Genomic DNA, 57,671 nt, shown 5'->3' with positions numbered 1-57,671 from the left:
GTCTTAAGGAATAACCATGGCCAACATGCTCACCACCGGCATCTCGGGGCTGAATGCCGCGCAGATCGCGCTGACCACCGTCGGCAACAACATTGCCAACGCGGGCACCGACGGCTACAGCCGGCAAACGGTGACCCAGGTCGAGCGCATCTCGCAGCAGGCGGGCAAGTTCACCATCGGCAACGGCGTGGACGTGGCCTCGGTGCAGCGCTCGTACAGCCAATACCTGACCACGGCCATGTGGTCGTCCAACGCCAGCCTCTCCCGCGCCAGCACGTTCAACGACCTCACCACCACGCTCAACAGCGTGCTTAGTGGAAGCGGCGACATGCAAGGCTCGCTCGATTCGCTCTACGCCGCCTTCAGCACCGTGGCCAACGCGCCGTCCACCAGTTCCGCGCGGCAGTCGCTGCTCGGGGATGCGGCCAGCACCGCCACCATGTTCAACACGCTCGGCCAGCAGATGCAGGCCCAGCAGTTGTCGGTGAACAAGCAGATCAGCAGCACCGTCGACAGCATCAACAGCGCCACGTCCGCGATCGCCGCGTTGAACAAGCAGATCAAGCAGCTTGGCAACGGCGCCATGCCCAACGACCTGCTCGACCAGCGCGACGCACTGGTGAACCAGCTTTCGGGCCTGGTGGGCATCAACACGGTGGCTGAGTCCGACGGCACCATGAGCGTCTACACGACGGCGGGGCAGACCGTCGTCACCGGACCCACCTCGTACGATCTGAAGGCCACGCCGGACCCTTACGACGCCACCCGCACCAACATTACCGACAGCGTCGGCAACGACATCACCACCAAGTTGAGCGGCGGCGCCCTGGGCGCCATGCTCGACTATCGCACCACGGTCCTGGACCCGGCGCAGAACGCGCTAGGCCAGGCGGCTTTGGCGTTGTCCTCGAGTGTCAATGCGCAGCAGGCCAAGGGCCTGGATTTGAACGGCAACCTGGGCGCGCCGATTTTTTCCGTCGGATCGCCAGCAGTGTCCTCGTCGTCGAAGAACACCGGCAGTGCCGCCGTCGGTGCCACCATCAGCGACGTGTCGGCCACCACCAGCTCCGACTACATCATGAGCTACAACGGCGCCAGTTGGAGCCTGAAGACCACCGCCGGCCAAAGCGTGCCTCTTACCACCAATCCTGACGGCACGTACTCCGCCGACGGCATGACCTTCAGCGTGTCCGGTACGGCCGCCGCGGGTGACAGCTTCAAGGTCCAACCCACGCGCAATGCCGCGGGCTCCTTGAGCGTGGCGATGACCGATCCGTCGAACATTGCCGCGGCCGCTGCGCTCACCACCACCGCCGCGGCAGCCAACACCGGTGCGGCCAAGGTGGGCTCGGTCAATGTCACCGATCCGACCAACGCCGGCGTGCTTGCCGGTGCCACGATCAGCTTCACCTCGCCCACGGCTTACACGATCACCGACGCTGGCGGCGCCACCATTGGTGGCGGCACCTACACCTCCGGCCAGCCGATTACCGCCAACGGTTGGAGCGTCACCCTGACAGGCACGCCGGCAACGGGCGACAGCTTCGGGGTGGCGAAGAATGCCAATGGTCTCAATGACAACAGCAATGCACTTAAGCTGGCTGCCCTGTCCGACACCGGCGTACTCTCCGGCGGCAAGGTAAGCGTGGTGGATGCCTACGCCAATCTCACCACGCAGATCGGCAGTGCCGGCGCCCAGGCCGCGACCAACCTCACCACCCAGACCGCCCTGCACGACCAGGCCGTGTCCGCGCAGCAAAGCGTGTCGGGCGTGAATATCGACGAGGAAGGCGCCAACCTCGTGAAATTCCAGCAGTCCTACCAGGCGTCCGCGCAGGTCATCGCCGCGGCACAGACGATTTTCACCAGCCTAATGAACGCGATCGGGTAACGGCCATGTCCATACGCATTTCAACCCAGTGGTCGTACGAGCAGTCACTGACGACGATGATGGCCCAGCAGGCCGCGGTGAACGCCTCGCAGAACGAGGTCACCAGCGGCAAGCGCATCAACGTTGCCTCCGACGATCCCACCGGCGCCGGCAAGGCGATCTCGCTCAGCCACATGATGGCGGGGCAACAGCAGTATTCCGACAGCATCGACAGCGCCAATACGCGCATGTCCACGGAAACCACGACGCTCGATTCGGTCACGAACCTCCTTGACTCCGCGCGCACCCTGGCATTGCAGTCGATCAACGGCAGCCTGGCTCCTGCTGACCGCCAGAGCATCGCCACGAACCTCTCGCAGATCCGTGATCAGCTGATGCAGCTGGGCAACACGGCCGACAGCAACGGCGACGCCTTGTTCGGCGGCACCAGCGGCACGTCCACGCCATTCATCCAGAATGCCGACGGCTCGGTGAGCTACACCGGGACCGACAGCCAGCTGTACGCCTCGATCGGTTCGGGCCTGCAGATCGCCACCGGCGATACCGGCAGCAGCATCTTCATGAACAATGCCAACGGCAACGGCACCTTCAGCGCCACGGCCGCCTCCGGCAACACCGGTTCGCTGGTGGTGGGCGGAAGCTCGGTGACCGACGCCACGGCTTACGCCAACGGCATGGCCAGCAATGGCAGCTACACCATCAACTTCGACGGCGCGGGCAACTGGACGGCCACCGACGCCGGCGGCAACCCGGTGCTCGATACCAGTGGCAACCCCGTGGGCGGCAACTACAAGGACGGGGACAACATCAGCTTCAACGGCATGACCATCGCCATGACCGGCACCCCGGCGGCGGGGGACAGCGTGACCGTGGGCAAGAGCCAGAACCAGGACATCTTCGGCACCCTCAACAACATGATCAACGCGTTGAACAGCGGCGCCAGCGGCGCTTCGTTGAACAACGTGATGAACCGTCAGATCGAATCGCTCGATTCCACGCAATCGGCCGTTACCAACACGCAGGTGCTGGTGGGTGCGCGGATGAACACGCTAGACCAGCAGAGTTCGGCTTATGCGGACCTGAAGGTTTCGTACACCAACGCCCTGACGGCGGTGACGGACGCGGACCCCGCCACGGCGATCAGCCAGCTGTCGATGCAGTCGGCGGCGCTCAGTGCGTCCCAGCAGGTGTTCGTGAAAGCGCAGCAGCTGACCTTATTCAACTACATTAAGTAGTCCGCGCCAGCCTCTAAATAATGGGAACCTGGTTGACGTTGTTCTTCGGATCCATCCAGAACGCCTCATTCGCGAAGCGTCCGAAGATTTCACGCGGCAGGACAGGCTGGCGTTCGATCGACTCGACCTTCGGCCGGACCGAGTGCAGGCCGGGCATACCGACGCGGGCATCGAACTCGTCCGCGTTGTATTCGATGTGGTCGAAGTCGTGCTCGAACCAGGGCTCGTCGAGGAATTTGTAGACCGCGCGCATGGCTGCGACGGGATCCGCCGCGAGGCTTTCGTAGCTCAGCATCAGCAGGTGGTCTTTCGCGTACGGGCCGTAGAATGCTTCCTTGGTGGCCTGGTAGGCGAAACCCACCATGCCCCGGGGATCGGTGAGCGCCTCGACGCGCGAGTACACGGTGGTATTGGTGTCGAAGCGGAATATCTTGCTGACGCTTACCGGCTGCTTGCGCACCAGCCGCTCCATGCTGTCGATCACCCAGGCCAGCTGGCGCACGCAGGCGATCACCTTGACGCCAGGGAATAGCGTTTCGAGCAACTGCATGCGGCTGCACCACAGCCGGCTGGTGTCGAACACCACGTTGGCATCGCCCTGGGCCGAGTAGAAGCTCTCCACAAGTCCGCGCAGCATGGCCACGCGTTGCTCGTCGGAGACATCGAACGAAAAATCGTTCTTGCTGCTTGCCTCGGCCATCACCACGCCCATGATGTCGGCAAGGGGGCTGGTCATGCCGGCGCGGAAGCGCGGATTCTGGTTGAGGATGGCGGCCAGCAGCGTGGTGCCGGAACGCGGCAGCCCGGAGATGAAGTGGAACTTCTGTCGCGGGGCGTTGGCGTCAGGCGTGGCGGGCATCTGGGCTTTTCTCCTATCGATTGGTGGCGTGGCACTTAGGTGAGGGGTGCGGGCGCCGTCGATGCCCGCACCCGCATTTCGTAGCCTACTTCGACCATGCGGGCTTCCCCCTTGTCAAGCACGCGAAGCAAGAGCTCCTCAGTGGCGCGCTTGCCCATGTCGTGCACTGGTTGGTGCACGGTAGTCAGCGGCGGCCACACCTGCGTGGCGATCGTGGTGTCGTCGAAGCCGCAGATGGACATATCAGCAGGTACCGAAACCCCAGCCTCCGCGGCCGCCCAGATCGCACCGACAGCCATGTCGTCGTCGGCCGCAAAAATGGCGGTGGGCCGCTTCTTGAGCTTGAGCAACTGGCGGGCCGCGGCCACGCCCGACTCGAAGGAAAACTGCCCCTGGATCATGTAGGCGGGATTTTCCTCAAGCCCGGCGCGCTTCAGCCCGTCACGGTAACCGGCCAGGCGCCAGATGCCCGCGCCGTGTTTGGGTGGGCCAATGATGTGTGCGATGCGGCGATGACCAAGCGATACAAGGTGGTCCACCATCGCCGCCGCGGCTTCGCGCTCGCGCAGTATCACCCCGATGCAACCTTTGGACTGGCGCGGGGCGATCGAGGCGAATGGAATCTCGGCCTTGCGCAGGTGATCGAGCAGCTTCGCATGGTCGGTGAGGGGTGGCGTAAGGATCAGCCCATCGGGCCGGTGCCGCGAGAGGATGCCGTCGACGCGGTCGACGAAGTCCGGTGCCGTCGACACCAGCGGCTGCACCATCATGCTGTACTGCCTGGCCTCGCATGCTTCGAGCACGCCCGCCTGGACTTCCATGATGTAGCTTGGCGACAAGTTGTCGTAAAGCAGGCCGATCATGAAGGACCGGTTCGTTGCCAGGCTGCGCGCGGAGGTAAGCGGCCGGTAGTTGAGTTCCGCCACGGCCGACAGCACGCGGTCGCGCACCGAATCGCGTACGTTCGGCTCGTTGTTCAATACCCGTGAGACGGTCTTCTTCGAGGTATCCGAGACCCGGGCGACATCGTTGATGGTCACGCGTGCCATGGAAACCCTTCCGTCTTCAATGACCCGTTCCGTTAGCCGGAACACTCTGGAGCGGTACGTTCCACCCGCTGACCTCGACCATCGGTACAACTCCCTGCTTCGCGGCGTACCGCGCGGTGAGGACGATCGATTCCCCGGGCCAAAGCGTGACGTCATTGTCATTCCACAGTATCGGCAACGCAAGATCGCCCTTGGCGCCCTGCCTGATCGACACGTGTTGCTGGAGCGCCAGCGCCCTGGACGATGCCGGTACCGTCAGCTCGACCGTGGTGACATCTTCGTTTCCTTCGTGCCGGGTCGTGGCGCGAACCTGGCTGGTCGCGGCGGGCAAGGACTGTAGCGCGGTGAGGTCTGCGTACTTGGTTACCGGAGTGAGGTACCAGTTTGACTTGGCCCAGTCGAGCACATCCGGTCCGGTGGGTAGCCAGTAGACATTGCGGCTCACGGTCGCGCCGTCGGAGGACGAGAGCTCCAGCTCGATGAAGTAAACCGGGGACAGGCCGGCGACGGCCGGAAGCGTCTGAAGTTTCCGTGTACGGTTCCCCGCCACATCGACATCCTTCAGGCTCTTGTCAAAGCGCACGCTGCCATCCAGGTTGCGCACGCGGATGCGCGCCTGAAGGCCGTGCACATCGTCAAGCGCGTGGTTCACCAGCACGATGTCCTTCGAATCGTACGAGTACTGGATGTGCACCAGCTCGTTGGCTTTCTTGGCGCCAAAATAGGCGCCGGCCGGATTCATGAAGTAGTCGTACAGATGCCAGTGCAGTGACGGCCACGCGTTGTTGAGCATCCAGTAGATCACGCCGGTGGCGGGGTTGGCGGCATCCATGTGCGCATTGAACGCCTCGAACTGTGCGCGGGTGTTGTCGTAGTTGTCCAGCTGGGCTTTGGCAACGTAATCGGCAAGGTTCGTCGGTGCCCCGTAGCGATGGGCCAGCGCCTTGTCGAACGGCGTCAGTACCGCGAACGTCGACCAATCAGCCGATGCGTGGTATTGCCTGGCCTCCGGGTATTTCCAAAGGGCTTCCTGCTCCTGCGGCGAGAGCATGCGCTGTATGTCTTCCATTCGCGGGATAACGGCGCCGGCGCTGACCTCCGAATCGAAGCCGAACGCGCCACCGAGCTTGTCGGCGTACCAATAGGCCGGCGGTATCCAGTCGTAGGGACCTGCCATCTTGAGGCCTGAGGGGCCGGCTTCGGCGGTGCCCTTGGGGACGGCTGCCGAGATGATGGGCAAGGTCCAGTTCGCGGCGCGCAGCGCGTCGACATAGACCTTCGCGATGGGCGGTGGCGGTGGGTTGTCGCTGCCGATCAGGAAGCCGATCACCGAAGGATGGTTGCGAAGCAGGCGTGCCTCGCTTGCCATGGAATCTGCTGCCACCTGCATATCGGCGGCGTCCCAGGGCTGCCCGCCGGTGTTGGCGGCTGACTCCCACTTGTCGCAGCATTCCCACCCGGCCAGGATCATGATGCCGTCGCGATCGGCCAGGTCGTAGAAGCGCTGGTTCTCAAGCTTCCCTTCGCTGCGGATGGTGTTGAGGCCGAGGTTGCGCACGTAGCTGAACTCGGCCTCCATGCGGGCAGGATCGTCGCGCAGGAACATGTCCGGTGCCCAGCCGCCGCCGCGGATCAGCAAGGGCTTTCCGTTGATGAAGAATTGGCGATAGCCCTGCTTGGTGAGGTTCGAGGTGACACTGCGTATACCGAAAGTCGCCGTGGCCCGGTCGGAAGTCGCCCCATCGACCGCGGCCGTCATGTCGAGTTGATAGAGCGGGTGTTCGCCCATGCCGATGGGCCACCAGATCTTCGGATGATCCAGGGCGAGGCCCGGGGTCGAGCTGGACGAGAACGAAACGACCTGGGTTTGCCCCGGTCCTAGGTGCACGACTTGCTTTAGGGGAACGCCGGCCGCCGTGCCGGTGATCGTCGCATCATGCGCCACGGTGTCGAGGTTCTTCGCGGTCACCTTTACGTCCAGCGCGGCGTGCGAGAGGTCAGGCAGCGACAGCGTCGATGCGACCTGCGGGAAGCTCAGTTGCACGGGTCCGGCCTGGACGATATCCACGCCACGCCAGGGGCCCATGTTGTTGTCCGGGGGCGTGGGGTTCCAGTCCACCCAACCAATGGAGAGGCTCATCCTGGGATCACCCGGATGTACCTGCATCGCCAGCACGTTGGCGCCCGCATGTACCCAGGCCGTTACGTCGAACTCGCGTACCGGGTAGGCCCCGGCCACCGACGCGTGGTCGGCGACCAGATGCCCGTTCACCCACAGGTCCGCGCTGGCGACCATCCCGTTCGTGCGAAGCAAGGTGTGTCTTCCGGCCGGCCCCTTGGCCAAGGTGAATTCGGAGCGATACCACCAGGGCGTAACGAAGAGATTGCCGCTGGCCTCGGGTACCTGCACCGCACGCAGGTTGTCGCTATAGAACACGTCGTCCTTGAACGTGCCGTTTTCCAGCAACCCTGCCATCACCGTGGCCCTGCCACTCACCGCGTACCAGCCCTTGGTGTGGAAGGACGTCGAGGAGATGTCGGTACCGGCTTGCTGCGCCTTCGAACTGTCCTGGATCTGCCAGCGGTCGATGGCGGTGATGGAGCCAGCGTCGCCGCTGACCCTGGTTGGGGTATAGGCTTTTTGGGCGTATGCGCTCGGTGCGGATGAAACCGCTACCGCGACCATCATCCAAAGCGCGTGCCTGGTTAAAGATTGCATGGCGTCACTCTTTCCCAAGATAGGTTTCGCGTATTTCGACAGGCGCGAACGGCCAGGACCGGTTGAACTTCGCCCAGACCATGAAAACCGCAAGGCCGGCCACGATCCATAGGCCCGACAGGATCAGCGATATGGTGGAGGCCGAGAAGTACACATAGATCCAACCCAGCAGCGCAATCACGCAAGGCACCGGGTAAAGCCATTGCCTGTAAGGGCGCGCAAGGCTGGGCTGGCGCTTGCGCAACGTCACCAGCGCCACGATCTGCGCGATGGATTGCACAATGATGATGGCCGTCAGCAGCATGTTGATGACGTCGGTCAGGTCGAAGAAGGTGCCGATGGCCGTCACCACGCCCATCGTGATCAGGGCCACATGCGGGAAGCCATGCTTTTCGTGCAGGCGCCCGAACACGGACAGGAATACCTTGTCGTGCGCCGCCTGGAATGGCACGCGCGAGCCACCGAGCAGGCCCGTGTAAACGGAAGCGAAGGCCGTGACGATGATGAGCACAGTCATCACCGCAGCGGCCAGGTGCCCCCAACTGCGTTCCACCACCAGCGAGGCCACCGACTTCGATTGGGCTATTTCCTGCCACGGCGCCACGCCCAGCACGCTGATGTTGAGCAGCAGGTAGACGACCATCATGGCCATTACCGAGATGATGATGGATCTGGGCATCGTCCGGCCCGGGTCGCGCAACTCGTCGCCGATATAGGCCGTGGTGTTGTAGCCCAGGTAATCGTAGATGCCGATGATCAGCCCCGCACCCAGCCCCACGAAGAAATGGCCGCCGAACGCGTCGGCCGGGTAGGTGAAGGCAAAGCTTGCGTTGAAGTTCGAAAAGCCTGCCGCGGCCGTGCCGATGACGGACACCAGCATGATCACCCACAAGGCGATGGTGATCGTGCGGACCGATTCGATGCGGCGGTACAGCAGCCAGGTGACGACGGCGGTCGCCGCCAGGCTGATCAGGTGTACCGGCCACCAGCCGAGGTTGGGGAAGAAGAACCCCAGGTACTCGGCCATGCCGATGATGCCGGTGGACATCAGCAGGGGAATGGCCAGCAGCATCGTCCAGATGAACAGGAACGGCATCAGCTTGCCGGTGCGGTACTGGAATGCTTCGCGCAAGTACACGTACGTTCCGCCCGAACCCGGCATGGCCGCGCCGAGTTCCGCCCACACCAAGCCATCGGCCATCGCCAGGATGGCGCCGGCGATCCAGCCGATCACCGCCTGCGGGCCGCCCATCGCCGCCACCATGATGGGGATGGTGATGAACGGCCCGATGCCGCACATCTGGGTCATGTTGATCGCGGTGCCGGAGAACACCCCAATGGAGCGATGGAAAGTGGTGTCGCTCCGCGTCGGAGGTGCTCCGCTCACCACTGTCCCCGCACGCCGACCATGAAGCTGCGCTCGGAGAACGTGGAGTGTCCAGGCTGGTCAGGCCACACCAGGTAGTACCGCTGGTACTCGTTGGTGAGGTTGGTGCCGTCCAGGAAAATCTCCGCGTACTTGCTGAGCTTGTACGAGATCGACGCATCGAGGTACTTCTGCGGCGCCTCGTACATCTCCATGCCGGTGATGCCGCCCACGCTGTCCATCACCGCGCGACGCGACCGGTAGTTGTACGCCACGCGCGCCTGGAAGCGGTCGTCCTGGTACCACAGGATGAAGTTGCCCGACTTGGTGGAATTATCCTGGAAGGGAATTCGCTTGCCGGCCAGGTCCTTCTCGCCCGAATTGCTGGGCGCATAGGTGCCGTTGATCTCCATGCCGGTCTTGGACAGGAAGCCGGGCAGGAAGGTGAAGCCCTGGCGGTAGTCGAGTTCCGCGCCATGGATGCTGTTGCCGGTGCCCTGCACGGGCTCGGTGATCACGATGCAGTGATCGCGGACCACGCCATCCTCGTCGGGAAGGGTGCAGTTGGTCACGCTGCCGTTCTTGATGAAACTGTCCACGTTGATGCGAAACAGCGCCAGGCTCAGCATGCTGGTGGGGTTGATGTAGTACTCAAGCGAAGCACCGAAGTTCGTGGAACGCCAGGGGTTGAGGTCCGGGTTGCCCGACGAGGTGCCATTGGCGACGCGGAAAATCGGGCCGGTGGGTGTTTCGCTCAAGCTGTAGTTCAACTGCAAGCCACCGCCCCAGGTGCTCAGGTCCAGCGGCATCATGTTCTTCGAATAGGCCAGTCGCAGCTTCAGGCTGTCGGTCATGTCCAGCGAGAAATTGGCCGACGGCAGCACGTCCTGGTACTTGCGGTTGGTCTTTTCGATACCGACATCCAGCGGCTCGTTGCCGTACGCGCCAGGGTCGCCGCTCAAGTGCTGGGACACATCCAGGGTGGTACGGATCAGGCGCACGCCCACATTGCCGCTATAGCGCATGCTGCCAAGGTCGCCCTCGAAGTCGCCTTGCAGGTAACCGGACAATTCCTTAAGCCGCACGCCCCAGGTCGTTCCGGGCTCGGCCACCTGCTGGGTGTCCGGGTAGAGCGACTTCCAGTACGAGATGGGATCGACCAGGGCGTCGGGGTTCACGGCCCAGAAATTGATGCCTGAACCCAGGAGGTTGTTGTACTGCTTGAAATTCTTCGACAGCGGGCCCGCGGTATTGGGCATTTGCAGCGCCGATAGCGGTCCGGCGCGGAAATAGCCCTGGTCGTTGCCGGCCGTACACGCGCCGCTGTTCAACACCACGTCGGCACCGACGTAGCGCACCAGGCAGCCACCCGGATCGCTCGCACCCATGCCCGCGTACACCGGCGTTTCCAGTGTCCAGCCGTTGTTGTCGGCACTGCGGATGCTGTTGCGCACGCCGAACTCCAGCTTGATGCCGTCCTGGAAATCGAACTTGCCGTCGAACCGCACGGCATTGAGCGCCACCTGGCGGTCGTAGTCGCCGGAGGACTCAAGCGTCTTCATGGTCCAGCCGTTGGGATTGGCGAAATCGGAAGCCAACGCTCCGGGCAGGCCGATCTTGATGTAGCGGCCGCGGAAGTCCGCGGTGATCGGGATCGTGTTCTGCGGAATGCCGTTGGCATTGAATACGCGGTTACCGCCGAGCTGTGCCGGGTACACCATGGTGCCCGGAGGCACTGCGTCGTCTGGCACGCCATCCATCAACACATTGGGCCACAGGGCACCGTCCGAATCGGAAATGTTCAGGTCGGTTTCCTGGTTGGACTGCCAGGCCGTGTCACGGATGCCGCGCAGGGTGCCGGTGAAGGGGCCGCCGTCGTCGTAGTCCAGCTGCAGGTTGAAATTCCTCGCCACGCTACTTTTCTGGATGATCGACGAGTACGACTCCACGTCGCCGGGCCACTTCTGGTAGACCTGCGTGGTGTACAGGTTGCTGCCTTCCCAGCCGGGCTCGGGCGTGCCGTACGAGCCCAGGGCAGGGTGGCCCGTGTCGCGTGATTGCAGCGGCACATAGGTGGCGCCCTGCCAGTTGGTGGAGTTGAACTGGATGCCGACATTGCGATCGTACTGGCGCTGTTGCGAATAGAAGTAGTCGCTGGTCAGGCTGAAGCCGCTGCCGATATCCATCTGGAACGATGCATTGCCGGACTTGCGCTTGCGCTGGGTGGTGATCTGGTTGAGGCCGATATCCTGGCTGCCCATGAATACGCCGTTGGATTTGCCGTCGTGGTTTACATCCACGCTGCCGTCGGCGTTCTGCATGATTTGCCCAGGGATGGGCGCACCGTTCCACGGAGTGAGGAAGCCGTTGTAACCGCCGGCGCTGGCGGCGTTCTCGCCATTGAGCACCACGCCGTACTGGTCCAGGCCTTCGGTGGAACTGGTCCGCCGGGTGTTGGAGAAATCGGCGGCGATCAGCAAGCCCCAACGGCCGTGATCGTTGAACGAGATCAGGCCGTTGGCCTCGGGCCCCCAATGCTCGGTGGTCTTGCCGCGTTCCCCGTCCGCCGAATAACTGTAGGTGAATCCGCTGGGCAAATCCCAGGGACGGTAGGTATGCAGGTCGATGGCGCCGCTGATGCCAGCGTCGGTCTCGTTGGCCGTGGACGACTTGACCACGTCCACGCCATGGAACAGCGTGGACGGCAGCATGCCGAAGTCCGGCTGCTGCGAGTCGATCTGGTCGGCGGTGATGAACACTTCACCGTTCAACATGGTGCCGACCTGGGGCAGGCCGCGCACGTCCACCGAGGTGCCCACGCCGGCCTCGCGGTTGATCTGCACGCCGGTGACGCGCTGCAGCGAGTCGGTGATCGTGGTGTCGGGAAGGGCGCCGATGTTCTCCGCTGTGATGCTGTCCTGGATGTTCGGCGCATCGCGCTTCAAGTCGATGGCGCGCATCTGCGACGCACGGACGCCGGTAACGACGACGGTCGACAGCGTGACGGCGTCCTTGTCTTTCTTTGCGCCATTTTTCCCGTTATCGGGCGGTGGCGTCGCTGGCGTCGCCTGCGCCGTGTCGGTCTGCGGAGCCAGGTTATAGGGCTGGCTATCGGCCCAGGTCGATGCCATTGCCGACGCCGACACGACGGCGAGAAGCGACGCGGTGATGGCACACGACAGCGGATGCTTGCGAAGTACGGTGGACATGAGCATTACCCTCGTTGGTGTTGCCTGCCTGACCATGGCCTCACGAGAAGGCCTTTCCCCTCAATGCCACGGCGCGGGACGAACGCCCCGGTCGCCGCTTACTTCGAAAACGCCATTTGCGCCAACGCCCACTGGCCATCGCGTGGATCGCCGGTGGTGAAGACGCACAGGTCACGAACGCCGACCCCCGCCGGCATGGCAACCTTTCCCTCAATACGAACTTGCCCTTTGCCTTGCACGGCGCCTTCCAGCGGCAAGCGGGCCACGAGCGGTCCCGTGCAGGAGTCGGCATGGATCTCGAATTCACCCGCCGCGCTGGCTTTGGGATGCACCACGGCATTTTTTGCCTCGTCCCCGTCGCGCCATGGGACGCGCTCGGCCGTCAGGACGACATGCTTGACGCCATCTACCGGTGCCCGCGCCAACAGCCAGCACATATGGCCCAGTTCCAGCGAATAGGTTCGCCTCGCGCCTGCTGCCTTGCCTCCGTCCAGGCGGAAGGGTGCCTGGTGGGAACAGGTGGCAAGTGCACTGCCGTCGCGGCTGATGAGGGTGGTTTCATCCAGGATCTTCGTGCGTGGCGCGGCCAATTCGAAGCCATCCGGCGCGAACGTCGCCGCGCGCAAGGTCGTCTTGCCAGTCAATTGAAGCGGACGGGAATAGGATGTCGACTGGTTGGTGGGATCCGATCCGTCCGTCGTGTAGCGAATCGTCCCGAATGCCACCTGGTTGGAAAGCTCGACCTTGAAAGCGTCATGGCCTGCTGCTGTTACCTGGAAGACGGGTGCGAACGCAGTGTCGGCATAACCGATGCCCAGCGTGCGGTAACGTGCAAGCTCCGCCGGCATGCGCTGAAGGAAGCCGTTCCAGTTGCTTGCGCCCGTCGGCGACCATCCAAGCTCTGCCAACGCGGCGACGCGCGGGAACACGGCATGCTCATCGTGCGCGAACGTCAGCATCTGCTCGGTCCACAGGCCACCCTGCACGCCGATGATGTGTTTGGCTTCGGCCGAGCTCGCCCCTTTGGGGATCACGATCGTGTCGTAGGCCTGCCGCAACGTCGCCGGCGGGGGCGGTCCTGCCCATTCATCGGGAAGGGCGGACTGGTAGTGATCGAAATAGAGCGATTCCTGGGGCGTCATGACCACGTCGTGGCCTTGCTGGAGGGCGGTCAACGCTACGCGTTCGTTGTCGTCGCCGTGCCAGGACATCACCACTTGCGACTTCGGAAGCGCCGCACCGGCGACCAGCTCGTCATCCCAGCCCACCGGCGTGCGCCCGTGTTCGATGAGATGCCCCGCGATCTGGGTCATGAACCAACCCTGCAACTGGTCCATGTTCGCCAGGCCCAGCTTGTGCATCTTCGCCTGTACTTCAGGCGATGCGTTCCACTGTTGCTTGTCGGCTTCGTCGCCGCCAATGGACACGTACCGCGAGGGGAACAGCCGCATCACCTCGTCGAGCACGTCATCGACGAATTGCAAGGTCTTCTCATCGGGCTTGAGCAGCCATGGGCTGACACCCCAGCTGGTCCACACCGCCGGGCGCTTGCCCGTGACACCCAACCACGGATAGGCGGCGATGGCTGCCTGCGAATGGCCGGGAAGATCGATTTCCGGTACCACGTCCACGTAGCGCTCGGCGGCATAGCGGACGATCTCGCGCACGTCGGCTTCCGTGTAGAAGCCGCAGTAGGGCTTATCGGCCGAACCGGTCAGCTCGGCGTCCAGGCCTGCCGCCTCGCGGCATGCGCCGATTTTCGTCAGATCGGGATATTTCGGGATCTCCAGCCGCCATCCCTGGTCTTCAGTCACATGCCACAGCAACACATTCAGCTTGCTGAGCGACATCCAGTCGATCAGCTGCTTGATATCGGCCACGCTCTGGAAATGCCGTCCGGAGTCGAGCAGGATGGCGCGCCACGCAAAGCGTGGGTGATCCTCAATGACGCCATGGGTCACCTTGACGGGTGTGCCCCTTGTCCAGCCCGGTGGCGTGAGCAATTGCCACACGGTAACGCTGCCATAGAACGCACCGCGCGGGGTGCGTGCGGTGACGACGATGCCGCCGTCGTCCACCGTGATGAGGTAACCCGAATCGTCCGCGACGTTGGCGCCCGGATTCACGTCAAAGGTGATCGAAGGATGGGAGGCGCCCGGTGTCGCCACGTGCAAGTGCAAGCCATGGGTATCGGCCAACCGTTGCACGAGCCGATTGGCGATGGACTGCAACTCCTGGTGATCGGCGCCCTTGACCAGGACCACGGCACCATCGCCGATGTCTACCGCACCCGAGGCGGCGGGGCTGGCCTTTGCCGGCTGCGGCAGCAACGACCAGGAAGGAAGGGAAGGCGCCGCAACCACCGCGCCCGTTGCCGCCAGCCACACCACCGCCAGGCAAAGGACCATGGCCGATGTCGCGCGGCGGTTCATGCGGCCGCACCGTCGACTGCTGCAGGCCAAGGCGTTCCGGCACCCGACATACCATGCCGGAGATACCATCGGGCCGCTCCGTGCACGCCATGACGGCCGTGCTCAGTCACCCACACCGGCACGTGCGACAGCAGCGCTCGCGCGCTGCGTCCGTGCAGGAACCGCTCCTCGAAGGTGCTGCGCTTGAGCCATTCGAAGATGGAAGAAAGGAAACCGCCGGCGAGGTACACGCCGCCCGTGGGCATGAAGGCCATCGCGAGATTGCCGGCAAGGCTTCCAAGGCACGCGCAGAAAACATCCAGCGCTTCCACCGCTTGGCCGTCGCTGCTTGCTACGGCCGCCGTCGTGACGGCTTCCGGCGTCGCCAGGGTTGGCTTTGCCCCATCGAGCGCGCAAAGGGTCGTGTAGATGGTCAGCAGGCCCGGACCCGACACGATGTATTCGAATGGGACGTAGCCACCATGGGGCGCAATGTGCGCGAGGATCTCGCGCTCGCGAAGGGAATTCGGGGCGAAATCCATCTGGCCCGCCTCCGTCCCCAGCACGAAGCCGCCGGCAGGGCTGGGCACGTGTACGGCCGCGCCAAGGCCCGTGCCTGGTCCGATCACCAGGGTTGGCCCGCTGGAAGGCGTGTCCGGTCCACACAGGTGGTGGCCATCGTCGGTGAGCGAGCCATCCAGGGCATAAGCCAGCGCTTCGAAGTCGTTGAGGAAAGCAACCTGGTCAAAGCCCAGCGCCTGGCGCAGCTGTGTCAGGCGGATGGGCCAGGCAAGGTTGTCGTTCACCACTTCATCGCCAAGGACCTGGCCGGCGCAGGCGAGCACGCAGTGCTTCACCGGGACAGGCACGTGAGCCTCGATGAAAGCCTGGAGCAGCTCGGACAGTGTCAGGAATTGCGCGCACGGGTAGACCCGATAGGCCAGCATCTCGACGCCGCCGGCCCCATCGCCGGATGCGCGCATGAGCGCGACACGCCCGTGCGTGCCGCCAATATCGGCGGCCAGGAACGGCGTTGCCGGTACTCCTGCCAGTAGGTCGGAATGGTTGGTTGCCACGTCCAGCGCGCTCCCCCGCATTGGAACTGTCTTTAGCCTGTAACGGAATTGACACCGGTGTCAAGCGGTGGCGCAACATGCACGGAATCGGCCGATCAGGGGAGGTGGCCGGGGATCCTGCCGCCCGGCGGTGGCTGTCCTACGGCGTTATCCGGCCGGCCAGCCAGGCGGCCAGCCTGTCGGCCTGGAGCTGGGGCGAGGCGTCCAGGGTCATCAGATGGACGTCCGCGTCCGCCGGTGGTTCGTAGGGGGAGTCGATGCCGGTGAAGTTGGCCAGCAGCCCTTTCCGTGCCTTGCGATACAGGCCCTTGGGATCGCGCAGTTCGCATTCGGCCAACGGTGTATCGATGTACACCTCGACGAACTCTCCCGGCTCGAACCGCTCGCGGGCGAATTCCCGCTCGGCGGCGAAGGGCGAGATCGCACACACCAGCACCACGAGCCCCGCGTCCACCATCAGGTGCGCGACTTCGGCCAGGCGACGGATATTCTCCACGCGCGCTTCGGCGGTGAAGCCAAGGTCGTTGTTCAGGCCATGGCGAACGTTGTCCCCATCGAGAAGGTAGGTGTGGTGCCCGAGCGCGGTGAGGCGCTGTTCCAGCAGGTTGGCGATCGTGGACTTGCCCGATCCCGAAAGCCCGGTGAACCACACGCACAGCGGCTTCTGGGCCTTGGCATGGCTGCGGATGGCCTTGTCCACGTCCATGTGCTGCCAGTGGATATTGGCTGAACGGCGCAGGGCGAAATCGAGCCGGCCGCAGGCAACGGTCGCCCGGCTCTGCAGGTCGACCAGCACGAAACCGCCCAGTGCTGGGTTGGAGGTGAAGGGCTCGAAGGCGATGTCATGGTCGAGGTCCAGGTTGCATGCGCCGACCTCGTTGAGTTCCAACCGCCTTGCCGCCAGGGGCGCCTGGGTATGGACATCCACCTTGTGCTTGATCGCGGTGATGCGGGCTCTTACGCGGCCGGTTCCCTGCAGCAGATCGTAGGCGCGTCCCGGCAGCATGGGCTCTTCGCCCATCCACAGAAGATGGCAGGCGAACTGCGAGGCTTCCGGACACGGCGCGCCGGCGCTGGCGAGCACCTGGCCCCGCCCGGCCTGCACATCCGGCTGCAATGTGAGCATCACGGCCTGGCCCCGCCGCGCGGCGTCGGCAGGTTCACCGGCGACATGCAAGGTAGCCACGCGCGCGGTGGTCTTGCCGGGCTGGACCAGCACCTCGTCGCCCACCTGGACGCAACCGGCCTCGACGATACCGGCGTAGCCGCGGTAGTCCTGGTGAGGACGCACCACGAGCTGGATCGGCAGGCGGAAGTCGCCATCAACAGGCTGCGGTAGCGGAGCTTCCTCCAGTGCCTGGAGCAGGGTGGGTCCGATATGCCATGGCATGCGCGGCGAACGCGTTGCGATGTGATCGCCATCGGTCGCCACCACTGGGATGGCCACGACGCGGGCGATGCCGAGTTGGTCGGCCAGGGCCTGGTACGCCGCGCGAATGCCCTCGAACACGGTGGGGTCGAACCCAACCAGGTCCATCTTGTTCACCGCCAGGATGACCTGCCCGATGCCCATCAGCGCGCAGATATAGCTATGCCTCCGAGTCTGCGCGAGCAGGCCCTTGCGCGCATCCACCAGCACCACGGCAAGCGATGCGGTGGAGGCGCCCGTGGCCATGTTGCGCGTGTATTGTTCGTGGCCCGGGCAGTCGGCGACGATGAAGCTCCGATGCGCCGTGTGGAAGTAGCGGTAGGCCACATCGATGGTGATGCCCTGTTCGCGCTCGGCCGCCAGGCCATCGGTCAGCAGCGCGAAGTCCAGCTTGCCGGGTGCGTCGGGATGTTGTCGTGCGCTGTCGCACGCCAGGGTGGCCAGATGATCTTCCGGGAGCATGCCCGCATCGTGGAGCAGTCGGCCAAGCAAGGTGCTTTTGCCATCGTCCACGCTGCCGCAGGTGATGAAGCGCAGCAGGTCGTCCGTCTCGGTTGCCGCCATCAGAAGTAACCTTCCTGCTTCTTGCGTTCCATGGATGCCTCCGGATCTCGGTCGATGACGCGGCCCTGGCGCTCCGACGTCCGCGCGTCGATCAGCTCGTCGATCAGGGCATCGAGCGTCGTGGCGTTCGATTCGATGGCAGCGGTTAGTGGATAGCAGCCCAGCGTGCGGAAGCGCACCCGGCGCACTTGAACCTGTTCACCCGCCCGCGGGACAAGCCGCTCGTCATCGACGACCAGCCATGCCCCATTGCGCTCGATGACGGGTCGCTCCGTCGCAAAATAAAGCGGCACCACTTCGATACCTTCGCGCCTGATGTACCGCCAGATATCCAGCTCCGTCCAGTTGGACAGCGGGAATGCCCGCGCGGTCTCGCCTGGGGTAAGGCCGGTGTTGTAGAGATGCCATAGCTCCGGGCGTTGCGCCTTCGGGTCCCAGCGATGCTGGACGTTGCGGAATGAAAATATCCGCTCCTTGGCGCGGGAAATTTCCTCATCACGTCGCGCGCCGCCGATGGCGGCATCAAACCCGTGCCGATCCAGCGCTTGCCTAAGCGCCACCGTCTTCATCAGCTCGGTATGGACCTTTGCGCCGTGGACGAGGGGCGAGATGCCCTGGGCCAGGGCTTCGACGTTGGTGTGGACCAGGAGGGTGATATCCGGGGCAGCCGCCACGCGCTCGCGCAAGGCGTACATCTGGCGGAACTTCCAGGTGGTATCCACATGCAGCAGGGGTATCGGTGGAGGGGCCGGGGCAAAAGCCTTGCGCAGCAGGTGCAGCAGAACCGAGGAATCCTTGCCGATCGAATAGAGCATGACAGGCTTGCGGAAGCCTGCGGCGACCTCGCGGATCACATGGATCGCCTCGGCTTCCAGGGTGTCCAGATGTGGCATGGCTGGCCCGGTCATGGCGGAGCAGGCCAACTCCGGGAACGCACGGCGCGGCGCGCGAAAGGCGGTTGCCAGGTCATTTTTGCCCTCTCCTGAAGCCAGGAGCGTAAGCGGTTTCGCCATGCTTGGGAATTGGGTCTTTGGATCGGAGACGAGGTGCGGTCGTGAATTGGCTCCAATCATTTCAGGAAGATTGGACATTTGCCGTAACCAGGCAAGGTCCTAGGCTCGTGGCTGATAAACGGGCCCTGCCAGCCGGCGCGGTCGATCCTGATGAGAGCGAGCGATGAATCTACGGACACTCAGTCGAACATGGGCCGTGCCCTTCCTGCTTACCGCCGTCGGCGCGACGGCGACGGGCGCTCCGCCTGCGAAACCGGAACCGGCGTCCACCGCTCCGGCAGTCACCGAACGCGATGGCTCGCATGACTTCGACTGGGAGATCGGTACCTGGGCCACGAGCGTGAAAGTGCTGCGCAACCCCTTGTCGCCGAAGGCGGCGTGGGTGGAATTCAACGGCACGTCGGTCATTCATGCCCTGGGCGGTGGCCGGGCCAACCTGGTTGACCTCGACGTCTCAGGGCCGGTGGGTCGGATCCAGGGGGTGTCGCTGCGGCTCTACAACGTCCAGGCGCGCCAGTGGGGTCTTAACTTCGCCAATATGGGCGACGGCCTGCTGACGCCTCCCTCGGTCGGGGAATTCAAGAACGGCCGCGGCGAGTTCTATGGAACCGACACGCTACGCGGGCGGACGATCCTTGTCCGCTTCGTGATCCTCGATGTCACGCCGGACTCGGCGCGCTTCGAGCAATCCTATTCCGCCGACGGCGGCAAGACCTGGGAGCTGAACTGGATCGCCACCGATCGCCGACTGCCGGCAAAGCCTTAGAAAATCCCTCAGGCAGCCTTGCCCCGCAACACGTACTGCAACGCCAACGCATCCTGCGCGGCCATCTCCGGGTCGGCCTGCGCGGCGGCCGCCATGGCCTTGATGATCGGCAGGAATACATGGCGTTGCGGATCGTCGAAGATGCGCGCCATGCCATCTTCCACGGCGAAGCCTGCGCCCTGGAACATCTCGATCATGGTCATGCGCGTGAACCAGCGGATATGGGTGCGATCGAACAGGCCCGAGTCTTCGTAACGGAAGTTGCCGAACGACAACTTTGCCTGGACGCTCCAATGCTGGGCATTGGGGATGCAGGCGACCACGGTGCCGTCGGGCGGCAGCACGGCGCGGATATTGGCAAGCAGTTTCCATGGATCGTGTAGGTGTTCGAGCACGTCGCCAAATACCCAGCAATCGCCACCCAGTGTGGTGCCCAGCGTGTGGGCGTCGGCCTGTTCGACGTTGAGGTCGAGCACTTCATCGCAGTGACGGCGGGCAAGTTCCGCGTAGCTGGGGTCGATCTCGATGCCGATGTAGTGCGCATCGGGGTTGATCGCCTTGTAAGCGCGGGCGAGGGCGCCTGAGCTGCAGCCCACTTCCACCACGCGGCGCGCGTTGGTGGGCATGAACTTCAAGAGGTCCGGATTGTGCTGCTCGTGCACGGGTGTCTGATGCATGATGGCGTCTCGCTTTTTGAATGGGGGTCAGCCGGGAAGCCAGGCTTTGGCCCAGTCTTCCAGGTGCTGTCCGGTAAGCATGTAGTTGCGGTGGATCGCCGCGCGCAGCTCGTCGCCGGCACGCTCCGTGGCGTCCAGGTCCGACAGGTGCATGCGGATCGCCTGCATCCAGTCGCGGTAGCGATTCTTCACGCGCGTCACGGGCAGGTCGTCGCGATAACAGATGATGTCGCTGCAGACCACCGGGAATCCGCAGGCGCCGTATTCCATCAGGCGCAGGTTGCTCTTGCAGGCATTGAAGATGTTGTCTTCGAGCGGAGCCAGGGCCAGATCCAGGTTGAGCGAGGCCATCTTCTCCGGGTACAGCTCGATCTGCACGCCGTACTGGAAGTCGTGCACGTAGGGACGGAGTTTTTCCGGGCACATCCCCAGGAATACCCATTCCACTTCGTCGGCCAGGTCACGGACCACGTCGGCGATCAGTTCAAGGTCACCACGGTGGCTGGAGCCACCGCCCCAGCCCACGCGCGGCTTCTTGCCCACGCGGCGTTGGCTGGGGGTGAGGCTGCCCCACCAGTTCACCGGCAGGCGGTTCTTCACCACGCGAATATCGCTGTGCAGGTGCGACATCTGCTCGGCCAATGGTTCGGTGGACACCACGAAGCGGTCGACCATCCCCAGGGCCAGGCGCAGGTTGCGCGGCAAGTCGGGGGTTTTCATGGTCTTGTAATGGGCGCTCTTGACCGGGATGTGGGTGAGGTAGTCGTCCAGTTCGAACACGCGGAAGGCGCGCGAGAGCTCCTTCATTTCCTTCACGCGGTCGCGCTGGCTGGGACCCATCTGGCGCTGCAGCACCACGGTGTCGGCTTCGGCGCGGGCCAGTTCCACCGGCAGCAGGTAACGCTCACTCACCAGGCCTTCGATCTTGCCTTCGCGCTGCATCGAGGCGAACGGCTGGCGAACGCGATAGTGGCCACAGCCGAAGGCATCGCCGGGAATCACCACCGCACGCGGCAATACCGGCTTGGCAAACGGCTGCCACGCCACATGGCGTTGTTCGTTCAGGCTGAAGTTGGTGTTGAGGATGCTCAGGTTCCGGTTATAGGCCGGATCGCGAACCATCCACGGCTGCCAGCGCCGGTTGAGGTTGGCGTGTTCGTTGTCCGACAGCTGGCGCAGGGCCTGCACGAAAGCGTTCTGCCCGGCGATGGCGCGGGTGTCGCGCATCACGCGCGCGTGCGGCGTCCACACGGTCAGGAAGCCGGCTTCACGTGCTTTCAGGCACAAGTCCACGGCATGGTAATGATTGGGAAAGATGCCATCGCTGAAGCCGTCGACCGCCACGAACACGTCGCGTCGCACCAGCAGGCATTCGGCACCGATGGCGCTGTAGTTCTGGTCCAGCTGCAGGCGCTGCATGTAACCCGGGGCGGTGGCGGCCTCGCCGCGGAAGGCCGCATGGGCAGTGCCGCCGAGCCCAAGGATCACACCGGCGCTGTCCACCCTTGAATCGGGTGAATGCATGCGCGCACCCACCACGCCAACTTCCGGGCGTCGGGCATGCTGCATCATCACTTCGAGCCATTCGGCGTGAAGCACGCCCACGGTGACGTCCAGGAACAGGAAGTATTCACCGCGCAAGGAGCCGTAGGCTGCGTTGGCCGCCCCGGCTCGTGAGGATTGCTCGTCCAGGCGATGTACGCGCAGCGCGGGATTGCCCATCGCCGACACGCCGTCAAGATAATTGCGTACCGCGGGATTTATCGTGCCGTTGTCCACCAGCACCACTTCGAAGGCCGGGTAGCGGGTGTTGCCCAGCAGGCTTTCCATCAGCACCGTGAGCTTGCCGAACTCGTCGCCGGCGGTGACCACCACCGACACCAGCGGCGGTGCGCCTTCATGGAGATACTCCACGCGGTGACTGCCCATGAAGGGGCCATCGTGCAGCCGGTGGGCCACGCCCAGGCGATCAAGGTGGGCGTCAAGCACGGCGGCGCTTTGCGGCGCGACATCGCCGCGTGAAAGCCATTGCGCGAAGGGGAGGGCGGCGTGATAGGTAACGTCGTCGATGTGGCCGACGGCGGGCAGGCCATCGGCCTCGATCACGCGCAGCACGTAGTCGTGCAGGTATAGGCCGCCGTGGTCTTCGTCGAAACCATGCATTTCCAGCAGGCGCGCGCGCCTGAGCGCAAGCGAGCGGCCCAGGTACGGCACGCTGCGCAAGAGATCCAGGTTGATGTCCGGGCGGAAGATCGGGTCCTGGAAGCCTTCCGGCCCGATGCTGTCCTCGTCGCTATAGATGACCTGTAGCTCCGGCGCCGTGCGCACGTGGTCGGCTACCAAGTACAGCGCCAGCGTGTCGAGCGTGTCGCCCGCATGCACCAGCAGTACCCAGTCGCAGTCACTGGCGGCGATGGCGTTGCCGATCTGGTGGACGTCGGCGGACGGGCATACCTGTACTTCGCGCGCGCCATAAAGCTGTTCGGCGAGCGACGCCAGGGTAAGGCCTCGCGCGATGGGGTCGATGTCGTCGTCCAGTACCAGCACCATCACGCTGGGCGGCGACTGCCACGCCTGCATGCTCCTGATGGCGGCCTCGCGGTGGCCGTCGCTTAAGCGGCGTCGAGCGATCCACGACACATAAGGCGGCGCTTCGACGACCTCGGCCGTAGCCTCGTCGCGATCGCCTTCCGTCAAAGGTTCGACGTCGGTGTTTTCGGCATCCGCCAGGGCGGATTCTTCGAAAACGTCTTGTTCTTGCGTCATCTAACCACTCCAGGGGGAGCCATATCCGGGGGCCCCGACGCCGGAAAACCGGCGCTCGCGGGGCGAACGCGTGGAGAGTGCAAATTCGCTGCCAATGCTTGTTTTAAAGGCTTTTCTGCTGTCCTCAGGGCCTCCGTGGGGCTTGGCACGCGGCTTGCTGAACAGCCCCCGGGACCGTGTGTGCGGCACTTGCTCTCAAGTATTCGGCAAGGGCGCCGAAACATATCCCCGAGGCGGTCGGCATTTCCGACAGTGGAATCCCCGCCGGGATGTACTCAGCACAGTTATGCACCGGCCAACTATTCCGCTTTAGGAGAGTTATCAAATGTCACTCGTTATTAATACCAATGCTTCTTCGCTGAACGCGCAGAATAACCTGACCAAGTCGACCAGCGCCCTGGCGCAGGCGACCGAGCGTCTTTCCTCGGGCCTGAAGATCAACAGCGCCAAGGACAACGCCGCCGGTTACGCCATCTCCACGCGTTTCTCCACCCAGATCGGCGGCCTGTCCCAGGCTTCGTCGAACGCTTCGGACGCCATCTCGCTGGCCCAGACCACGGGCTCGGCGCTGGACGAAGTGACCGCCAACCTCCAGGCCATCCGTGACCTGGCCGTGCAGTCCGCCAACGGCACCTACACCGATACCGACCGCGCCGCGATCGATACCGAAGTGCAGCAGCGCCTGTCGGAAATCACCCGCATCGCGAACCAGACGGACTTCAACGGCACCAAGGTGCTGGACGGTTCCACGAGCTCCTTGTCGTTCCAGGTCGGTGCCAACGTCGGCCAGACCATCTCCGTGGCCCTGGGCCAGGGCGTCCGCGCCGACCAGGTCGGTGCCATCGCCACCTCGTCCACCGACGACCTGTCGGCCCTGTTCGCCAGCGGCGCTTCGGTGACCCTGGGTTCGGGTGACTTCTCGATCGCCACCGGTGCCGGTTCCACCTCCGGTACGGTTGACGTGACCGGTACCTTCAACTCCATCCAGGACCTGTCCGACGCCATCAACGCTTCCAACTCCGGCGTGTCCGCCGCGGTCAGCGCCGACGGCAAGAAGATCAACCTGTACTCCGCCACCGCGCTGGACGTCACGGTTGGCACGGGTTCGGGCGCTTCGGGCATTTCCTCGGGCGGCGAGATTTCTGGTGCGGTCAGCGGTTCGCTGTCCGGCGGCGACGTGAAGACGGTGGATGACGCCAATGCGCTGATCTCCCGCGTCGATACGGCCCTGACCTCGGTCAGCAACCTGGCTTCGAACCTGGGCGCGATCCAGAACCGCTTCCAGTCCACGATCAGCACGCTGTCTGCCGAATCGGCCAACCTGACCAGTTCGCAGTCCACGATCCAGGACGCGGACTTCGCGGCGGAAACCGCGAATCTGTCAAAGGCCCAGGTGCTGCAGCAGGCCGGTATCTCGGTGCTGTCGCAGGCCAACTCGCAGCCGCAGCAGGTCCTGAAGCTCCTCCAGTAACTGTTTGAAGTTTTGCATGGCGTGGCGGCGAAAGCCGCCACGCCTTTGCAAGATGCCGGCAAAGTCCATGCGCTGATGGCGTGGGTTTTGCCGGCATCTCGTGCACCAAACGACACGAACGCCCTCCAGGACATGCCATGACCACCACGTCGACCGTTGGAAACTCCGACCTCAGCGCGATATTGAGCCAGCTCAATGTGAGCTCGTCGGGCGGTAGCGGGGCGGCATCGGGTGCATCGGGCAGTTCCGGCAGCAGCGGAACCAATCTTGCCGGCCTGATCAGCGCCGCGGGCATCGGCTCGGGCCTGGATGTCGATTCCATCGTCACCGCGCTGGTGAACGCCCGCAAGGCAGGCGAGCAGAACCAGATCGACTCCAAGACCACCCAGGCCAACGCGCAGTTGACGGGCATCAATGCCCTGAAGCTGGCGCTGTCGAACCTCAACGGCGCGATCACCAAGCTTTCCCAGTCCACCACCTACAGCACGTATTCGGCCACATTGTCGAATACCTCGGTGGGCACGACCTCCACGCTCACCTCTGCCCAGCCGGGCAGCTACAACGTGGTGGTGTCGCAGTTGGCCACCGCGCAGAAGCGCACCAGCAATACCTATGGCACCAAGGATGCGGTGGGCGAGGGCACGCTGACCATCGGCGTGGGCGGCAAGAATATCAACGTTGCCGTTTCGGCCACGGCCAGCCTTGCCGACATTGCCGCCGCCATCAACGGCGCCACCGGTAACCCGGGTGTGCAGGCCACGGTGGTGAACGGTGCCAATGGCTCGCAGCTGTTGCTCAGTTCCACCAAGACGGGCGCGGCCAACGCCTTCACCATCAGTGCCAACGCCACCAGCAGCGATGGGCTTACCGCCCTCGCCAATCAGTTGGCGACGCCTGCCGCCGATGGTTCGGGCGTTGCCCAGGATGCCAAGCTCACGGTGGATAACATTCCCGCCACCAGCGCCAGCAATAGCGTCAGCGGCGTGCTCGATGGCGTAACGCTGAACCTCACGGCCACCGGCACCACCCAGCTCACCGTGGCCCAGGACACCAGCGGCATCTCACAGGATGTGTCGGATTTCGTCGATGCCTATAACGACTACCAGACCACCGTCGATACGCTGGAAAGCTACGACCCAAACACCAAGACGTCCGGCGTATTGCTGGGCGACAGCATGCTCAATTCGGTCAAGCGGCAGGTAGCCAGCCTGATCAATGGCGCGGTGCCGGGCAACGCCTTCGGTACCCTGGCGAACCTGGGCATCACGCGTGATTCCAGCGGCCAGATGACCTTCGACAGCGGCAAGCTGAGCACGGCCCTTGCCAGCAATCCCACCGGAGTACGTGATCTTTTCTCCGGTACCAACGGCATTGGCACCAAGCTTGCCGCCACCACCAACACGCTGATTTCGTCCTCGGGCATCATCGCCACCCGCGCCACGGCCCTCACCGCCAGCCTGACGCGCCTGGACACGCAGCAGACCGCGCTCGATTCGCGCATGTCCACGTATGAATCGATGCTCCGTACGCAGTACACCCAGCTAGATACCCTGATGTCGACGTTGAATACCACCAGCTCGTACCTGACCAAGGCACTGGCTGGGCTGGAAGCGACGTACACCAAGAACAACTAAGGAATAAGCCATGTCCTACGGTTACCCGCGCAGCGCCAGCGCCATGTACCAGCAGAACGCGGTGCACGGGCGCGTGGAAGACGCCGATCCGCACCAGCTGACCATGCTGCTGATGGACACGGCCATCGAGCGCATCAACCAGGCACGCAATCACCTGGCCCGCGGCGACCTGGGCGGCAAGGCGATCAGCGTGTCCAAGGCGATGGCGATCGTGGTTGAACTGCGTGCAAGCCTCGACCATGCCAAGGGCGGCAAGCTCAGCGGCCGCCTGGAAGCTCTTTACGAATACGTCGGCCGGCGTTTGCTGGCGGCGCAGGCCCACAACGACGATGCCGCCCTGGCTGAATCGGCGCGCCTGCTCAGCCCCATCCGCGACAGTTGGCGCGAAATTCGCAGCCAGTACCTGGCCTCCATGCAGGCGGGTGCCGCCTGATGAGCTCCACCAACCACGATGCCCTGCGCCTGGCCGTCGCCGCCAGCGAGCGCATGCTTACCGCGGCGTCCTCTGGCGACTGGGACGCCGTGGCGGCACTGGAACCTGAGCGCGCACAGGCCTTGGGCCTGGGGCATCCGGCCGATGCCACCAGCGTGGAATTGCTTCGCCGCATGCTCGAATGCAACCGTGCCATTGAAGGCCACGCCGCCACGGCGCGGGCGGAGGTTGCGCGCAAGCTTGGCCAAAGCGGACAGGGTTACCGCGGAGCCAGCGCCTACCTGGCTGCCGCCCGCAGCTGAGTGCCATGCAAGCTCCCGCGCCACAAGCCTTGCCCGACCTGGTGGACCACACCAGGGAACTGATCGACGCTGTCCTTGCCCGGCTGGACCGGGCCGACCGCGTGCTCGGCGAGCTTTGCTCGCAGTTGCTTGCACCGCCGCCATGAGCGTGGACGTGATCGAACGCGCCCTGGCCATCACCGGCGCGATGCATGAAGCGGCCTCGCGCCAGGACTGGCAGGCCGTTGCCACCCTCGAGGCTGAGCGCGCCGCCTTGCTGCAGGGCCCGTTGCCCGCTGACGACGCTACGTTGAAGTCGATCAAGGCCATGCTTGCCATAGACGCGATGACAAAGACCCGCGCAAGGGAAGCGCGGGACCACCTTTGATATGTGCGCCGTGTCACAAAACGAGTATTGTCTGCTCAACGAACGGGGAGCGGGCAGGGCATGAGCCAGGACATCTATAGGGAGTTCAGCGACCGGGTCGCCTACGAGGCGCTGTTGCACGCGTCCTGCACCCTGGCGGATGCCCCCGACGCCCGCGAGTTGGCCTTGCTCAATGAGCGCAATGCCAGCCTGCTGACCACCGTGGGTTCGCTCACCGAGCGCCGCGCCGACACCCTGGAAGATGATAGTGCTGTCCTGCAGGAGCTCACTCGCATCGATGCCAAGCTCAATGCGGTGATCGAGCTGGTCAATCGCCTCGCGCTGCCATCGGCCGCCCTGCCGCCCCGCGTGGAAGTGCGGTTCAATGCCTGGGCAGCGGAGCTTCCACGCAAGATCCTGCCCGATCCGGGCAAGCGGGTGATGCTGCGCATCCACTTCGATGCCTGCCGTGCGTTGCCCCTGGAGTTGCCCGGCCAGGTAGTCCATGCCCCGGGTACCCAGGTGGGCCTGGTGGCCTTCCAGGGACTCTCCGAAGGCGTCCGCGACGCCATGGAAAGGCTGGTATTCCGCCAGCACCGACGCCAGGTGGCCGAAGCCAGGCAGATGGTGCGCTAAGCGCCGTCGCCCGCCGCCCCAGCGCTCTGCAGGCCGTGCCTGCCGGCCTTTTCCCGGCCGCCGAAGTGCCTTGCATCAAACGTTTTCACGCGCTGTGGACACACTGCGTCACATTTGCGACGCGTGTCGTCATTGCTGGCGGTTACGTCACTTTCTGCCCCATCCCTTGCCGGCGCTTGCCCCGTTCCGGCGGCGTTGTAGGAATCTACGGGGTTCGTGGCGCTTTTCTGCCGCTGCCGCTTTCGTTGTGCGTCGGATTTCCGACGATGGCACGCTTCTTGATCTATCCCATTCAGCAGAGGGTCAAGAGCCCGTCCGGCATTGCCGACGGGTCATCACATTCGCACCAAGGGGTAGGGTCGTGAAGTCTTCCATCATTCTGGTCGTTGAGCCTGATAACAGCCGCGCCGAGTCCCTGGCCGCCGCGCTCACCTTCATGGGTTACGAGCCGCGCCGTGTCGGCCATGACGATGTCGATGGAGTGGCCGCGATGGCCGTCTTCGTCGGCTCCATTGGCGGCAACGATGCGCTGTCGGTGGCCATGGGCCCGCTGGGCGCCAAGGCCTCGAAGCTGCCGCTGCTGGTAGCCGCCGACGCCCCGATGGCTGCCGAGCTGGTTGCCATCAACGAACACCGCGGCGCGGAACTGGTCGAGTTCCCGCTGCGCTATGCACGCCTCGCCGCCGCCCTGCGTACGTTCGAGGCGCTGGCCGATGAAGCCAATGCCAACCGCCGTTTCGTCGGCGCCTCCGCTCCGATGCAGCGCATCAACAACCTGATCCGCCAGGTCGCGCCGTTCGATTCCTCGGTGCTGGTGCTGGGTGAGTCGGGGACGGGCAAGGAACTGGTAGCCCGCACCATCCACGATTGCTCACCGCGCGCCGACAAGCCTTTCATTGCCATCAATTGCGGCGCGATCCCGGCCGAACTGCTCGAAAGCGAACTGTTCGGCCACGAGAAGGGTGCCTTTACCGGCGCAATCAATACCCGCAAGGGCCGCTTCGAACTGGCCGAGGGCGGCACGCTGTTCCTGGACGAGATCGGCGACATGAGCCTGCCGATGCAGGTGAAGTTGCTGCGCGTGCTGCAGGAACGCACGTTCGAGCGCGTCGGCGGCAACAAGCCCCAGCGCTGCGATGTGCGCATCATTGCCGCCACGCACCGGAACCTGGAGCAGTCGATCCAGAACGGCATTTTCCGCGAAGACCTCTTCTATCGCCTGAACGTATTCCCGGTGGAGATGCCGCCGCTACGCGAACGCCTGGATGATCTTTCCTCGCTGATCGGCGAATTCAACCATCGCCTGGCAGCACGTGGCCTGGGCAATGTCCGGTTCTCAGGCCAAGCCCTTTCGGCACTGCGCGGTTATGCCTGGCCTGGCAACGTGCGGGAGCTCTCCAACCTCGTCGAGCGCATGGCCATCCTGCTGCCGCACGGCGAGATCCGCGCCGCGGACCTGCCGGAAAAGTATCGTGGCGCGTCGGTGGTGGAAGACATCTGCGGCGCGGCGCTGCTGGCCTATATGGAAGAGCAGCCGGTGATCGCCGACACCTATGCCAACGGCAACGACGCGGCAACCTTGCCCGCCGGTGGCCTGGACTTGAAAGACCACCTGGCCGGGATCGAGATCGGCCTGATCCGCCAGGCGCTGGACTCGGCCAATGGCGTGGTGGCCCACGCGGCCAAGCTGCTGCGCGTGCAGCGCACCACGTTGGTGGAGAAGCTGCGCAAGTACGGATTGAACGACGCGGTACAGATCACCGCTTGAGGGGGCCGGAAGTTGAAGCTTCCACCCTTCAAGGGAATAAAGAAGGCAACAAGGTGGGCAGTGCGCCAATGGGCGTACGCCCCGGGGAATGGCAGGTAGTTGGCGCATTGAAGTAACAGCGTCGGCAAGACCCTCCGGCAATCGTTTTCTGGTGGTGCCTGGCGGCCCGCCCAGGACAGGTTTGTGCCGGAGAAAGCCCCCATCGGCCGTGCGGCGATCACGCACTGCCCACCTTCTTGTCTTCTTGCAAGGCCATCCGCTTAGCCATCGTCGCCTTGGCACGCCACGTGCATCGCACCGTCCAAACGCCAGCGCGCGCCGGAAAACCGCCATGACCACGATCGACGTAAACAGCCTGCTTTCCCAGATGCGCCGGATGACGGCCGTCACGGAACTGCCGTCGGCAAAGATCGACACCGTGGGCAAGACGGCGGCTCCGTCGGATTTCGGCGCGCTGCTCAAGCAGTCGCTGGGGAGCGTTGCGGACCTGCAGAAGACCGCCGGTGTGCAGGCTGCTGCTTTCGAGCGCGGCGACAAGGGCGTGGACCTGGCCCAGGTGATGCTGTCGGTGCAGAAGGCCGACCTCGGGCTGAGCACCGTTACCCAGGTACGCAACAAGATGGTCGATGCCTACAAGGACATCATGAACATGTCGTTCTGAGCGACGTTTTCATGACCCTTCCACTAACGGACTTGTTGAACCATGGCTGATAACGCCGTCGCCACCGCCCCTGATTCCAGGCTGGCCTCGTTCAAGAACCTGGCAGCCACCCCGGTGGCGCGCCAGCTGACCTTGATGGCCGGTATCGCCGCCGCGGTCGCCATTGGCGTGGCGGTGGTGATGTGGTCGCGCACGCCCGACTACGGCATGCTTTACGCAGGTCTCGAGCAAAGGGACGCCGCCGCCGTTACCCAGGCGCTGCAGGCGGCCAACGAACCCTACAAGCTCGGCACCGACGGTGCGTCGGTGTTCGTGCCGGCCGCCGACGTGTCGGCCATGCGCCTGAAGCTCGCTTCGCAGGGCCTGCCCCAGGGAGCTACCCAGGGCGGCGCCACGGCGCAATCGGATTCACCCTTCGGCATGAGCGACATGGCCGAGCGGAGCCGTTACCAGCAGTTGCTCGAAAACGACCTCGGCCAAACCATCGCCGGCCTGCAGTCGGTGAAGGGTGCGCGCGTGCACCTGGCGCTGCCGAAGCCTTCCGCGTTCATTCGCGACAACCACCCGGCCAGCGCATCGGTGGTGGTGGCCCTGTACCCGGGCCGCTCGCTCGATGCCGGCCAGGTGTCGGCCGTCGTGCACCTGGTGTCTTCGTCGGTACCGGGCCTGGATGCACGCAACGTCTCGGTGATCGACCAGGCGGGCCAGCTCTTGACCAACGCCGATCCGGATAGCCCGGCGGCCCTCGGTGACACGCGCATGCGCCTGTCCAACCAGATCGAAAGCACCTATGCCTCCCGCGTGGAGGAATTGCTCACCCCGCTCGTGGGTGCCGGCAAGGTGCGCGCACAGGTATTCGCCAACCTCGACTTCTCCAACACCGAGAAGGCGAGCGAAGTGTTCAACCACGACAACCCGGCGCTGCGCAGCGAGCAGACCAGCAGCGATACCCGCCACGACGGCGCCGCTGCCGGCGGCGTCCCGGGGGCGCTCTCCAACCAGCCACCCAACACCGTTGCCCAGGCCACTGCGGCCAAGCCCGATGCCGGCAAGAAACCAGGCGGCCCGCAAACCGCGGCCACCGCCCAGGCCACCGAGCCCAGCCAGAGTACCAACAGCGCCACGCGCAACTACGAGCTCGACCGCACCGTAAGCCATGTGGTGGATCCGGCGGGGAAAGTGTCGCGGCTTACGGTCGCCGTGGTGGTGGACAACAAATCGGTGGTGGGCAAGGACGGCAAGCCGGCAAGCGTTGCCTTCACCCCGGAAGAAATCGAGCGCATGACCACGCTCACCAAGAATGCCGTGGGCTTCGATGCCGCGCGTGGCGATAGCGTCAGCGTGATCAACGAAGCCTTCCACGCCACCCCGGTGGACGACGTGGGCATCGATATTCCTTTCTGGCAGAAGCCGGGCGTGCTCGACCTGATCAAGCAGGCGCTGGGCGTGCTGGCGGCGTTGGCCGTGGCCTTCTTCGTCATCCGCCCGATGATGCGCACGGCGATGCGGCCGGGCTCCGGCGTCATGCAGCCGGCACTGGCAGGTCCGGTACCCACGGTTTCGGTGATGGTGGATGACGACGAGCGCGACTCGCCGCAGCTGCAAGGTTCAAGGGGCAAGGGCGCCCCGGCACTACTGGCCTACGAACAGAAGATCGGCATGGCCAAGCGCATGGCCAACGACAATCCCAAACAGGTTGCGCAGGTAGTCAAGAGCTGGGTGGCAGAAGATGGCTGAGTTACTGAGCGGTTCCCAGCGTGCGGCGATCCTGTTGCTGACGCTTGGAGAAGAAGACGCGGCCACGGTGCTCAAGCACCTCAATGCCCGCGACGTGCAATCGGTCGGCACCGCCATGGCGGCGCTGAAGAACGTGTCCAAGGAGCAGGTCGACGGCGTGATCAGCCGCCTTACCGAAGACATGGGCCAGCACACGGCGCTGGGCGTGGGTACCGAGGAATACATCCGCAAGGTGCTGGTGAACGCGCTTGGCGAAACCAAGGCCGGCAGCCTGATCGACCGCATCCTGCTGGGCCGCAGCTCCAAGGGCCTGGAGTCGCTCAAGTGGATGGAAAGCCGCGCCATCGCCGAAATGATCGGCCAGGAACACCCGCAGATCATTGCCCTGGTGCTGGCGCACCTGGAGCCTGACCAGGCTGCCGAGGTATTGGCTTACCTGCAGCCGCGCGTGCGCTCTGACGTGGTGATGCGCATCGCCACCCTCGACGGCGTGCAGCCGCATGCGCTGGACGAACTCGACGAAATCATGGAGCGCCAGTTCTCCGGCACCAGCAACAAGATGAAGTCGGCCACGGTGGGCGGCCTGAAGGCGGCCGCGGCGATCCTGAATTCCATGGAAGCCTCGCGAGAGGCCGAATTGATGGCATCCATCCGCGGGCTGGATTCGAACCTGGGCGAGAAGATCGAGGAACTGATGTTCGTCTTCGACGACCTGGCCGACCTTGACGATCGCAGCATGCAGGCGCTGCTGCGTGAAATCCCCTCCGCCACGCTGATCACCGCCTTGAAGGGCGCGGAGCCGGCGATGCGCGAGAAGATCTTCAGCAACATGTCCAAGCGCGCCGCCGACATGCTTCGCGACGACCTGGAAGTAAAGGGCCCGGTACGCGTAAGCGAAGTGGACGCTGCGCAGAAGGAAGTGCTGGCCAGCGCACGCCGCCTGGCCGATGCCGGCCAGATCACCCTCACCGGTGGCGGTGAGGAATTCGTCTGATGAGTGTCCTTGGACGCGACGAGGCCTCTGCCTACGAGCGTTGGGAGCTGCCGCCCGTCGGCGAGCCCGCCGTGCGCCGCGCCAAGGAAGAACCGCCCTCGCCATTGCCTACGATCGCCGAACTGGAGGCGATCGAACGGCAGGCTCGCGAGGAAGGCTTCAATGCCGGGCTTGCCGAAGGGCGCGCCACTGCGCGCCGTGAACTGCTGTCACAGACCGGCCGCCTGGAGGCACTCTATGCCGCCGCGGCGCGACCCCTGGCGGAACTGGACGACGAGGTTGCCCGGGAACTGGCGTGGCTTGCCACCGTGGTGGCCGAGCGCGTGCTGGGTGCTGAGATTTCCCTCGCACCTGAAAAGATCATCGGCGTGGTGCGCCAGGCCGTGCATGTACTGCCGGCGTCTGAGCGTCATGTCCGCGTCGTACTGCATCCGGATGACGCGGCCCTTGTGCGCGATCATCGCAACAGCTCGGAAGAGTCGTGGCTGATCGTGGAGGATCGCACGCTCGACCGCGGCGACTGCCGGCTGGAATCGGAACATTCGCGCATCGACGCGCGCCTGCGCTCGCGCCTGGCCACCGTGGTCGATGCGGTACTGGGCGACGACCGGGTGGACGGGGAGTCCGCGGCGTGAGCGACGTGATCGCCCTTCCGCCCGACCGCAACCAGCGCTGGCGCGATGCGCTGGCCATGCGCCGCGCGCAGCTGGATCATCTTCGCCCGCTGCAGGCGGAGGGCAAGCTGCGCCGCGTGGTGGGACTCACCCTGGAAGCCGTCGGCTGCGAAGCTCCGGTGGGCGCGCGTTGCATGGTGTCCGGCGCCGACGGTAACGAACATGAAACCGAGGTCGTCGGCTTCGCCGATGGCCGCCTGCTGTTGATGCCCACGGGCGAGCTGCACGGTGTACTACCCAACGCCCGAGTGCGCCCGGTGGCCGGCACCTCCGGCGTGCCGGTGGGCGATGAACTGCTCGGCCGCGTGATCGGCGCAGATGGCGCGCCGCTGGACGGCAAGGGCCCGCTGATGGTGCGCGAGCGCGCGCCGCTGCGCCGCGAGCCGATCAATCCGATGTCGCGCCAGCCGATCGACACACCGCTCGATACCGGCGTGCGCGCGATCAATGCACTGCTGACCGTTGGCCGCGGCCAACGCATCGGCCTGTTCGCCGGCTCCGGCGTGGGCAAATCCACGCTGATGGGCATGATGACCCGCTTCACCGACGCCGACGTGGTGGTGGTAGGGCTAATCGGCGAGCGCGGCCGCGAAGTGAAGGAATTCGTCGATCACATCCTGGGCGAGGAAGGCCGTCGCCGCGCCGTGGTGGTGGCGGCACCCGCCGATGCGCCGCCGCTTTCGCGCCTGCGTGGCGCGCAGCTGGCCACCGCGGTGGCCGAACATTTTCGCGACCAGGGCAAGCGCGTACTGCTGCTGATGGATTCGCTCACCCGCTATGCCCAGGCGCAGCGCGAGATCGCGCTGGCCATCGGCGAGCCGCCGGCGACCAAGGGTTATCCGCCGTCGGTGTTCGCCATGTTGCCCGCGCTGGTGGAACGGGCCGGCAACGATGCCACCGGCACCGGTTCGATCACCGCGTTCTACACCGTGCTGACCGAGGGCGACGATTACCGGCACGATCCGATCGCCGATGCGGCGCGCGCGATCCTTGACGGACACATCGTGCTTTCCCGTGACCTGGCCGAAGCGGGCCACTACCCGGCCATCGACATCGAGGCATCCATCAGCCGCGTCATGCCGGCGGTGGTATCGCGCGAGCACATGCGTTCGGCGCAGCGCTTCCGCCAGGTGTATTCGGCCTACCGGCAGCAGCGCGACCTGATTGCCGTGGGTGCTTACCAGAAGGGCAGCGACCCGCGCACGGACGAAGCGATCGCCCTGTACCCGCGGCTGTCGGCGTTCCTGCAGCAGGAAACCGATGAGCCGGTGGGCCTGGCCGACGCCGAAACCGGCCTCGGCGCCGTGGCCCAGGTTGAGCGCGCATGACCTCGCGTGCCGATCGCCTTCAACCGGTGGTGGACCTGGCGGAAAAGCGCGAGCAGGAAGCCACCGTTGCCATGGCCGACCAGCGCAACCAGCTGGCCATGGCCCAGCAACAGCTCGATGAATTGCGTCGCTATCGCGACGACTACGGCAGCATCCCTTCCGGCAGCAACGTTGCCGGCATCCTCAACCGCCAGAGCTTCCTTGCGCGCATCGACATGGCCATCGTCCAGCAGATGGGCGAAGTGGCCCGCCGCGAGCGCGCGGTAGCGGCATCGCAGCAGGCGTGGATGGAAGCACGGGGCCGGGCCAAGGCCCTGGATACCGTCACCACCCGCTACCGCGACGCCGAGCGGAAGGCCGAGGACCGCCACGAACAGAACCAGGCCGACGAGCGCTCGCAGACCAAGCGCAAGCCGGGCTAACGACGATGAGAACGCCCATGAACGCCTCCACGCCCCCATCCATCCAGATCACTGCGCCGCAGCGGCCCGCGTCCCGGTCAACGACGGCCATGCCCGACCGTGATGACGCACCGAGCTTTGGCGACGCGATGAAGCACGCGTCGGCCGCGCCTGCGGCAAAGAAAGACGCCTCGCCGCACGAGGATGCCGCGCCATCGCAAGACAAGGCACAGCCGCCGGGAACCCAGGCAGGCAGTGCTACCCATCACGCAAAGGCCAAGGGCGCGAAGGCCGACACGAGTGATGATGGTGAAGCCACGGCCACCGACACGACCGATGGCGTTGCCGCGGACCTGGCTGACTTGGCTTCCGCTGCCTCCCAGGCACAGGGACAGGCGGTGAGCGCCGACACCCAGCCCGCCGTCGATGCCAAGACGAGCTCAAGCGATCAGCCATCCCAGCCAACGGTCGACCCTGCCAATGGCCAGGCCATCGCCGCTGCCATGCTGGCGCTGATCCAGCAATCCACCCAGCCAGCGCCGGTGGCTACCGCGGTAACCATGCCAACTACGGCGCCGACCACCACGTCGAACGACAGCAAATCCACCATCGCCGATGACATCGGCGCCGCCATTACAGCGTCTTCGAAGATGGCCCAGGCCCTTACCGGTTCGCTCGGCGGGGCGGTGGCCGGTACCGTCGCCGATGCTGCCACAGGCGTGATCGGCAAGGCGGTGGGCCTCGTCGGCGATGCCGTGGCAGGGTTGCTGGGCAGCGGCGCAAAGACCGATCCGGACACGACGGCCCAGCTACCGGATCCCGCGCAGCTGGCTACCGGCCAGGTGTCCCAGGCAGCCGTCCCGGTGCCCGTACCGGCCGCCCTGCAAAGCACCCAGGTGGCGGGTACGCCGGCCTTCGCCAATGAGCTGGGCCAGCAGATCGCCTGGATGAGCCACGGGGATATCAAGGAAGCGTCCATCCGCCTGCATCCGGAGGACATGGGCCAGCTGGACGTGAAGATCAGCGTGCACGAGAACCGCGTGGACGTCGCTTTCGCCGCCCAGCACCCGGCCGCCGTGCAGGCAGTGAACCAGACTCTCACCCAGCTCGACACCATGCTTGCCCACCACGGTTTGCAACTGGGCCAGACACAGGTCGGCCAGCAGAAGGCGGGGCAGGACGGCCAGGGCAACGGCAAGTCGTTCGCCCAGGTGGCACAGGGTGGTGGCGAGTCCGGCGACACCGCGGAGGTACAGCGCGCCACCGTGCGCGTGTCCAACGCCCTGGTCGACGACTTCGCGTAGCCGAAGGATGGTTTGAACAACAAAATACCGACACGCGCCGGGAAACCGGCGCGACTGGTTTAAGGCAAACCCGCATGGTGCAAGGCCTTGAAGCCGTGGCACGCGGCTTGCATCGAACATCATGACGAGCGCGGATATCCCGCGCGAACGCTTTCGACATTAGCTATAAGGCTTGAGGTTTCCATGTCCGCAACCGCCGAAAATGTTGCCCCGGTCGTGAAGAAAAAGGGGAAGGGAGGGCTTCTGGCCATCCTCGCCGTGGCGGTCATTGCCATCGGTGCCGGCGGCTTCTTCCTGCTGCACAAGAAGAGTGCCGAAGAAGCCAAGCCGGTCCATCGCGAGGCGCTTTACCAGGCGCTGGATCCGGGCTTCGTGGTGAACTTCCAGGACGACCGCGCCCTGCGTTACCTGCAGGTGGGCATTACCGTGATGTCGCACGATCCGGAAGCCATCCAGGCTGTGAAAGACACCGACCCTGTGATCCGCAACGCGCTGGTGATGCTGTTCTCAGGCCAGGACGCCACCACCCTGACCGACGCGAAGGGCAAGCAGAAGCTGCAGGCCGAGGCACTGGCCGCGGTGCAGAAGATCGTGGCGGACAAGACCGGCAAGCCCGGCATCGACGCGGTGTATTTCACCAGCTTCGTAATGCAGTAGCTGAAAAGGACCTGCCATGAGCGACCTGCTTTCCCAGGAAGAAATCGATGCGCTGCTGGCCGGTGTGGAAGGCGGCGCGGTGGAAACCGAGGTCGACGAGCCATTGCCGCCGGGCATTGCCATCGAATACGACTTCACCCAGCAGGACCGCATCGTCCGCGGCCGGCTGCCCACGCTTGAGATGGTCAACGACCGGTTTGCCCGCTACTTCCGCGGCAACCTGTTCAACGTGTTGCGCAAGTCCTGCGAGGTGTCGGTGCTTGGCGTGCGCATGATGAAGTTCAACGAGTACGTGCATTCGCTTGCCGTGCCCTCGAACCTCAACCTGATCCGCATCAAGCCCTTGCGTGGCACCGCCCTTTGCGTGCTGGAGCCGCGCCTGGTGTTTACCGTGATCGATAATTTCTTCGGCGGCGACGGCCGCTACCACGCGCGCATCGAGGGCCGGGATTTCACCCCCACCGAGAACCGCGTGATCCAGATCGTGCTGGGTGAGATCTTCACCGCCATGGGCGAAGCCTGGGCCCCGGTGCTGAAGATGGACTTCGAATTCCTCAATTCCGAGATCAACCCCCAGTTCGCCAATATCGTCAGCCCCACCGAAACCGTGGTGGTCTCGCGTTTCCATATCGAGCTGGACGGCGGCGGCGGGGAAATCCACCTCACCCTGCCGTATTCGATGGTCGAGCCGATCCGTGAATTGCTCGACGCCGGCGTGCAGAGCGACCGCGCCGAACGCGACGACCGCTGGATCCAGTCCCTGCACGAGGAAATCCTCGATGCCGAGGTGGAGCTGTCGTCGCTGATGGCCGAAACGCGCATCAGCATCGGCGATTTCCTGCACCTTAGGCCCGGCGACGTCATTCCCATCTCCATGCCGGAATTTGCGTCCGTCTACGCCGAGGACATACCGGTATTCCGCGGCCGGATGGGTAACGCCAACGGTCACAAGGCGGTCCGTTTCGAGCAGCTGATGCGCACGAGGGTGACCCGGCCCCCGACCGAACTGCTGCCCGATCCGGTCACGGCGTAACCAATAAGGGTTGGCACACCCATTGCATCCTTTCTCGTGACCCGCCGGCAAACCGTCGCGCGGCAATGAACCACCACGAGAAGAAGCGCACATGAACAGTGAAGCCACCGCCCTTGCGGACGAGTCGAACGCCGGAGTCCTGGCCAAGGCCGGCATCTCCTCCGACGTCAGCCTCGACGTCATCCTGGACGTGCCGGTGACCATGGCCATGGAAGTGGGCCGCACCAAGATCTCCATCCGCAACCTGTTGCAGCTGAACCAGGGCTCGGTGGTGGAACTGGACCGCGCCGCGGGCGAGCCGCTGGACGTGTTCGTCAACGGCACCCTGGTCGCCCACGGCGAAGTGGTGGTGATCAACGAGAAGTTCGGCATCCGGCTGACCGACGTGATCAGCCCCGCAGAGCGGGTGCGCAAGCTGCGATGAAAACCGTGTTTGCCTCCTTCGGCGCCCTGCTGATGGCAGTCGCGCCGGGCATGCTGCGGGCCGCTCCCGCCGCCATGGCCGCTCCTGCCCCGATGAATACGGGTGCGGAACTGCTGCGCGTGGTGCTGAGCCTGGCCGGCATCGTGGCCATGATCTTCGTCGCCGGCTGGCTCACCCGCCGGGCGCAGGCCCGGGTGCGTCCCGGCGGCCGGAAGATCCGCGTGATCGAAACCATGCCGGTGGGCGTGAAGGAAAAAGTGATGCTGATGGAAGTGGGCGGTACGCAGCTCCTGGTGGGCGCGTCGCCGTCGGGCCTGCGCACGCTGCATGTGCTGGCAACGCCCATCGCCGAGGATGCGTCGGCGCCATCCACCGCGCCACAGAGTTTCCGCGACATCCTAAGCCTGTGGGGCAAGCGCTGATGAAGACGCTGCGCTGGATCCTTCTTGCCGCCCTGGTGCTGCTGCCGGGCCTGGCCGCCGCCGACCCCGTCGGCATTCCGCTGGTGAACGTGGCACCAGCCGCCAACGGCGGTTCGAACTGGACGCTGTCGTTGCAGATGCTGGCGCTGATGACGGCGCTGACCGTGCTGCCGGCGATCCTTTTGATGATGACCTCGTTCACGCGCATCGTGATCGTGCTGGGGTTCCTGCGCCAGGCGCTGGGTACCAACACCACGCCGCCCAACCAGGTGATCCTGGGCCTGTCGCTGTTCCTGACCTTGTTCGTGATGGGGCCGGTGCTGAACCATTCCTACGCCGACGGCGTCAAGCCGTACATGGACGGCACGATGACGGCGGAAGCCGCGTTGCCCGCCGCGGCGGCTCCTTTCCACCGGTTCATGCTGGACCAGACCCGCGAGCCGGACCTGCAGCTCTTCACCCGGCTGGCCGGCGACGCGCCCTACGCCAGCAAGGAAGCGGTGCCCTACCGCGTGGCGTTGCCGGCGTTCGTCACCAGTGAGCTGAAGACCGCCTTCCAGATGGGCTTCCTGCTGTTCATCCCGTTCCTGATCATCGACCTGGTGGTGGCGTCGGTGCTGATGTCGATGGGCATGATGATGGTGTCGCCGATGATCATCTCGCTGCCCTTCAAGATCATGCTGTTCGTGCTGGTGGACGGGTGGACGCTGCTGCTGGGCACGCTTGCCGGGAGCTTCTACACATGACGCCGGAAAGCGTGATCAATTTCGGCCAGCAGGCGCTGTACATCGCCATGCTGATCGGCGCCCCGTTGCTGCTCACCGCGCTGGCGGTGGGCCTGATCATCGGCATGGTGCAGGCCGCCACGCAGATCAACGAACAGACCTTGAGTTTCATCCCCAAGCTGATCGCCATGTCCCTGGTGCTGGTGGTCGCCGGCCCCTGGATGCTGCACACGCTGGTGCAGTACACCCAGCAGTTGATCGAAAACCTGCCGGCCTCGGCGCGCTAGCCATGCCGATCGAAGCCGCCCAGATCACCGCATGGATCGGCGCCTTCTCATGGGCGCTTTCCCGCGTTGGCGGTTTGTTCCTGGTGGCTCCCATATTCGGTGCCACCACCATCCCGGTACGCATCCGCGTTGGCCTCGCCCTGGCACTGGTGGCGGTGATCGCGCCGATGGCCCCCGTGGGCCTCGAGCCGATGTCGGGGCAGGGCATCGGCGTGCTGGCGCAGCAGATGCTGCTGGGCGGCTTGATCGGCTTCGTGCTGAAACTGGTATTCGAGGCGGTGGCCTTCGGCGCGCAGCTGATCTCCACCTCGATGAGCCTTTCCTACGCCGAAACCGTGAACCCGCTTGGCGGCGGCTCGACGTCGGTGATGAGCCAGTTCTACACCGGCATGATCACCTTGCTGTTCCTGGCGCTCGACGGCCACCTGCAGTTGATCGCCCTCCTGGCCGACAGCTTCCACACCATGCCCTTCGGGGGCCCGGGTGTAGGCGCCGACGACATCTGGGGCGTGCTGACGTGGAGCGGGCACCTGTTCGCCGGCGCCCTGCGCGTGGCGCTGCCTGCGCTTACCGCCTTGCTGGTGGTGAACCTGGGCTTTGGCGCCATCAGCCGCTCGGCACCATCGATGAACCTCTTCGCGGTGGGCTTCCCGATTACGGTAAGCCTTGGCCTGGTTGCCGTCTGGCTGGCCTTGCGCCAGCTTCCCGGCGCCTTCGATGCGCTTTCCGCCGACGCCTGGGCAACCATGCGCGGCCTCATCGGCGGAGGTTCGCCATGAGCGAGGAGAGCGACCAGGACCGCACAGAAGAGGCCAGTGAAAAACGCCTTCGCGAAGCCCGCGAGAAAGGCGAGCTGCCGCGCTCGCGCGAATTGTCCACCGGCGTGGTGGTGCTGGCCGGCGTGTCGAGCATCCTTGCCACGCGCGACGAGCTGGCCCTGCATGCGCGCAACATCATGATGCTTGGCGTGCGCTACAACCGCGAGGATCTCTACTCCGCCGACGGCATTTCCCATGTGCTCTCCGCCGCCGCACTGGAGGCGCTGCGCATGCTCGCACCGCTGTTCGTCGTGACCATCGTCGCCGCCTTCGCGGCGCCCGCCTTGCTTGGCGGCCTTAATTTTTCCGGCCAGGCGCTGTTGCCGAAGTTCGACCGGCTGAACCCGATCGCAGGCTTCGGCCGCATTTTTTCCACCAATGGTTTCGTCGAGCTCGGCAAATCGATGCTCAAGCTCGTCCTGATCGGTGGCGTGCTGGTCTGGTACATGATGAAAAGCCGCGCCGACATGCTGGGTACCGGCTCTGGCGACGTCGCCGCCGGCGTCCACCGATCGCTGGGCACCATCGGCCAGGCCTGCCTGTTCTTCGCCTGCGTGCTGGGCCTGATCGGCCTGATCGATGCGCCGTGGCAGAAATTCTCGTTCGCGAAAAAAATGCGCATGACCAAGCAGCAGGTCAAGGACGAGCACAAGGAAAGTGACGGCAACCCCGAAATGAAGGGCCGCATCCGCAGCATGCAGATACAGATGTCCCGCCGCCGCATGATGCAGGACATCCCCAAGGCCGACGTGGTGGTGGTCAACCCCAGCCACTTCGCCGTGGCGCTGTCCTACGAGGACGCCATGCGCGCGCCGAGGGTGGTGGCCAAGGGCATGGACGTGATCGCCATGCAGATCCGCTCGGTGGCCGGCGCGCACAGGGTGCCGCTGGTGGAGGCCGCGCCCCTGGCCCGCGCGCTCTACAACACCACCGAAGTAGGACAGGAAATTCCCGCCACGCTGTTCGTGGCCGTGGCGCAGATCCTGGCCTATGTGTTTCGCCTGAAGACCGCGCTCGCCCAGGGCGACGCTATGCCTGAAAAACCCAACCCGGATGTCGATCCCGACCTCCTGGGCCGTTACCGCATGAACGACGAGAACTAAGCCATGGCTACCCCGTCCACTTCAGGTTTCGCCGTATTCGGCCAGATGGCCCGCCGCGGCATCGGCGCACCGGTCGCCATGTTGCTGGTGCTGGCGATGCTGATGCTGCCGCTGCCGCCGTTCATGCTGGACCTGCTCTTCACCTTCAATATCGCGCTGTCGCTGGTGATCCTGCTGGCGGTGGTGTACGTGATGCGGCCGCTGGAATTCGCAGCCTTCCCGACCGTGGTGCTGGGCGCCACCCTGCTGCGCCTGGCGCTGAACATCGCTTCCACCCGCGTGGTGCTGCTGCACGGCCACATGGGTCCGGGCGCGGCGGGCAAGGTGATCGAGGCCTTCGGCGAATTCGTCATCGGCGGGAATTTTGCCGTGGGCCTGGTGGTGTTCTGCATCCTCACCATCATCAACTTCGTGGTGGTCACCAAGGGCGCCACGCGCGTGTCGGAAGTGACCGCACGTTTCACCCTCGATGCGATGCCCGGCAAGCAGATGGCCATCGACGCGGATCTGAACGCGGGTCTGCTCACCCAGGAACAGGCGCGCGAGCGCCGCCAGGAAGTGCGCGAAGAAGCGGATTTCTATGGCTCCATGGACGGTGCCTCGAAGTTCGTGCGCGGCGACGCCACCGCCGGCATCCTGATCCTCATCATCAACATCGTCGGTGGTTTCTTCGTCGGCATGCTGCAGCACGGCCTCTCCGCCAGCGAGGCGGCGCGCAACTACACGCTGCTGACCATCGGCGACGGCCTGGTCGCCCAGGTGCCGGGCCTGATGCTTTCCATTGCAGCCGCGGTGATCGTCACCCGCGTGTCCAAGTCGCAGGACATGGGCCGGCACGTAGTAGGCCAGCTGTTCGGCCAGCCCAAGGCGCTGGCGGTGGCAGGCGTGGTGCTGGCGGTGATGGGGCTGGTCCCCGGCATGCCGAACGTGGCCTTCCTGATGCTCGGCGCCGTCTGCGGGGCCGGTGCGTGGGCCTTGAACAAACGTCGCCAGGAAGTAGCTGCCGCCACCCGGCGCGCGCTGGAAGCCCCGCCCGAGGCGCCGGTGTCCGGCGAGAAACTGGAGCTGTCGTGGGAAGACGTGGCAAGCGTCGACACCATCGGCCTTGAAGTGGGCTACCGGCTCATTCCGCTGGTGGACAAGAACCAGGGCGGCGAGCTGATGGGCCGGATCAAGTCGGTCCGCCGCAAGCTGTCGCAGGAACTGGGTTTCCTGGTGCCGGCGGTGCACATCCGCGACAACCTGGACTTAGGACCGCATTCCTACCGCATCAGCCTGATGGGCGTGCCGATGGGCGAGGCCGAGATCCACAACGAGCGGATGCTGGCGATCGATCCGGGCCGCGTGCATGGCGCGCTGAACGGCATCGCCACCACCGACCCTGCCTTCGGCCTGCCGGCGGTATGGATCGAGCCGGGCCTGCGCGAGCATGCGCAATCGCTCGGCTACACGGTGGTGGACCCGGCCACGGTGATCGCCACCCATCTTTCGCACATCCTGGGCGGTCATGCCCATGAGCTCCTGGGCCACCAGGACGTGCAGCAGATGCTCGACCGCCTGGCCGCTACGGCGCCGAAGCTGGTGGAAGACCTCGTGCCCAAGCGCCTGTCGCTGGGCGTGGTGGTGAAGGTGCTGCAGAACCTCCTGGCCGAGCGAGTGCCGGTGCGCAACATGCGCGGCATTGTCGAATCCTTGGCGGAGCATGCGGGCCAGAGTCAGGATCCCGGCGTGCTTTCCTCCGCCGTCCGCGTTGCCCTGGGTCGCCAGATCGTCCAGGAGATCGCCGGCATGGGCTCGGAGATCCCCGTCATTACCTTGGCGCCAGACCTGGAACAGATCCTCCTGGGCTCGCTGCAAGGCGGCGGCGTGGCCGGCGCGGCGGTGGAGCCGGGCCTGGCCGAGCGTCTGCAGCAGAGCGTCGCCGAGGCTGCCCGCCGGCAGGAAATTGCCGGGGAACCTGCGGTTCTGCTGGTCGCCCCGAACCTGCGCCCGTGGCTGGCCCGCTTCACCCGCCATGTGGCACAGAACCTGCACGTGCTTGCCTATAACGAAGTGCCGGACAACCGCCGCGTGCGGTTGGTAACGGCATTGGGACGCTAGAGAAGGGGCTTGGGCGAGCGATGAACGGCACACGACGGAAAACCCACGACATACGACGGAACACCGCCGTTCGCACCATGACCGCCAACCCCTTGACCATCGCCACGCATTCCGGATCCACGCCATGAAGATCAAACGATTCGTTGCCGCTGACATGCGACAGGCCATGCGGGAAGTGCGTGAGGAACAAGGCCCGGATTCGGTGATCCTGTCCTCCCGCCGGATCGCCGAAGGTATCGAGATCATCGCGGCGCTCGACTACGACGAGGCGCTGATGCGCGAGGCCGCCGACCACGGCGCCGAGCGCGAGAGCGCACCGGCTCCGCGGGCCGAGCTACCCCCGATCGCGGCCCCGAAAGCTGCCGCCAGGGGCAAGGCCGAGGCCGAACCCGCCGCTGAGCGTCACCTTGCGCCCACTACTCCTCGCTCCGGGGCGACCCGTTACGGCACCGCGGCGCTTGCCGCTTCTGTCGCCGACGCCGTCCGCGCCGCCACCCGCGTGCCGGGCCCGGACATCGCCGTCAACGGCATGCGCGAAGAATTGAACCAGCTGAAGGAAATGCTGCAGATCCAGCTGTCGAGCCTGGCCTGGAACCAGCTGGACCGCGAACAGCCCCTGCAGGCCCGCGTGCTGCGCGAGCTGACCCGCATGGGCCTGGATCCGGATGTGGCCCGCATGCTCACCGCGGAACTGCCGCCCAACATGACCGTGGAGCAGTCGCGCTACCTGCCGTTGGGCCTGCTGTCCCGGCACATCGCCGTCAGCGGCCGCGAGATCGACCAGCTCGGCGGCGTCGTCGCCCTGGTCGGTCCCACGGGTGTAGGCAAGACCACCACCATCGCCAAGATCGCCGCCCGCGCGGTGCTTCGCCATGGCGCGAACAACGTCACCCTGGTCACCACCGACCAGTACCGCATCGGCGCGGCGGCCCAGCTGGAGCACTACGGCCGCCTGCTCGGGGTGCGGGTGCACGCCGCCCACGACTCAGCGAGCCTGCACGCGGTGCTCAACCCCTTGCGCGGCCGCCACACGGTGCTGGTGGATACCGCCGGCCTTGCCGGCACCGACCCGCGCCTGCAAAGCCAGTTCGAAACGCTAAGGACCGCCTCGGATGTGCGCGTGTGCCTGGTGCTGGCCGCCAATGCCCAGGCTCAGGCCATGGAGCATGCGGTGCGCGCCTACCAGCCGCTGAAGCCGCAGGCGGTGATCCTGACCAAGCTTGACGAGTCGCCGCTCCTGGGTGGCGCGCTTTCTGCATTGATTCGAAGCCGGCTGCCCTTGGACTACACCACGGACGGCCAGCGTGTACCGGAAGACATCGCCACGGCGGATGCGCGAAAGCTCGTCCTGCGCGCCGCCCAGCTGGTCAAGACCGGGCAGGCCGAACCTGACGATGTCCTGCTGGCCGACCGCTTCGGCGTCGCCCAGGCCGCCCTGGCGTAAGCAACGGAATCCCCATGAACATTGCAATTGGAAATTACCTGCAGATGTCATCGCCGCCTATCAGCAGCAACGACCTCGCCGTCGCCGCCCACCAGGCAGCCGGGCTTGCCTTCATCGGCGACCGCCAGGCCTGCCGCACCATCGCGGTCGCCGGTGGCAAGGGGGGTGTCGGCAAGACCACCACGGCGGTGAACCTCGCCATGGCCCTGGCCATGGGCGGGCGAGACACCCTGCTGCTGGACGCCGACCTTGGCATGGCCAACGTCGACGTGCTGCTGGGCCTGCAGCCCACCCGCCACCTGGGCCACCTGCTCGAAGGCAGCGCCCGGCTCGAGGAACTGATCATTGAGTCGCGCCATGGCCTGAAGGTGATCCCGGCCACCTCCGGCACCCGCCGCATGGCGCAACTGCCCAATGTCGAGCACGCGGCGGTGATCCACGCCTTCGACGAGCTCGTCGTCCGCCCTGAATTCCTTATCGTCGATACCGCCGCGGGCCTGTCCGACAGTGTCTCGATGTTCGCCTCCGCCGCCGACGACGTGGTGGTGGTGGTCTGCGACGAGCCCACCTCGCTCACCGACGCCTACGCCCTGATCAAGGTGCTTTCGCGCGAATTCGACGTTTCCCGCTTCCGCATCGTGGCCAACATGGTTCGCCACGCCCAGGAAGGTAAGCAATTGTTCGAGAAGCTTTCCCGGGTCACTGGCCGCTTCCTGGACGTGTCACTCGATTTCATGGGGATGGTCCCCCACGACGAATACCTGCGCCAGGCGATCCGTCGCCAGACCGCGGTCGTCGAAGCCTGGCCAAGCAGCCGTTCGGCGCTCGGATTCAAGAATCTGGCACGTGCGGTCGATACATGGGGCGAACCCGAGCGTCGCGCTCAGGGTCGCATCGGCTTTTTCAGCGAGCGCCCCCGTCCGATGGGAGGGTTGCCGTCATGAGCGTCGCCACCGAATACCTGGAGGTTTCGCGCATCCCGGCGGATGAGCTGGTGCGTATCCACGCCCCGCTGGTCCGCAGGATCGCCTACCACTTGATGGGGCGCCTGCCGGCAAGTGTGGACGTGGGCGACCTCATCCAGGCCGGCATGATCGGCCTGCTCGAGGCGGCGAGGAATTTTTCGCCGACGCGCGCGGCCAGTTTCGAGACATACGCGGGCATCCGCATCCGTGGCGCCATGCTCGATGAGCTGCGCAAGACGGACTGGACGCCCCGCTCGGTCCATCGCAAGGTACGTGAAGTAGCGGAGGTGACGCGACAGATCGAGAACGAGACCGGCGCCGATGCTGACGATTCGGAGGTGATGAAGCGCCTTGGCATCGATGCGCTCGAATACAACCAGATCCTCGCCGACGCCGCGGGCGCACGCCTGCTGTCGCTGTCGGCTCCCGAGGGTGACGAAGGTTCGGCCATCGACGTGGCCGACCCCGACGCCCAGGGGCCCGATGCGCTCTTCGAGCGCGAAGGCATGCGCGAGGCCCTGGCCGACTCGATCGATTCCCTGCCCGAACGCGAAAAGCTGGTCATGTCGCTCTATTACGAGCAGGAGCTGAACCTCAAGGAGGTCGGCGCCATCCTCGGGGTAAGCGAATCACGCGTGTGCCAGATCCATGGTCAAGCCCTGATCCGCCTCCGCGCCCGCATGGGTGGCTGGCGCGAGCGGGCCTGAAGAAGCACCGACGAATAGAAGTAGCGCGAACGCCTCGCGGAGACACGTTTTGGACAAGAACATGAAAATCCTGGTGGTGGACGATTTTTCCACCATGCGCCGCATCGTCAGGAACCTCCTGGTCGAGCTCGGCTTCACCAATACGGCCATCGCCGAGGCCGAGGACGGCGTCACCGCGCTTGCCTCGTTGCGCGCGGCCCCGTTCGACCTGGTGGTGACCGACTGGAACATGCCCAACATGACCGGCATCGACCTGCTGCGTGCCATTCGCGCGGACGCGGCCTTGAAGCACCTGCCGGTGCTGATGGTCACCGCCGAGAACAACCGGGACCAGATCATCGCCGCCGCGCAGAGCGGCGTGAACGGCTATGTCGTCAAGCCGTTCACCGCCGTCACGCTGAAGGAAAAACTCGACCGCATCTTCGAACGCCTCGCGGCCGCGAGCTAAGGACAGCCATGAACACGATGATTTCACCGCTGGGCCATGACGTGCCCCCGGCGCTACGCGAACTGCTCGATTCAGGCGACCGCGCCGACTTCGAACAGGCCCTGGACACGCTCATCCGCAGCCGCGAGCAACACCTTTTCCGCGCCATGGGTTGCCTCGCGCGCGACCTGCACGATGCCGTGCGCCGCCTGTCTTCGGATATTTCCTCCGATGGCGAGCCGGGCACCATGGGCGATGCTCGCAAGCACCTTACCGACGTGCTGGAGATGAGCGCCACCGCTGCCCATCGCAGCCTTGATTTCTCCGAGAAGTTGCGCCCACAGGTCCAGGCGCTCTCGCGCGAGGCCGACGAACTGATGGCCGTGGATCCGGCCAGCACCGATTTCTCGGCCGCCGCTTTCGCCCTGGCGTCCCACGTGGACGAATTCTCCGTGGCCGCCGATGCGGGCCTGGGCGAGATGGTCGAAGCGCAATCCTGGCAGGACCTCTCCGGCCAGCGCGTGCGCAAGGTTGCCGATTTCCTGGGCAAGGTCGATACCTCGCTGCTGGAACTGGTGCGCCTGACCGGCACCCTTGCAGGCACGACCGCCGCGCCCGCAAGCGACCGGGTCGCCCAGGACGAAGTCGATCGCATGCTCAGCGAATTCGGCTTCTAAGGGATAACGATGAGCGTCGAGCTGGACAGCGAGCTGGTCAATGTTTTCCTGGTCGAGGCCGGGGAGCTGTTGGACCGTCTCGGCGAACAGCTGGTGGAACTGGAAACGCAACCCTCCGACACGGAGTTGCTCAACGCGGTGTTCCGCGCGTTCCACACCGTGAAGGGTGGCGCCGGATTCTTGGGCTTCGACCCGATGGTGGCGCTTTGCCACCGCGCCGAAGACCTGCTGAACCAGGCCCGCAACCACACCTTGTTGCTGAACTCCGCGCACATGGATGCGCTGCTGGAGTCGCTGGACCTGCTCAACGACATGATGCGCGCGTGCGATGCCGGCGAGACGCTTCGCGAGGCGCCGGCGAGCCTGTTGCGCCGCCTTGAGGCGCAGCAGGATGTCGACGCGGTGAGCGTGCCTGAGCCCGTCGCCGCAGCCGGTCCTTGCCTGGATCCCATCGACGACGAGTTCGAGGCCCTGATCTGTGCCGCACGCGCGGGTCGTGGACACGAAGCGGCGGTCGCGCACGTGCCCGCCGCGCCCGTGGCGGCAACCGGCGATGCGCCGATCGGCGACGATGAATTCGAAGCCCTGCTCGATTCCCTCTACGGCGCCGGTGGCGCGCCCGGCACGGTCGACGCGACCGTGGCAGAGGCGAGCCCTGCACCGGTGGTGCCGGCCGCGAAGGCAGCATCCAGCACCGCCATCGACGATGATGAATTCGAAGCCATGCTCGACGCCCTGCATGGGTCGGGCAAGGGCCCGGGCGGCGCGGCACCCGCCGCCATGCCTGCCGCGGCCGCAGTTGCGCCGGTAGTTGTGGCCGCGCCAGCGCCGGTTGCCGCAACGCCAGCTGCCGCCGCCAACCCGGCCCGCGCAGGCGCAACGGCCGAGAGCACCGTCCGCGTCGACACCGCCCGCCTGGATGGCCTGGTCAATGCCGCCGGCGAACTGGTGCTGGTGCGCAACCGCCTTACCATGCTGGCCGGCGAAGGGCAGGGCGAGGCGATGAACCGCGCCGTCGCCGAACTCGAGCGCGTCGCAGCGGACTTGCAGAACGCCGTGCTGCGCATGCGGATGCAGCCGATCGGCAAGCTGTTCCAGCGTTTCCCGCGCATCGTGCGCGACCTTGCCCGCCAATTGGGCAAGGACATCGAATTGAAGACCGAGGGTGAGGAAACGGATCTCGACCGCACCGTGGTCGAGGCCCTGGCCGATCCGCTCATCCACCTGTTGCGCAATGCCGTGGACCATGGCATCGAGGGTCCGGCCGACCGTGCCCGGTTCAAGAAGCGCGCGCAGGGAACCGTGCGCCTTGCCGCCGCCCAGGTAGGCGACCGCATCATCATCACCGTGGCCGACGACGGCCGCGGCATGGATCCGGAAGTGCTGCGCCGCAAGGCCGTGGAAAAGGGTCTCCTTGACGAAGAGCAGGCCGCGCGCCTGGACACCACCGAGTGTTTCGAACTGATCTTCCGCCCGGGGTTCTCCACCCGCGCCGAAGTCTCGGACATCTCCGGCCGCGGCGTGGGCATGGATGTGGTCAAGACCAAGATCGTCGAACTCGGCGGCACGCTGGCGATCGATTCGGTGGCAGGCCAGGGCAGCGAGATCCGCCTGTCGGTGCCGTTGACGCTGGCGATCCTGCGCGTGCTGATGGTGCGCGTGGGAAACCGGCGGCTGGCGTTGCCGCTGTCGAACATCGCCGAGGTATTCGAACTGGCGGCCGGGCAGGTGAGCGTCGTGGATGGTCGCGTCGTCGCCAGCCACCGTGGCCGCGCGCTGCCGCTGTGCGATCTGGCGCAATGGGCGAACGCGCCCGCCGGAGGCCGCCACGTGGTGGTGGTGCATATCGGCAGTCAGCGCGTGGGTTGCCTGGTCGATGACGTACTGGGCCGTGAAGACGTCATGGCCAAGCCACTGGGCAGCCTGCTGAAGGATGTCCCGGGCATCGCCGGCGCCACCATCACCGGCGACGGCGCCATCGCGCTGGTGCTTGATCTTTCCTCGCTTGCCGACGGCAGCCAGTCGTGGCTGCCTGCACCGCGGGGGCTCGCCTGATGAACCTGGTCAGCCTCGGCGGCACGATCCTGGCATTCGTCGTCATCATCGTCGGCACCATCCTCAAGGGCAGTTCCATCGACGCCCTGTGGAATCCGGCCGCCTTCGTCATCGTCTTCGTCGGTACCGCAGCCGCCTTGCTGGTGCAGACATCGAGCGAAACGCTCAAACGCGCCATGGTCATGCTGCCGTGGGTGTACCGGCCGCCGGTGGACGAGGCCCGCGAACTCGTCGGCCGCATCGTCAGCTGGAGCGAAGTGTCGCGCCGCCAGGGCCTGTTGGGCCTGGAAGGCGGCATCGAGCGCGAAACGGATCCTTTCGTGCGCAAGGGTTTGCAGTTGCTGGTGGATGGCACCGAACCCGACGCCATGCGCAGCGTGCTGGAAGTGGAAGTGCTCACGCGCGAGCATTCGGACCTTGACGCTGCCAAGGTGTTCGAGAACGCCGGCGCTTATTCACCCACCATGGGCATCATCGGCGCGGTGATGGGACTGATGGCCGTGATGCAGAACCTCGCCGACCCGAGCAAGCTCGGCCACGGCATCGCCGCGGCGTTCGTTGCCACCATCTATGGCATTGGCCTGGCGAACCTGCTGATGCTGCCGATTGCTTCGCGGCTGAAAAGCATTTCCCGTGGCCGCTCGCAGATGCGCGAGATGCTGGTGGAGGGACTGGTCTCCATCGCGCAGGGTGACAACCCCCGGCATATCGAAAGCAAGTTGCAGGGCTACCTGCCATGAAGCGCCGTCATCACGAAGAACACATCAACCATGAGCGCTGGGCCATCCCCTACGGCGACCTGATTACCTTGCTGCTGGCGCTGTTCGTTGTGATGTATGCGGTCTCGGCCGTGAACGAAACCAAGTTCCGGGTGATGGCGGCCTCGATCAACGAAGCCTTCCACGGCACGCCCCAGGTGATCCAGGCGCCGCGCGCGGGTGATCCTTCGGCCCAGGTGCCCATGCCAAACAAGTCGCGCGTGGCCCAGGCCGCGCCCGTGGCGCGCATCGACGTACCCATCCCGCCGCGCGACCTGCCGCTGCCCGGTCACGAGGGTGCCGCTCCCGAGGCTGGCCCCACGGCCGACAACCTGCACGCGGCCGATGCGAAGACAGGTGAAGCGGCCAACCTTGATGCCATCGCCGAACAGGTACATAAGGCCTTGCAGCCCCTGATCGACAAGGACCTGGTTGCCGTGCGCCGTACCGACAACTGGCTCGAGATCGAAGTGCGCACCGATATTCTCTTTGCCAGCGGCGCCGCGCGGCTCTCCGCGCCCGCCGAAGACGTGCTGCGCCATGTGGCCGGCATCCTCACCCCGTTCCCGAACCCGATGCGTATCGAGGGCTATACCGACACCACGCCCATCGCCAGCGCGATTTTTCCTTCGAACTGGGAATTGTCCGCGGCACGCGCGGCAAGCGTGGCGCGCCTGCTCACCGGAAGCGGCGTCGACCCGCACCGCGTGGGTATCATCGGCTGGGGCGAGTTCCGTCCCGCCGCCGACAATGGGACCATCGACGGCCGCAACCGTAACCGCCGCGTGCTGATCGTGGTGATGAGCGACAAGGCCGCGCCGGCGCGCTTCTACAGCGACGACGATCGCGTGGCAGGGAAGCTCGCGCAGGCGCCGGCGCCTGCTTCGAAGTCCGCAGTCACGCCCGTGAAGGCCAACGATGCGGCGGCTTCGGTCCCGGTCAAGGCAGAAGCCGCGCCCTCCGGCAAGGCAGGCGACAGCGGTACCAACATGGTGGCGCCGGTCGCTGCTGCGCTGACTGCCAGCCCGTCGTTGGGAGTCCACTGACGATGCGCATCTGGGCTGTCGCCAACCAGAAAGGCGGGGTGGGCAAGACCACCACGACTGTTTCGCTTGGCAGCTTGCTGGCCGAATCGGGCCAGCGCGTGCTGTTGGTAGACATGGATCCGCACGCATCGCTCAGTGGCTACGTGGGCGTGGAGGGTGTCGACGGCGGTAGCGTCTACGATCTGTTCGGCGTCAATGGCGACGTGGTGGAGGCCGCAAGCCTGGTGCGGGCGACGAAGTTCGAGCGCCTCTCGGTGCTGCCTGCTTCCCCTGCCATGATCACGCTCGATCGCCAGCTCGGTGCCCGTTCGGGCATGGGCCTGGTACTGAGCACGTCACTTGGCATGCTGGCGAACGATTTTGATTACGTATTGATTGACTGTCCGCCGACGCTCGGTGTGTTGATGGTCAATGCGCTGGCGGCGTGCCAGCGCATGCTCATTCCCACCCAGACCGAGGCCCTGGCCCTGGCCGGCCTGGGCCGCATGCTGCGCAGCCTGTCGATGATCGAACGCTCGCGCGGCATGCCGCTGCGCCGGCGCATCGTGCCCACCTTGTTCGATGCGCGCACGCACGCCTCGCGCGCCTGTCTTGCGGAACTGCGCGAGAGCCACGGCGACCTGGTAACGCAGAACGTGATTCCCGTGGATACGCAGATCCGCGAGGCCAGCGCCAACGGCGTGCCCCTGGCCTGGTGGCCGGCCGCGCGCCGCGGCGGCGAAGCCTATCGCAAACTGTTGCAGGAACTGCTTGTCCTGCAGGCGGCGCATGAAGCCTCCGGCGACGCACGCGCGGAGGATGCGGCATGAATCTGCGCAGCTTCCAGGACGCCGACGAACTGGTGGCCGACTATCTCTCCGCGCTGCTGAAACCCGCGCCGTCCAGCCTGGTTGAGCCACCGCCGAAATCACACGCCGCGCCACAGGCGAGGGCGGCCGTGCCGTTGACGGCCACGCCGGAGTCGATGTCGGCCGAGAACGCTTCGCGCTACTTGCTGTGCGAGGCCGCCGGAGTGCGGTTGGCACTGCCGATGGGCGAGGTGCGGCACATGGTGCCGTTGCCACCGCTAAGGCCGGAGCCGGGCGATCCTGACATCTGCCTGGGACACTGGCGCCACCCCGGTGGCGAGGCACGCGTGATCGACCTTGCCGCGCTGCTCGCACCCGACATGGCCGGAGCTGAAGCAGACACTTTGCTTTTACTGCACGACCGCACCTGGGCCCTGGCCTGCACTGTCTATGAAGAATCGGTGGTGCTCGACGCCGAAGGCATCGCCTGGCGTACACCGACGCAATCGCGCCCGTGGCTGGTGGGCATGATGCGCGAACTGCGTTGCGGCGTGATCGACGTCCCCGCCCTGATCCATTCCTTCCGTACACTGGCTGGGGAAGCACCATGAGCATGCTCGCCGCCTCCACCGACGACAGCGTCTGGCTGGGTTTTGTCCTTGAAGGCCAGCACTACGCCGTGCCGCTGCCTGCCGTGCGCGAAGTGATCCGCCTGGGCGACGTCACGCCCGTGCCCGGTGCACCGGATGAGGTGATGGGCGTGGTGAACCTGCGTGGCCAGATCGTCAGCGTGCTGGACGGCCGCCGTCGATTCGGCCTGGTGGCCGTCGATACCGGCCATGACGACGAGCGCATCATGGTGATCGAGCACGGCGAGGAAACCATCGGCATGCGCATCGACGCCGTCGGCGACATGCTGGTGGCGGATCCTGCCGATATCGCCGCCCCGCCGCCAGGCCGTGCCAGCCGCCGGGGAGATCCCGTCAGCGGCATCATTCCCCGCGCCGATGGTTTCGTCGCCCTGGTCGACGTCGATCGGCTTTGCCGGCTCTAAGGCCGCTGTAATGGCCTTCCATCGACGCCTACTTTGCTTTGGATCGTTGTTTGCCGGCGATATATTGCGAAACATTCGCTAGGCGCTCTTGGTCCTAGGGCGTAGGCTCTCGTACCCAGGATCCTTTCGCAAGGTAACGCGCCGTGGCACGCTGGGAAGATGTCGGGCCGGAATTCGAAACCCTGACCAGAGGCGTGCCCCTAAGCATGGCGCCCTTGAGCAACCCGGGCGTCAACGAGGCCCGCGATCTGGGCGCGGGCGTCTCGATGTACTTTGCGGTGACCCGCGTACACGACGATGTCGCAGGCGAGGCCATGGTGGTGGAGGCACATTCGCAAGCGGCTGCTGCGGTTCGCGATCGTGGGACCGGTGGTGCCGAGATGATCCAAGCCTATTGGGCACCCCAAGGAGGGAGCATCGGCATTCCCGTGCGTCCTGATCACGGCCGCGATCCGCAGCTGGTTTTCACACCTGATCTTAGCGGTTGTTCAGTGGTGGTGGAGAAAATGAACGAGGAGAGCTTGCGCGTCTCCCACGTACAAGGAGGACGTCATCATGAGGATTTCAGTCGCCTGAGCATCGACCCACGGCGCGTCACGGCCATTCTCTCCCACGAGCATTACGCCAATGGGCCCAGCAATGATCAGGCCGCAGCTTTCCTGAAGTTCGACCGCGGTTCGAGGGAGTGGAACATCCACTGGCAAGCGCGGCAGGGGACGATCAACGTCCAGGGAACGGACGTCCGGGTCGGCGCAGGCCCCATGGCATTGAGAGGCTCCGGTTCCATGTCCGCAGTCCGGCGCGAATCCGATGTGATCGCTGCCTTGCATAGAGCGCTAGACAGTGATCGTACTGAGTATCACTCTGCGGCCATCCGCATGACCCGATCCCAATCATCGCAGTCATCCGCGAACCTCAGTCCGATGGAAATAGCGCCCAGTGCTGGTTCGCGTCCGCCTTGGCAGCGTGGTCCAGCCCCCAACCCCCGAGATACCCCTTTCCATCAATTCCTGCGGCGCGATAACCCCGATACCGAACGTCGTCGCTAATTGGGCTCATCTTGAGGGTGTGCCCCTTGTAAGCATTCGGCACGGTTTCTGCTTAGGTGTGCGTATCCCACCGGAGCCGTCCCATGAACTATCCGCTTACCATCGCATTCGGCCTTATTTCCCTGGTCCAGCTGGCCATGCTGGTGTTCGTCTACCGTCGCCTGGGCCACTTGAGCGTCGGAAATCCGGCGCAGGCGCCGGCTTTCGTAGCGCCCGAGCCCGACCTTGCGGCCGACGTCATGGTCGGCGCCTTGCGCAAGCTGGACCTGCGCATCGACGAGCTGGAAGTCCAGGCCCGCCAGGTGCCGGTCGCCGTCGCCGACGTCGTGCCCGCCGACCGCTCCTACATGCTGGCCCAGCGCCTGGCCCGCCAGGGTGCCAGCGCCCAGCAGATCGCCGAGACCTGCGGCATCTTCCCCAGCGAAGCTGAGTTGCTGCAACGCCTTCACGGCGGCACCCGCCACTAACCCCCACTAGGGGTCAGAGTCAATGTGCGCCGCGCGCACATTGGAGCCGAGGCCAGGGTGGTTGTGTGACTGGCGCGCATATTGACTCTGACCCCTGGGGGGTTGGTAGGCTCTGGCGGTGAATGGCAAAGACGACACCGCGCAGCATCTACGCGACCTGGCGCAACTGCGCCGGGTCCGGGACCGGATGGACCGGGAGTACGCCCAGCCGCTGGATGTTGAGGCGCTGGCCCGCGGCGTGGCCATGTCGGCCGGGCACTTGAGTCGCCAGTTCAAACTCGCCTTCGGCGAGTCGCCGTATTCCTACCTGATGACCAGGCGTATCGAGCGCGCGATGGCCTTGCTGCGCCGCGGCGACGTGAGCGTTACCGACGTGTGCTTCGAAGTGGGCTGCTCCTCGCTGGGCACCTTCAGCACGCGCTTCACGGAGCTGACAGGCATGTCGCCCAGCACCTATCGACGCCAGCAGGCGCAGGCGACGGCGGGCATGCCTTCGTGCGTGGCGCGACAGGTGACGCGGCCGATCAGGAATCGAGAAGCGCCCGGCCTTGAGCCTTCCCTAGACTGATCGCTCCCGACCCAACCCCACATTGGAGTGATCACCATGGACATCCACATCCACGCCAGCTTCCTGCCGCACAGCGACCCCGAAGCCTCGCTGGCCTTCTATCGCGATACGCTGGGCTTCGAAGTTCGCGCGGACGTTGCCTACGGCGGCAACCGCTGGATCACGGTAGGTCCGGCGGGCCAGCCGGCGACATCCATCGTGCTGTATCCGCCAGCCGCCAGCCCCGGCATCACCGACGACGAACGCCGCACCATCGCCGAGATGATGGCCAAGGGCACCCACAGCACGATCCTGCTGGCCACGCCCGACCTGGATGGCGCCTTCGCCCGCTTGCAGGCCAGCGATGCCGATATTGTGCAGGAGCCTACTGCGCAGCCCTATGGCGTTCGCGACTGCGCCGTGCGCGACCCCGCCGGCAACATGATCCGTGTGCAAGAGCGGGGCTGAAGCCCCGCATGAAAATTCCTTCATCAAATGGGCGGTGATCGTGCGACCGTGGTTAACTGTCACGACAGGGACATAGCGATCGACGAGCGGGGTGTTGAGCCGTGACGATGCAATTGAAGGCCATGTGCCGCGTCGGCGGCCTAGCCGTCGGCGCAGCGGTTCTGATGATGGCGGCCGCCCCGGTGGCCGCTATCGCCCAGGACACCGCGGCTAAGTCCACCACAAGCGGCGCGCCACCAAGCACCGACCTGCCGCGCGTGACGGTCACCGCGCCCTACACCACCATCCACGGCGGCTATGTCATTTCCAGTGATTTCCGGGTGGATCCGCGGATGCCCTCGGTCGTCTTCCCGGCGCAGGCCCTGCAGCAGGACGACATCCTGAGCATCCGGCCGGTGCACCTGAACCCGGACGAATACCTGGTGTTGCAGGAGTGCGCGCAGGCCGACTGCGCGCAGGCAGCCAACGTGCGCGTATGGAGTAGTGCCGGTGCGGTCAACACCTACGTGGGCGGCAATGCGGAAAGGATCTGGATCAAGCACGAGAACAAATACTTCATCTTCTTGAAGCGCCTGCCCCTGGTCACCGGTGCCTGCGCCGAGTGTGGCGATTCGTTCACCAGCTTCGAACCGGTCAGCCCACCAATGACGCTCTATCCCTCGGGCCAGGCCGCGCGGATGATGCAGGCAAAGCTCGCCGAACATGCCGACGACCCGGCCATACCGGTGGTGTCGCAGACCCATGAGGAAAGCGAATACGTGGTGCGGTTCGAAGGCGGCAGCACCGTGCGCATCAAGCGCATGCATGCCGCCAGTGGCTCGGCGCCCGACCAGGCGCCTGGCGTCCCGGCAACGTGACCCTTTCAGGGTATCGCTCCGGACCCACCCCGTTGGCCTAGTCCATCCGGCGTGTGGAAGGACGCAGGTTCTTG

At 65.2% G+C, this 57,671-nt stretch carries 54 protein-coding genes; 43 read left to right on the top strand and 11 right to left on the bottom strand.

The genetic code is table 11. From position 1 onward, the window contains the following. Positions 1-16 precede the first annotated feature (16 nt). Together flgK and flgL are read left to right on the top strand one after the other, a co-directional pair. The gene (gene flgK / locus NDK18_RS05680; RefSeq protein WP_250625277.1) at positions 17-1,891 is read left to right on the top strand and encodes a flagellar hook-associated protein FlgK; all 1,875 of its coding nucleotides are present in this window, start codon (positions 17-19) and stop codon (positions 1,889-1,891) included. Positions 1,892-1,896: 5 nt separating this feature from the next. Continuing rightward, on the top strand, positions 1,897-3,126 hold the full coding sequence (flgL, locus tag NDK18_RS05675; protein ID WP_250627280.1) for a flagellar hook-associated protein FlgL: 1,230 nt from the start codon (positions 1,897-1,899) through the stop codon (positions 3,124-3,126). A gap of 13 nt (positions 3,127-3,139) precedes the next feature. Here the strand turns inward: flgL and NDK18_RS05670 are convergent, their stop codons facing one another. The 9 genes from NDK18_RS05670 to cysD all read right to left on the bottom strand — a co-directional run bounded on the left by NDK18_RS05670 (position 3,140) and on the right by cysD (position 18,716). Beyond that, positions 3,140-3,985, bottom strand: coding sequence for a sulfotransferase family protein (locus NDK18_RS05670; RefSeq protein WP_250625279.1), 846 nt, complete (start codon positions 3,983-3,985; stop codon positions 3,140-3,142). A gap of 35 nt (positions 3,986-4,020) precedes the next feature. After that, positions 4,021-5,034: a LacI family DNA-binding transcriptional regulator gene (locus tag NDK18_RS05665; RefSeq protein ID WP_250625280.1), complete on the bottom strand. Its 1,014-nt coding sequence runs from the start codon at positions 5,032-5,034 to the stop codon at positions 4,021-4,023. Between the two features lie 16 nt (positions 5,035-5,050). Further along, a complete protein-coding gene (locus NDK18_RS05660) occupies positions 5,051-7,753 on the bottom strand; it encodes a glycoside hydrolase family 2 protein (RefSeq protein ID WP_250627279.1) in 2,703 nt (900 codons plus the stop codon). A gap of 4 nt (positions 7,754-7,757) precedes the next feature. Then, positions 7,758-9,140, bottom strand: a complete 1,383-nt coding sequence (locus NDK18_RS05655) for an APC family permease (protein ID WP_250625282.1) — start codon at positions 9,138-9,140, stop codon at positions 7,758-7,760. Continuing rightward, positions 9,137-12,328, bottom strand: coding sequence for a TonB-dependent receptor (locus NDK18_RS05650; protein WP_250627278.1), 3,192 nt, complete (start codon positions 12,326-12,328; stop codon positions 9,137-9,139). Before NDK18_RS05650 ends, NDK18_RS05655 begins: the two co-directional genes overlap by 4 nt. A 98-nt stretch (positions 12,329-12,426) precedes the next feature. Next, the gene (locus NDK18_RS05645) at positions 12,427-14,760 is read right to left on the bottom strand and encodes a beta-N-acetylhexosaminidase (RefSeq protein WP_250627277.1); all 2,334 of its coding nucleotides are present in this window, start codon (positions 14,758-14,760) and stop codon (positions 12,427-12,429) included. Further along, entirely contained in the window at positions 14,757-15,815 is a 1,059-nt protein-coding gene (locus NDK18_RS05640) for a glucokinase (protein WP_250625285.1), read from the bottom strand. The genes NDK18_RS05645 and NDK18_RS05640 overlap by 4 nt, the downstream gene beginning before the upstream one ends. A gap of 139 nt (positions 15,816-15,954) precedes the next feature. Then, the gene (gene cysC, locus NDK18_RS05635) at positions 15,955-17,808 is read right to left on the bottom strand and encodes an adenylyl-sulfate kinase (protein WP_250627276.1); all 1,854 of its coding nucleotides are present in this window, start codon (positions 17,806-17,808) and stop codon (positions 15,955-15,957) included. Then, a complete protein-coding gene (gene cysD / locus NDK18_RS05630) occupies positions 17,808-18,716 on the bottom strand; it encodes a sulfate adenylyltransferase subunit CysD (RefSeq protein ID WP_345777069.1) in 909 nt (302 codons plus the stop codon). Before cysD ends, cysC begins: the two co-directional genes overlap by 1 nt. A 268-nt stretch (positions 18,717-18,984) precedes the next feature. Between cysD and NDK18_RS05625 the strand changes: the two genes are divergently transcribed. Further along, positions 18,985-19,587, top strand: a complete 603-nt coding sequence (locus tag NDK18_RS05625; RefSeq protein WP_250627274.1) for a hypothetical protein — start codon at positions 18,985-18,987, stop codon at positions 19,585-19,587. 8 nt (positions 19,588-19,595) lie between these two features. Here NDK18_RS05625 and NDK18_RS05620 read toward each other — a convergent pair whose 3' ends face one another. Both NDK18_RS05620 and NDK18_RS05615 read right to left on the bottom strand, forming a co-directional pair. After that, positions 19,596-20,264 carry a class I SAM-dependent methyltransferase gene (locus tag NDK18_RS05620; protein WP_250625290.1) on the bottom strand — a complete coding sequence of 223 codons (669 nt, stop codon included), beginning with the start codon at positions 20,262-20,264 and terminating at the stop codon, positions 19,596-19,598. Between the two features lie 27 nt (positions 20,265-20,291). Then, positions 20,292-23,030 (bottom strand): glycosyltransferase, encoded by a 2,739-nt coding sequence (locus NDK18_RS05615; RefSeq protein ID WP_250627273.1) that lies wholly within the window; start codon positions 23,028-23,030, stop codon positions 20,292-20,294. 325 nt (positions 23,031-23,355) lie between these two features. Here NDK18_RS05615 and NDK18_RS05610 point away from each other — a divergent pair, with 325 nt between their 5' ends. The 40 genes from NDK18_RS05610 to NDK18_RS05415 all read left to right on the top strand — a co-directional run bounded on the left by NDK18_RS05610 (position 23,356) and on the right by NDK18_RS05415 (position 57,597). Next, a complete protein-coding gene (locus NDK18_RS05610; RefSeq protein WP_250625292.1) occupies positions 23,356-24,501 on the top strand; it encodes a flagellin N-terminal helical domain-containing protein in 1,146 nt (381 codons plus the stop codon). 137 nt (positions 24,502-24,638) lie between these two features. Next, positions 24,639-26,135: a flagellar filament capping protein FliD gene (gene fliD, locus NDK18_RS05605; RefSeq protein ID WP_250627272.1), complete on the top strand. Its 1,497-nt coding sequence runs from the start codon at positions 24,639-24,641 to the stop codon at positions 26,133-26,135. Between the two features lie 10 nt (positions 26,136-26,145). After that, on the top strand, positions 26,146-26,568 hold the full coding sequence (gene fliS / locus NDK18_RS05600) for a flagellar export chaperone FliS (protein ID WP_250625294.1): 423 nt from the start codon (positions 26,146-26,148) through the stop codon (positions 26,566-26,568). Then, positions 26,568-26,870, top strand: coding sequence for a flagellar protein FliT (locus tag NDK18_RS05595; protein WP_250625295.1), 303 nt, complete (start codon positions 26,568-26,570; stop codon positions 26,868-26,870). Before fliS ends, NDK18_RS05595 begins: the two co-directional genes overlap by 1 nt. Before the next feature lie 5 nt (positions 26,871-26,875). Beyond that, the gene (locus tag NDK18_RS05590; RefSeq protein WP_250625296.1) at positions 26,876-27,016 is read left to right on the top strand and encodes a hypothetical protein; all 141 of its coding nucleotides are present in this window, start codon (positions 26,876-26,878) and stop codon (positions 27,014-27,016) included. Beyond that, a complete protein-coding gene (fliT, locus tag NDK18_RS05585) occupies positions 27,013-27,237 on the top strand; it encodes a flagellar protein FliT (protein WP_250625297.1) in 225 nt (74 codons plus the stop codon). Before NDK18_RS05590 ends, fliT begins: the two co-directional genes overlap by 4 nt. Positions 27,238-27,297: 60 nt before the next feature. Further along, a complete protein-coding gene (locus NDK18_RS05580; RefSeq protein ID WP_250625298.1) occupies positions 27,298-27,852 on the top strand; it encodes a PilZ domain-containing protein in 555 nt (184 codons plus the stop codon). 361 nt (positions 27,853-28,213) lie between these two features. Then, entirely contained in the window at positions 28,214-29,620 is a 1,407-nt protein-coding gene (locus NDK18_RS05575; RefSeq protein WP_250625299.1) for a sigma-54 dependent transcriptional regulator, read from the top strand. 331 nt (positions 29,621-29,951) lie between these two features. Next, positions 29,952-30,281, top strand: a complete 330-nt coding sequence (gene fliE / locus NDK18_RS05570) for a flagellar hook-basal body complex protein FliE (RefSeq protein WP_250625300.1) — start codon at positions 29,952-29,954, stop codon at positions 30,279-30,281. A gap of 42 nt (positions 30,282-30,323) precedes the next feature. Continuing rightward, positions 30,324-32,018 (top strand): flagellar basal-body MS-ring/collar protein FliF, encoded by a 1,695-nt coding sequence (fliF, locus tag NDK18_RS05565; RefSeq protein ID WP_250625301.1) that lies wholly within the window; start codon positions 30,324-30,326, stop codon positions 32,016-32,018. A 4-nt stretch (positions 32,019-32,022) separates the two neighbouring features. Then, entirely contained in the window at positions 32,023-33,012 is a 990-nt protein-coding gene (fliG, locus tag NDK18_RS05560; RefSeq protein ID WP_250625896.1) for a flagellar motor switch protein FliG, read from the top strand. Next, complete coding sequence (locus NDK18_RS05555) at positions 33,012-33,647, top strand: flagellar assembly protein FliH (RefSeq protein ID WP_250625302.1); 636 nt, start codon at positions 33,012-33,014, stop codon at positions 33,645-33,647. The genes fliG and NDK18_RS05555 overlap by 1 nt, the downstream gene beginning before the upstream one ends. Positions 33,648-33,697: 50 nt before the next feature. Beyond that, a complete protein-coding gene (gene fliI, locus NDK18_RS05550; RefSeq protein WP_284691580.1) occupies positions 33,698-35,014 on the top strand; it encodes a flagellar protein export ATPase FliI in 1,317 nt (438 codons plus the stop codon). Beyond that, on the top strand, positions 35,011-35,436 hold the full coding sequence (gene fliJ, locus NDK18_RS05545) for a flagellar export protein FliJ (RefSeq protein WP_250625303.1): 426 nt from the start codon (positions 35,011-35,013) through the stop codon (positions 35,434-35,436). Before fliI ends, fliJ begins: the two co-directional genes overlap by 4 nt. Positions 35,437-35,525: 89 nt before the next feature. Beyond that, positions 35,526-36,719, top strand: coding sequence for a flagellar hook-length control protein FliK (locus NDK18_RS05540; RefSeq protein ID WP_250625304.1), 1,194 nt, complete (start codon positions 35,526-35,528; stop codon positions 36,717-36,719). Positions 36,720-36,902: 183 nt separating this feature from the next. Further along, positions 36,903-37,376 (top strand): flagellar basal body-associated FliL family protein, encoded by a 474-nt coding sequence (locus tag NDK18_RS05535; protein WP_250625305.1) that lies wholly within the window; start codon positions 36,903-36,905, stop codon positions 37,374-37,376. A gap of 16 nt (positions 37,377-37,392) precedes the next feature. Then, a complete protein-coding gene (fliM, locus tag NDK18_RS05530) occupies positions 37,393-38,409 on the top strand; it encodes a flagellar motor switch protein FliM (RefSeq protein ID WP_250627271.1) in 1,017 nt (338 codons plus the stop codon). A 91-nt stretch (positions 38,410-38,500) separates the two neighbouring features. Continuing rightward, positions 38,501-38,833 carry a flagellar motor switch protein FliN gene (gene fliN / locus NDK18_RS05525; RefSeq protein ID WP_250625307.1) on the top strand — a complete coding sequence of 111 codons (333 nt, stop codon included), beginning with the start codon at positions 38,501-38,503 and terminating at the stop codon, positions 38,831-38,833. Continuing rightward, positions 38,830-39,255 (top strand): flagellar biosynthetic protein FliO, encoded by a 426-nt coding sequence (fliO, locus tag NDK18_RS05520; protein ID WP_250627270.1) that lies wholly within the window; start codon positions 38,830-38,832, stop codon positions 39,253-39,255. Before fliN ends, fliO begins: the two co-directional genes overlap by 4 nt. Continuing rightward, complete coding sequence (gene fliP / locus NDK18_RS05515) at positions 39,255-40,001, top strand: flagellar type III secretion system pore protein FliP (protein ID WP_250625309.1); 747 nt, start codon at positions 39,255-39,257, stop codon at positions 39,999-40,001. Before fliO ends, fliP begins: the two co-directional genes overlap by 1 nt. Then, on the top strand, positions 39,998-40,267 hold the full coding sequence (gene fliQ, locus NDK18_RS05510) for a flagellar biosynthesis protein FliQ (protein ID WP_250625310.1): 270 nt from the start codon (positions 39,998-40,000) through the stop codon (positions 40,265-40,267). The genes fliP and fliQ overlap by 4 nt, the downstream gene beginning before the upstream one ends. Positions 40,268-40,269: 2 nt before the next feature. Beyond that, positions 40,270-41,046, top strand: coding sequence for a flagellar biosynthetic protein FliR (gene fliR, locus NDK18_RS05505; RefSeq protein ID WP_250625311.1), 777 nt, complete (start codon positions 40,270-40,272; stop codon positions 41,044-41,046). Next, the gene (gene flhB / locus NDK18_RS05500; RefSeq protein WP_250625312.1) at positions 41,043-42,188 is read left to right on the top strand and encodes a flagellar biosynthesis protein FlhB; all 1,146 of its coding nucleotides are present in this window, start codon (positions 41,043-41,045) and stop codon (positions 42,186-42,188) included. The genes fliR and flhB overlap by 4 nt, the downstream gene beginning before the upstream one ends. A gap of 3 nt (positions 42,189-42,191) precedes the next feature. Beyond that, complete coding sequence (flhA, locus tag NDK18_RS05495; RefSeq protein WP_284691505.1) at positions 42,192-44,288, top strand: flagellar biosynthesis protein FlhA; 2,097 nt, start codon at positions 42,192-42,194, stop codon at positions 44,286-44,288. Between the two features lie 124 nt (positions 44,289-44,412). Further along, on the top strand, positions 44,413-45,732 hold the full coding sequence (gene flhF, locus NDK18_RS05490; protein WP_250625313.1) for a flagellar biosynthesis GTPase FlhF: 1,320 nt from the start codon (positions 44,413-44,415) through the stop codon (positions 45,730-45,732). Between the two features lie 14 nt (positions 45,733-45,746). Further along, positions 45,747-46,676 carry a MinD/ParA family ATP-binding protein gene (locus NDK18_RS05485; protein WP_284691801.1) on the top strand — a complete coding sequence of 310 codons (930 nt, stop codon included), beginning with the start codon at positions 45,747-45,749 and terminating at the stop codon, positions 46,674-46,676. After that, entirely contained in the window at positions 46,673-47,404 is a 732-nt protein-coding gene (locus NDK18_RS05480) for an RNA polymerase sigma factor FliA (RefSeq protein ID WP_250625314.1), read from the top strand. The genes NDK18_RS05485 and NDK18_RS05480 overlap by 4 nt, the downstream gene beginning before the upstream one ends. A gap of 49 nt (positions 47,405-47,453) precedes the next feature. Beyond that, positions 47,454-47,852, top strand: a complete 399-nt coding sequence (gene cheY, locus NDK18_RS05475; RefSeq protein WP_250625315.1) for a chemotaxis response regulator CheY — start codon at positions 47,454-47,456, stop codon at positions 47,850-47,852. A gap of 8 nt (positions 47,853-47,860) precedes the next feature. After that, the gene (locus NDK18_RS05470; protein ID WP_250625316.1) at positions 47,861-48,508 is read left to right on the top strand and encodes a protein phosphatase CheZ; all 648 of its coding nucleotides are present in this window, start codon (positions 47,861-47,863) and stop codon (positions 48,506-48,508) included. Between the two features lie 9 nt (positions 48,509-48,517). After that, positions 48,518-50,563: a chemotaxis protein CheA gene (locus NDK18_RS05465; protein ID WP_250625317.1), complete on the top strand. Its 2,046-nt coding sequence runs from the start codon at positions 48,518-48,520 to the stop codon at positions 50,561-50,563. Further along, positions 50,563-51,303, top strand: a complete 741-nt coding sequence (locus NDK18_RS05460; RefSeq protein ID WP_250625318.1) for a flagellar motor protein — start codon at positions 50,563-50,565, stop codon at positions 51,301-51,303. Before NDK18_RS05465 ends, NDK18_RS05460 begins: the two co-directional genes overlap by 1 nt. Then, a complete protein-coding gene (motD, locus tag NDK18_RS05455) occupies positions 51,300-52,367 on the top strand; it encodes a flagellar motor protein MotD (protein ID WP_250627269.1) in 1,068 nt (355 codons plus the stop codon). The genes NDK18_RS05460 and motD overlap by 4 nt, the downstream gene beginning before the upstream one ends. A 2-nt stretch (positions 52,368-52,369) precedes the next feature. Continuing rightward, entirely contained in the window at positions 52,370-53,176 is an 807-nt protein-coding gene (locus tag NDK18_RS05450; RefSeq protein WP_250625320.1) for a ParA family protein, read from the top strand. Continuing rightward, positions 53,173-53,766, top strand: a complete 594-nt coding sequence (locus NDK18_RS05445; protein WP_250627268.1) for a chemotaxis protein CheW — start codon at positions 53,173-53,175, stop codon at positions 53,764-53,766. Before NDK18_RS05450 ends, NDK18_RS05445 begins: the two co-directional genes overlap by 4 nt. After that, on the top strand, positions 53,763-54,209 hold the full coding sequence (locus NDK18_RS05440; RefSeq protein ID WP_250625322.1) for a chemotaxis protein CheW: 447 nt from the start codon (positions 53,763-53,765) through the stop codon (positions 54,207-54,209). The genes NDK18_RS05445 and NDK18_RS05440 overlap by 4 nt, the downstream gene beginning before the upstream one ends. Positions 54,210-54,352: 143 nt before the next feature. Next, positions 54,353-55,258: a hypothetical protein gene (locus NDK18_RS05435; RefSeq protein WP_250627267.1), complete on the top strand. Its 906-nt coding sequence runs from the start codon at positions 54,353-54,355 to the stop codon at positions 55,256-55,258. A gap of 83 nt (positions 55,259-55,341) precedes the next feature. Continuing rightward, entirely contained in the window at positions 55,342-55,725 is a 384-nt protein-coding gene (locus NDK18_RS05430) for a DUF2802 domain-containing protein (protein WP_250627266.1), read from the top strand. Positions 55,726-55,843: 118 nt separating this feature from the next. After that, positions 55,844-56,293 (top strand): helix-turn-helix transcriptional regulator, encoded by a 450-nt coding sequence (locus tag NDK18_RS05425; RefSeq protein ID WP_250627265.1) that lies wholly within the window; start codon positions 55,844-55,846, stop codon positions 56,291-56,293. A gap of 36 nt (positions 56,294-56,329) precedes the next feature. Continuing rightward, positions 56,330-56,740: a VOC family protein gene (locus tag NDK18_RS05420; protein WP_250625326.1), complete on the top strand. Its 411-nt coding sequence runs from the start codon at positions 56,330-56,332 to the stop codon at positions 56,738-56,740. 101 nt (positions 56,741-56,841) lie between these two features. After that, complete coding sequence (locus NDK18_RS05415) at positions 56,842-57,597, top strand: hypothetical protein (RefSeq protein WP_250627264.1); 756 nt, start codon at positions 56,842-56,844, stop codon at positions 57,595-57,597. Positions 57,598-57,671: the final 74 nt, after the last annotated feature.

Source organism: Pinirhizobacter soli (assembly GCF_015905305.1).
GTDB lineage: Bacteria > Pseudomonadota > Gammaproteobacteria > Xanthomonadales > Rhodanobacteraceae > Pinirhizobacter > Pinirhizobacter soli.
The sequence above is the reverse complement of the archived record's forward strand: the minus strand, read 5'-3'. Positions and strand labels throughout refer to the sequence as shown.

Coding starts and splice junctions, on each gene's coding strand:
- NDK18_RS05650 (WP_250627278.1), bottom strand. CDS start 12,328: ATGTCCACCGTACTTCGCAAGCATCCGCTGTCGTGTGCCATCACCGCG.
- NDK18_RS05420 (WP_250625326.1), top strand. CDS start 56,330: ATGGACATCCACATCCACGCCAGCTTCCTGCCGCACAGCGACCCCGAA.
- NDK18_RS05445 (WP_250627268.1), top strand. CDS start 53,173: ATGAATCTGCGCAGCTTCCAGGACGCCGACGAACTGGTGGCCGACTAT.
- NDK18_RS05645 (WP_250627277.1), bottom strand. CDS start 14,760: ATGAACCGCCGCGCGACATCGGCCATGGTCCTTTGCCTGGCGGTGGTG.
- NDK18_RS05615 (WP_250627273.1), bottom strand. CDS start 23,030: ATGACGCAAGAACAAGACGTTTTCGAAGAATCCGCCCTGGCGGATGCC.
- fliT (WP_250625297.1), top strand. CDS start 27,013: ATGAGCGTGGACGTGATCGAACGCGCCCTGGCCATCACCGGCGCGATG.
- flgK (WP_250625277.1), top strand. CDS start 17: ATGGCCAACATGCTCACCACCGGCATCTCGGGGCTGAATGCCGCGCAG.
- fliQ (WP_250625310.1), top strand. CDS start 39,998: ATGACGCCGGAAAGCGTGATCAATTTCGGCCAGCAGGCGCTGTACATC.
- NDK18_RS05440 (WP_250625322.1), top strand. CDS start 53,763: ATGAGCATGCTCGCCGCCTCCACCGACGACAGCGTCTGGCTGGGTTTT.
- NDK18_RS05485 (WP_284691801.1), top strand. CDS start 45,747: ATGAACATTGCAATTGGAAATTACCTGCAGATGTCATCGCCGCCTATC.
- fliF (WP_250625301.1), top strand. CDS start 30,324: ATGGCTGATAACGCCGTCGCCACCGCCCCTGATTCCAGGCTGGCCTCG.
- NDK18_RS05555 (WP_250625302.1), top strand. CDS start 33,012: ATGAGTGTCCTTGGACGCGACGAGGCCTCTGCCTACGAGCGTTGGGAG.
- NDK18_RS05465 (WP_250625317.1), top strand. CDS start 48,518: ATGAGCGTCGAGCTGGACAGCGAGCTGGTCAATGTTTTCCTGGTCGAG.
- fliS (WP_250625294.1), top strand. CDS start 26,146: ATGTCCTACGGTTACCCGCGCAGCGCCAGCGCCATGTACCAGCAGAAC.
- motD (WP_250627269.1), top strand. CDS start 51,300: ATGAAGCGCCGTCATCACGAAGAACACATCAACCATGAGCGCTGGGCC.
- NDK18_RS05450 (WP_250625320.1), top strand. CDS start 52,370: ATGCGCATCTGGGCTGTCGCCAACCAGAAAGGCGGGGTGGGCAAGACC.
- cysD (WP_345777069.1), bottom strand. CDS start 18,716: ATGACCGGGCCAGCCATGCCACATCTGGACACCCTGGAAGCCGAGGCG.
- cysC (WP_250627276.1), bottom strand. CDS start 17,808: ATGGCGGCAACCGAGACGGACGACCTGCTGCGCTTCATCACCTGCGGC.
- NDK18_RS05540 (WP_250625304.1), top strand. CDS start 35,526: ATGCCCGACCGTGATGACGCACCGAGCTTTGGCGACGCGATGAAGCAC.
- fliR (WP_250625311.1), top strand. CDS start 40,270: ATGCCGATCGAAGCCGCCCAGATCACCGCATGGATCGGCGCCTTCTCA.
- flhF (WP_250625313.1), top strand. CDS start 44,413: ATGAAGATCAAACGATTCGTTGCCGCTGACATGCGACAGGCCATGCGG.
- NDK18_RS05660 (WP_250627279.1), bottom strand. CDS start 7,753: ATGCAATCTTTAACCAGGCACGCGCTTTGGATGATGGTCGCGGTAGCG.
- fliD (WP_250627272.1), top strand. CDS start 24,639: ATGACCACCACGTCGACCGTTGGAAACTCCGACCTCAGCGCGATATTG.
- NDK18_RS05430 (WP_250627266.1), top strand. CDS start 55,342: ATGAACTATCCGCTTACCATCGCATTCGGCCTTATTTCCCTGGTCCAG.
- NDK18_RS05580 (WP_250625298.1), top strand. CDS start 27,298: ATGAGCCAGGACATCTATAGGGAGTTCAGCGACCGGGTCGCCTACGAG.
- fliN (WP_250625307.1), top strand. CDS start 38,501: ATGAACAGTGAAGCCACCGCCCTTGCGGACGAGTCGAACGCCGGAGTC.
- flgL (WP_250627280.1), top strand. CDS start 1,897: ATGTCCATACGCATTTCAACCCAGTGGTCGTACGAGCAGTCACTGACG.
- fliP (WP_250625309.1), top strand. CDS start 39,255: ATGAAGACGCTGCGCTGGATCCTTCTTGCCGCCCTGGTGCTGCTGCCG.
- NDK18_RS05610 (WP_250625292.1), top strand. CDS start 23,356: ATGTCACTCGTTATTAATACCAATGCTTCTTCGCTGAACGCGCAGAAT.
- NDK18_RS05535 (WP_250625305.1), top strand. CDS start 36,903: ATGTCCGCAACCGCCGAAAATGTTGCCCCGGTCGTGAAGAAAAAGGGG.
- NDK18_RS05595 (WP_250625295.1), top strand. CDS start 26,568: ATGAGCTCCACCAACCACGATGCCCTGCGCCTGGCCGTCGCCGCCAGC.
- flhB (WP_250625312.1), top strand. CDS start 41,043: ATGAGCGAGGAGAGCGACCAGGACCGCACAGAAGAGGCCAGTGAAAAA.
- NDK18_RS05665 (WP_250625280.1), bottom strand. CDS start 5,034: ATGGCACGCGTGACCATCAACGATGTCGCCCGGGTCTCGGATACCTCG.
- NDK18_RS05620 (WP_250625290.1), bottom strand. CDS start 20,264: ATGCATCAGACACCCGTGCACGAGCAGCACAATCCGGACCTCTTGAAG.
- NDK18_RS05480 (WP_250625314.1), top strand. CDS start 46,673: ATGAGCGTCGCCACCGAATACCTGGAGGTTTCGCGCATCCCGGCGGAT.
- NDK18_RS05590 (WP_250625296.1), top strand. CDS start 26,876: ATGCAAGCTCCCGCGCCACAAGCCTTGCCCGACCTGGTGGACCACACC.
- NDK18_RS05625 (WP_250627274.1), top strand. CDS start 18,985: ATGAATCTACGGACACTCAGTCGAACATGGGCCGTGCCCTTCCTGCTT.
- fliE (WP_250625300.1), top strand. CDS start 29,952: ATGACCACGATCGACGTAAACAGCCTGCTTTCCCAGATGCGCCGGATG.
- flhA (WP_284691505.1), top strand. CDS start 42,192: ATGGCTACCCCGTCCACTTCAGGTTTCGCCGTATTCGGCCAGATGGCC.
- fliJ (WP_250625303.1), top strand. CDS start 35,011: ATGACCTCGCGTGCCGATCGCCTTCAACCGGTGGTGGACCTGGCGGAA.
- NDK18_RS05470 (WP_250625316.1), top strand. CDS start 47,861: ATGAACACGATGATTTCACCGCTGGGCCATGACGTGCCCCCGGCGCTA.
- NDK18_RS05460 (WP_250625318.1), top strand. CDS start 50,563: ATGAACCTGGTCAGCCTCGGCGGCACGATCCTGGCATTCGTCGTCATC.
- fliO (WP_250627270.1), top strand. CDS start 38,830: ATGAAAACCGTGTTTGCCTCCTTCGGCGCCCTGCTGATGGCAGTCGCG.
- NDK18_RS05670 (WP_250625279.1), bottom strand. CDS start 3,985: ATGCCCGCCACGCCTGACGCCAACGCCCCGCGACAGAAGTTCCACTTC.
- fliM (WP_250627271.1), top strand. CDS start 37,393: ATGAGCGACCTGCTTTCCCAGGAAGAAATCGATGCGCTGCTGGCCGGT.